The organism is Pseudomonas sp. FSL R10-0399 (assembly GCF_009600165.1).
GTDB classification, from domain to species: domain Bacteria; phylum Pseudomonadota; class Gammaproteobacteria; order Pseudomonadales; family Pseudomonadaceae; genus Aquipseudomonas; species Aquipseudomonas helleri.
On record NZ_WIWK01000004.1, the window covers coordinates 1 to 55,426 of the forward strand.

General features: G+C 58.8%; 56 protein-coding genes and 1 pseudogene (1 of these 57 cut by a window edge). 26 read left to right on the plus strand and 31 right to left on the minus strand.

The window, feature by feature from the left end; translation table 11 throughout:
- The 3 genes from epsC to GHO41_RS01755 all read left to right on the plus strand — a co-directional run.
- A partial coding sequence (epsC, locus tag GHO41_RS01745) for a serine O-acetyltransferase EpsC (RefSeq protein ID WP_153432808.1) occupies window positions 1-653 on the plus strand: 653 nt, incomplete at its 5' end.
- Window positions 654-1,151: 498 nt separating this feature from the next.
- On the plus strand, window positions 1,152-1,415 hold the full coding sequence (locus GHO41_RS01750; protein WP_371928809.1) for a Bro-N domain-containing protein: 264 nt from the start codon (window positions 1,152-1,154) through the stop codon (window positions 1,413-1,415).
- A 471-nt stretch (window positions 1,416-1,886) separates the two neighbouring features.
- The gene (locus tag GHO41_RS01755; RefSeq protein ID WP_153432812.1) at window positions 1,887-2,312 is read left to right on the plus strand and encodes a Bro-N domain-containing protein; all 426 of its coding nucleotides are present in this window, start codon (window positions 1,887-1,889) and stop codon (window positions 2,310-2,312) included.
- A 94-nt stretch (window positions 2,313-2,406) separates the two neighbouring features.
- Here GHO41_RS01755 and trpA read toward each other — a convergent pair whose 3' ends face one another.
- Window positions 2,407-3,219, minus strand: coding sequence for a tryptophan synthase subunit alpha (gene trpA / locus GHO41_RS01760; RefSeq protein ID WP_153432814.1), 813 nt, complete (start codon window positions 3,217-3,219; stop codon window positions 2,407-2,409).
- Entirely contained in the window at window positions 3,219-4,439 is a 1,221-nt protein-coding gene (gene trpB / locus GHO41_RS01765; protein ID WP_048371147.1) for a tryptophan synthase subunit beta, read from the minus strand. Before trpB ends, trpA begins: the two co-directional genes overlap by 1 nt.
- A 113-nt stretch (window positions 4,440-4,552) precedes the next feature.
- On the opposite strand from trpB, the gene GHO41_RS01770 reads away from it, so the two are divergent.
- Window positions 4,553-5,443 (plus strand): LysR family transcriptional regulator, encoded by an 891-nt coding sequence (locus tag GHO41_RS01770; RefSeq protein WP_153432816.1) that lies wholly within the window; start codon window positions 4,553-4,555, stop codon window positions 5,441-5,443.
- On the opposite strand, the gene GHO41_RS01775 is transcribed toward GHO41_RS01770, so the two are convergent.
- The gene (locus GHO41_RS01775; protein WP_048371150.1) at window positions 5,440-5,763 is read right to left on the minus strand and encodes a YqjD family protein; all 324 of its coding nucleotides are present in this window, start codon (window positions 5,761-5,763) and stop codon (window positions 5,440-5,442) included. The genes GHO41_RS01770 and GHO41_RS01775 overlap by 4 nt on opposite strands.
- Window positions 5,764-5,918: 155 nt before the next feature.
- On the opposite strand from GHO41_RS01775, the gene GHO41_RS01780 reads away from it, so the two are divergent.
- Both GHO41_RS01780 and GHO41_RS01785 read left to right on the plus strand, forming a co-directional pair.
- A complete protein-coding gene (locus GHO41_RS01780; protein ID WP_048389161.1) occupies window positions 5,919-6,134 on the plus strand; it encodes a dodecin in 216 nt (71 codons plus the stop codon).
- Between the two features lie 118 nt (window positions 6,135-6,252).
- Window positions 6,253-6,477, plus strand: coding sequence for a DUF1161 domain-containing protein (locus GHO41_RS01785; protein ID WP_048371153.1), 225 nt, complete (start codon window positions 6,253-6,255; stop codon window positions 6,475-6,477).
- 78 nt (window positions 6,478-6,555) lie between these two features.
- Here the strand turns inward: GHO41_RS01785 and GHO41_RS01790 are convergent, their stop codons facing one another.
- Window positions 6,556-7,560 carry an LLM class flavin-dependent oxidoreductase gene (locus GHO41_RS01790; RefSeq protein WP_048389157.1) on the minus strand — a complete coding sequence of 335 codons (1,005 nt, stop codon included), beginning with the start codon at window positions 7,558-7,560 and terminating at the stop codon, window positions 6,556-6,558.
- A 215-nt stretch (window positions 7,561-7,775) separates the two neighbouring features.
- On the opposite strand from GHO41_RS01790, the gene GHO41_RS01795 reads away from it, so the two are divergent.
- Window positions 7,776-8,207 (plus strand): OsmC family protein, encoded by a 432-nt coding sequence (locus GHO41_RS01795; RefSeq protein WP_048371157.1) that lies wholly within the window; start codon window positions 7,776-7,778, stop codon window positions 8,205-8,207.
- Between the two features lie 143 nt (window positions 8,208-8,350).
- On the plus strand, window positions 8,351-8,584 hold the full coding sequence (locus tag GHO41_RS01800) for a DUF1161 domain-containing protein (protein WP_048371159.1): 234 nt from the start codon (window positions 8,351-8,353) through the stop codon (window positions 8,582-8,584).
- A gap of 4 nt (window positions 8,585-8,588) precedes the next feature.
- Here the strand turns inward: GHO41_RS01800 and GHO41_RS01805 are convergent, their stop codons facing one another.
- Window positions 8,589-9,005 (minus strand): hypothetical protein, encoded by a 417-nt coding sequence (locus GHO41_RS01805; RefSeq protein ID WP_153432818.1) that lies wholly within the window; start codon window positions 9,003-9,005, stop codon window positions 8,589-8,591.
- Window positions 9,006-9,130: 125 nt separating this feature from the next.
- Here GHO41_RS01805 and GHO41_RS01810 point away from each other — a divergent pair, with 125 nt between their 5' ends.
- Entirely contained in the window at window positions 9,131-10,198 is a 1,068-nt protein-coding gene (locus GHO41_RS01810) for an aminopeptidase (protein WP_153432820.1), read from the plus strand.
- Here the strand turns inward: GHO41_RS01810 and GHO41_RS01815 are convergent.
- Window positions 10,195-10,833, minus strand: coding sequence for a dual specificity protein phosphatase family protein (locus GHO41_RS01815; protein WP_153432822.1), 639 nt, complete (start codon window positions 10,831-10,833; stop codon window positions 10,195-10,197). The genes GHO41_RS01810 and GHO41_RS01815 overlap by 4 nt on opposite strands.
- Window positions 10,834-11,129: 296 nt before the next feature.
- On the opposite strand from GHO41_RS01815, the gene GHO41_RS01820 reads away from it, so the two are divergent.
- From GHO41_RS01820 to GHO41_RS01830, 3 genes are read left to right on the plus strand one after another with little or no spacing between them, the layout of a single operon-like run.
- Window positions 11,130-11,876 carry a gluconate 2-dehydrogenase subunit 3 family protein gene (locus GHO41_RS01820; protein ID WP_123750736.1) on the plus strand — a complete coding sequence of 249 codons (747 nt, stop codon included), beginning with the start codon at window positions 11,130-11,132 and terminating at the stop codon, window positions 11,874-11,876.
- A 2-nt stretch (window positions 11,877-11,878) separates the two neighbouring features.
- Complete coding sequence (locus GHO41_RS01825) at window positions 11,879-13,663, plus strand: GMC family oxidoreductase (RefSeq protein ID WP_048371167.1); 1,785 nt, start codon at window positions 11,879-11,881, stop codon at window positions 13,661-13,663.
- Window positions 13,664-13,675: 12 nt separating this feature from the next.
- Complete coding sequence (locus GHO41_RS01830; RefSeq protein WP_153432823.1) at window positions 13,676-14,929, plus strand: cytochrome c; 1,254 nt, start codon at window positions 13,676-13,678, stop codon at window positions 14,927-14,929.
- 50 nt (window positions 14,930-14,979) lie between these two features.
- Here the strand turns inward: GHO41_RS01830 and GHO41_RS01835 are convergent, their stop codons facing one another.
- On the minus strand, window positions 14,980-15,480 hold the full coding sequence (locus tag GHO41_RS01835; protein ID WP_153432825.1) for a transporter substrate-binding domain-containing protein: 501 nt from the start codon (window positions 15,478-15,480) through the stop codon (window positions 14,980-14,982).
- Between the two features lie 138 nt (window positions 15,481-15,618).
- Here GHO41_RS01835 and GHO41_RS01840 point away from each other — a divergent pair, with 138 nt between their 5' ends.
- A complete protein-coding gene (locus GHO41_RS01840; protein ID WP_048371171.1) occupies window positions 15,619-16,044 on the plus strand; it encodes a DUF4399 domain-containing protein in 426 nt (141 codons plus the stop codon).
- 137 nt (window positions 16,045-16,181) lie between these two features.
- On the opposite strand, the gene serA is transcribed toward GHO41_RS01840, so the two are convergent.
- The gene (gene serA / locus GHO41_RS01845) at window positions 16,182-17,411 is read right to left on the minus strand and encodes a phosphoglycerate dehydrogenase (protein WP_048371173.1); all 1,230 of its coding nucleotides are present in this window, start codon (window positions 17,409-17,411) and stop codon (window positions 16,182-16,184) included.
- A 206-nt stretch (window positions 17,412-17,617) separates the two neighbouring features.
- Between serA and GHO41_RS01850 the strand changes: the two genes are divergently transcribed.
- The 7 genes from GHO41_RS01850 to GHO41_RS01880 all read left to right on the plus strand — a co-directional run bounded on the left by GHO41_RS01850 (window position 17,618) and on the right by GHO41_RS01880 (window position 24,605).
- Entirely contained in the window at window positions 17,618-19,012 is a 1,395-nt protein-coding gene (locus tag GHO41_RS01850) for an FAD-binding oxidoreductase (protein ID WP_153432827.1), read from the plus strand.
- A gap of 120 nt (window positions 19,013-19,132) precedes the next feature.
- Complete coding sequence (locus GHO41_RS01855) at window positions 19,133-19,798, plus strand: fumarylacetoacetate hydrolase family protein (RefSeq protein WP_153432829.1); 666 nt, start codon at window positions 19,133-19,135, stop codon at window positions 19,796-19,798.
- A gap of 178 nt (window positions 19,799-19,976) precedes the next feature.
- Window positions 19,977-21,020, plus strand: a complete 1,044-nt coding sequence (locus GHO41_RS01860; protein WP_153334394.1) for a DUF5924 family protein — start codon at window positions 19,977-19,979, stop codon at window positions 21,018-21,020.
- Between the two features lie 79 nt (window positions 21,021-21,099).
- A complete protein-coding gene (locus GHO41_RS01865) occupies window positions 21,100-22,230 on the plus strand; it encodes an ABC transporter permease (protein WP_153432864.1) in 1,131 nt (376 codons plus the stop codon).
- Window positions 22,227-23,030 carry an ABC transporter ATP-binding protein gene (locus tag GHO41_RS01870; protein ID WP_048371183.1) on the plus strand — a complete coding sequence of 268 codons (804 nt, stop codon included), beginning with the start codon at window positions 22,227-22,229 and terminating at the stop codon, window positions 23,028-23,030. Before GHO41_RS01865 ends, GHO41_RS01870 begins: the two co-directional genes overlap by 4 nt.
- A gap of 1 nt (window position 23,031) precedes the next feature.
- Entirely contained in the window at window positions 23,032-23,970 is a 939-nt protein-coding gene (locus GHO41_RS01875) for an MlaD family protein (RefSeq protein WP_048371185.1), read from the plus strand.
- The gene (locus tag GHO41_RS01880) at window positions 23,967-24,605 is read left to right on the plus strand and encodes an ABC-type transport auxiliary lipoprotein family protein (protein ID WP_048371187.1); all 639 of its coding nucleotides are present in this window, start codon (window positions 23,967-23,969) and stop codon (window positions 24,603-24,605) included. Before GHO41_RS01875 ends, GHO41_RS01880 begins: the two co-directional genes overlap by 4 nt.
- A gap of 106 nt (window positions 24,606-24,711) precedes the next feature.
- Here GHO41_RS01880 and GHO41_RS01885 read toward each other — a convergent pair whose 3' ends face one another.
- The 6 genes from GHO41_RS01885 to exbB form a co-directional block, all read right to left on the minus strand.
- Window positions 24,712-26,112, minus strand: coding sequence for an HDOD domain-containing protein (locus tag GHO41_RS01885; RefSeq protein WP_153432831.1), 1,401 nt, complete (start codon window positions 26,110-26,112; stop codon window positions 24,712-24,714).
- An 80-nt stretch (window positions 26,113-26,192) separates the two neighbouring features.
- Window positions 26,193-28,268 carry an ATP-dependent DNA helicase RecG gene (gene recG / locus GHO41_RS01890; RefSeq protein WP_153432832.1) on the minus strand — a complete coding sequence of 692 codons (2,076 nt, stop codon included), beginning with the start codon at window positions 28,266-28,268 and terminating at the stop codon, window positions 26,193-26,195.
- Between the two features lie 9 nt (window positions 28,269-28,277).
- Window positions 28,278-29,198 carry a hydrogen peroxide-inducible genes activator gene (locus GHO41_RS01895; protein ID WP_048371191.1) on the minus strand — a complete coding sequence of 307 codons (921 nt, stop codon included), beginning with the start codon at window positions 29,196-29,198 and terminating at the stop codon, window positions 28,278-28,280.
- Between the two features lie 266 nt (window positions 29,199-29,464).
- On the minus strand, window positions 29,465-30,211 hold the full coding sequence (locus GHO41_RS01900; RefSeq protein ID WP_048371193.1) for an energy transducer TonB: 747 nt from the start codon (window positions 30,209-30,211) through the stop codon (window positions 29,465-29,467).
- Entirely contained in the window at window positions 30,208-30,633 is a 426-nt protein-coding gene (gene exbD, locus GHO41_RS01905; RefSeq protein WP_019828186.1) for a TonB system transport protein ExbD, read from the minus strand. Before exbD ends, GHO41_RS01900 begins: the two co-directional genes overlap by 4 nt.
- Before the next feature lie 6 nt (window positions 30,634-30,639).
- On the minus strand, window positions 30,640-31,620 hold the full coding sequence (gene exbB, locus GHO41_RS01910; RefSeq protein WP_153432834.1) for a tonB-system energizer ExbB: 981 nt from the start codon (window positions 31,618-31,620) through the stop codon (window positions 30,640-30,642).
- 188 nt (window positions 31,621-31,808) lie between these two features.
- Between exbB and GHO41_RS01915 the strand changes: the two genes are divergently transcribed.
- A complete protein-coding gene (locus GHO41_RS01915; protein ID WP_153432835.1) occupies window positions 31,809-32,669 on the plus strand; it encodes an SDR family oxidoreductase in 861 nt (286 codons plus the stop codon).
- Window positions 32,670-32,808: 139 nt separating this feature from the next.
- Here the strand turns inward: GHO41_RS01915 and GHO41_RS01920 are convergent, their stop codons facing one another.
- The 6 genes from GHO41_RS01920 to GHO41_RS01945 form a co-directional block, all read right to left on the minus strand.
- A complete protein-coding gene (locus tag GHO41_RS01920) occupies window positions 32,809-33,552 on the minus strand; it encodes a hypothetical protein (protein ID WP_048372382.1) in 744 nt (247 codons plus the stop codon).
- A 71-nt stretch (window positions 33,553-33,623) separates the two neighbouring features.
- Window positions 33,624-34,004, minus strand: a complete 381-nt coding sequence (locus GHO41_RS01925) for a RidA family protein (RefSeq protein WP_153432836.1) — start codon at window positions 34,002-34,004, stop codon at window positions 33,624-33,626.
- Between the two features lie 24 nt (window positions 34,005-34,028).
- Window positions 34,029-36,134, minus strand: coding sequence for a bifunctional GTP diphosphokinase/guanosine-3',5'-bis pyrophosphate 3'-pyrophosphohydrolase (spoT, locus tag GHO41_RS01930; RefSeq protein ID WP_048372386.1), 2,106 nt, complete (start codon window positions 36,132-36,134; stop codon window positions 34,029-34,031).
- 60 nt (window positions 36,135-36,194) lie between these two features.
- A complete protein-coding gene (gene rpoZ / locus GHO41_RS01935) occupies window positions 36,195-36,458 on the minus strand; it encodes a DNA-directed RNA polymerase subunit omega (RefSeq protein ID WP_016782707.1) in 264 nt (87 codons plus the stop codon).
- Between the two features lie 168 nt (window positions 36,459-36,626).
- Window positions 36,627-37,247, minus strand: a complete 621-nt coding sequence (gene gmk, locus GHO41_RS01940) for a guanylate kinase (RefSeq protein ID WP_048372389.1) — start codon at window positions 37,245-37,247, stop codon at window positions 36,627-36,629.
- 13 nt (window positions 37,248-37,260) lie between these two features.
- A complete protein-coding gene (locus GHO41_RS01945; RefSeq protein ID WP_153432837.1) occupies window positions 37,261-38,124 on the minus strand; it encodes a YicC/YloC family endoribonuclease in 864 nt (287 codons plus the stop codon).
- A gap of 193 nt (window positions 38,125-38,317) precedes the next feature.
- On the opposite strand from GHO41_RS01945, the gene rph reads away from it, so the two are divergent.
- Together rph and GHO41_RS01955 are read left to right on the plus strand one after the other, a co-directional pair.
- Entirely contained in the window at window positions 38,318-39,040 is a 723-nt protein-coding gene (gene rph / locus GHO41_RS01950; RefSeq protein WP_153432838.1) for a ribonuclease PH, read from the plus strand.
- Between the two features lie 34 nt (window positions 39,041-39,074).
- Window positions 39,075-39,443, plus strand: coding sequence for a DUF4870 domain-containing protein (locus GHO41_RS01955; protein WP_048372394.1), 369 nt, complete (start codon window positions 39,075-39,077; stop codon window positions 39,441-39,443).
- 68 nt (window positions 39,444-39,511) lie between these two features.
- Here the strand turns inward: GHO41_RS01955 and GHO41_RS01960 are convergent, their stop codons facing one another.
- Complete coding sequence (locus GHO41_RS01960) at window positions 39,512-40,312, minus strand: SDR family oxidoreductase (protein WP_153432839.1); 801 nt, start codon at window positions 40,310-40,312, stop codon at window positions 39,512-39,514.
- 109 nt (window positions 40,313-40,421) lie between these two features.
- Here GHO41_RS01960 and GHO41_RS01965 point away from each other — a divergent pair, with 109 nt between their 5' ends.
- The gene (locus GHO41_RS01965) at window positions 40,422-41,360 is read left to right on the plus strand and encodes a GlxA family transcriptional regulator (protein ID WP_153432840.1); all 939 of its coding nucleotides are present in this window, start codon (window positions 40,422-40,424) and stop codon (window positions 41,358-41,360) included.
- Window positions 41,361-41,420: 60 nt separating this feature from the next.
- Here the strand turns inward: GHO41_RS01965 and GHO41_RS01970 are convergent, their stop codons facing one another.
- Window positions 41,421-42,200: an exodeoxyribonuclease III gene (locus GHO41_RS01970; RefSeq protein ID WP_048372400.1), complete on the minus strand. Its 780-nt coding sequence runs from the start codon at window positions 42,198-42,200 to the stop codon at window positions 41,421-41,423.
- Between the two features lie 82 nt (window positions 42,201-42,282).
- On the opposite strand from GHO41_RS01970, the gene pyrE reads away from it, so the two are divergent.
- Window positions 42,283-42,924 carry an orotate phosphoribosyltransferase gene (gene pyrE / locus GHO41_RS01975; RefSeq protein WP_153432841.1) on the plus strand — a complete coding sequence of 214 codons (642 nt, stop codon included), beginning with the start codon at window positions 42,283-42,285 and terminating at the stop codon, window positions 42,922-42,924.
- Window positions 42,925-42,991: 67 nt separating this feature from the next.
- Here the strand turns inward: pyrE and GHO41_RS01980 are convergent, their stop codons facing one another.
- From GHO41_RS01980 to coaBC, 8 genes and pseudogenes are all read right to left on the minus strand, one after another.
- Window positions 42,992-43,948, minus strand: a complete 957-nt coding sequence (locus GHO41_RS01980; protein ID WP_153432842.1) for a DUF6708 domain-containing protein — start codon at window positions 43,946-43,948, stop codon at window positions 42,992-42,994.
- Window positions 43,945-47,277, minus strand: a complete 3,333-nt coding sequence (locus tag GHO41_RS01990; protein ID WP_178126457.1) for a toxin VasX — start codon at window positions 47,275-47,277, stop codon at window positions 43,945-43,947. The genes GHO41_RS01980 and GHO41_RS01990 overlap by 4 nt, the downstream gene beginning before the upstream one ends.
- The gene (locus GHO41_RS01995) at window positions 47,274-48,110 is read right to left on the minus strand and encodes a DUF4123 domain-containing protein (protein ID WP_153432843.1); all 837 of its coding nucleotides are present in this window, start codon (window positions 48,108-48,110) and stop codon (window positions 47,274-47,276) included. The genes GHO41_RS01990 and GHO41_RS01995 overlap by 4 nt, the downstream gene beginning before the upstream one ends.
- A complete protein-coding gene (locus GHO41_RS02000) occupies window positions 48,107-50,137 on the minus strand; it encodes a type VI secretion system tip protein VgrG (RefSeq protein WP_153432844.1) in 2,031 nt (676 codons plus the stop codon). The genes GHO41_RS01995 and GHO41_RS02000 overlap by 4 nt, the downstream gene beginning before the upstream one ends.
- Window positions 50,138-50,349: 212 nt before the next feature.
- A complete protein-coding gene (gene argB, locus GHO41_RS02005) occupies window positions 50,350-51,258 on the minus strand; it encodes an acetylglutamate kinase (RefSeq protein ID WP_048387078.1) in 909 nt (302 codons plus the stop codon).
- 26 nt (window positions 51,259-51,284) lie between these two features.
- Window positions 51,285-52,661, minus strand: a pseudogene (locus GHO41_RS02010) (phosphomannomutase/phosphoglucomutase); the annotation flags it as partial.
- Between the two features lie 69 nt (window positions 52,662-52,730).
- The gene (gene dut / locus GHO41_RS02015) at window positions 52,731-53,186 is read right to left on the minus strand and encodes a dUTP diphosphatase (protein ID WP_048387082.1); all 456 of its coding nucleotides are present in this window, start codon (window positions 53,184-53,186) and stop codon (window positions 52,731-52,733) included.
- Between the two features lie 5 nt (window positions 53,187-53,191).
- Complete coding sequence (gene coaBC / locus GHO41_RS02020) at window positions 53,192-54,400, minus strand: bifunctional phosphopantothenoylcysteine decarboxylase/phosphopantothenate--cysteine ligase CoaBC (protein WP_048372415.1); 1,209 nt, start codon at window positions 54,398-54,400, stop codon at window positions 53,192-53,194.
- A gap of 122 nt (window positions 54,401-54,522) precedes the next feature.
- Here coaBC and radC point away from each other — a divergent pair, with 122 nt between their 5' ends.
- The gene (radC, locus tag GHO41_RS02025) at window positions 54,523-55,197 is read left to right on the plus strand and encodes a DNA repair protein RadC (RefSeq protein WP_153432846.1); all 675 of its coding nucleotides are present in this window, start codon (window positions 54,523-54,525) and stop codon (window positions 55,195-55,197) included.
- Window positions 55,198-55,200: 3 nt separating this feature from the next.
- On the opposite strand, the gene GHO41_RS02030 is transcribed toward radC, so the two are convergent.
- Window positions 55,201-55,426, minus strand: the 3' portion of a protein-coding gene (locus tag GHO41_RS02030) for an ABC transporter substrate-binding protein (protein ID WP_153432847.1). The gene runs 1,361 nt beyond the window's last position; only the last 226 of its 1,587 coding nucleotides appear in the window; the start codon falls outside the window, past its right edge — the gene reads right to left on this strand; its stop codon occupies window positions 55,201-55,203.

The window sequence follows — 55,426 nt, forward strand, 5'->3', positions numbered from 1 at the left end:
GGCTAGAACTGCGCTACGCGGCGCGTCAGGCCGGATTGCCGGATGCGGGCGTGGACGAGACGGCGACCGTATTGATCCAGGACTTTGCCCTGGCCTTACCGCGCCTGCGCAGCATCCTCGACACCGACGTGCTGGCCGCCTACCACGGCGATCCGGCGGCGCGCAGTGTCGACGAGGTGTTGCTGTGCTATCCGGGGATTCTGGCGGTGATTCACCACCGCCTGGCGCACCACATGTACCGCGCCGGCCTGCCTTTGCTGGCCCGCATCAGCGCCGAAATCGCGCATTCGTCCACGGGCATTGATATTCACCCGGGCGCGCAGATTGGCCGCAGCTTCTTTATCGACCACGGCACGGGCGTGGTGATCGGAGAAACCGCGATCATCGGCGAACGTGTGCGTATCTACCAAGCGGTGACCTTGGGCGCCAAACGTTTCCCGGCGGACGAATCGGGCCAACTGCAAAAAGGCCACCCGCGCCATCCGATTGTTGAAGACGACGTGGTGATCTATGCCGGCGCGACCATTCTGGGGCGCATCACCATTGGCAAAGGCTCGACGATTGGCGGCAACGTCTGGCTCACCCGCAGCGTACCGGCGGGCTGCAACCTGACCCAGGCCAACTTGCAGCATGACGACGGCTCGCAGAAGTAATACCGCGTGATGCCTTGCCCTCACCCTGGCCCTCTCCCGAAGGGAGAAGGAACCGATTGGGGGATGTTGTAGAGGTTCTGCGGCCTGCAAGCCATGCACTGCCCCTGAGAACACCTCGGTAAAGCGCCCTCTCCCGGAGGGAGAGGGTTGGGGTGAGGGCGACTTCTCGGACATTTCCTGCAACCCGTAGCGGCGTTGACCCGCTTGTGGGGCCGGGTTGGCAGGCCTAGTCTTGGGCTGTCACTGCAAAATCAGTGACAGGGTGTGGAAGCCCTTATATCGTTAGGCGCACAAAGCGCCACCCAGTCAGGCGTTTTTTATTGCCTGTGCTTTATGGTGGCTGTGCGCGGGGCACTCTCGAGTGCGCCGGGTGCCTAACGTCCCGGTCTTCCACACCTGCGTACAGCCGCCACCCGGCGTGCCTTGGCGCATTACGAGATTGATCCCGAGCCACTTAACAGCCGAATTTTTGTGCGTCATCGCCTGCAATTGCGAGTGGTGTGGTTGGAGGATCAAATGTGGTGTTGCGCACGCGATCTCGGCCGTTTGATGGGCCGCACGTTAGGGCGTAAAGGGTTGGCCAAACTGGATGCTGATCAGCATCAGGAATTACCGATCCGCAGCCACGGCGCCGTGCAAGACACCTTGATGCTCAGCGAATCGGGGGCGTATGCCATGCTGCTGTACCACTACCACCCCGAGAACCGCCATTTGCGCCAATGGCTGACCCATGAAGTGGTGCCCGCCATACGCTGCGGGTGAAACGACACACATCCTCTGTAGGAGCGAGCTTGCCTCGCGATCTTTTGATGTTTAAAAGATCGCGAGACGAGCTCGCTCCTACACGTTTTTAGCATTAACAATGACGACTGCTCGCAGAAGTAACCCTTCACACAAAGCCCTCGTCAGCGGCTACAGTTTCTCGGACATTTCCTGCAACCCGTAGCGGCGTTGACCCGCTTGTGGGGCCGGGTTGGCAGGCCTAGTCTTGGGGCTGTCACTGCAAAATCAGTGACAGGGCGTAGGAACCCTTTTTTACCCTCGGCGCGCAAGTGTCCACCTTTCTGATTGCGGCACTTTTTTTGTGTCCGTACCATCAGTCATGGCGGTCGTGCGCGGGCACGTTTCGACGTGGCCGGTTACCCTGGGACCCGGTTCCTACCCCGCGCATGACTGCCACCCAGCCCGTAGGAAGGCTATTGGCAGTTCCTCAACGCCCAGGAACCGCACCTCATGAAAACCCTCACACCCGACCCACCCCGCTCAAACACCGACTACACCCACACCCTGCTCAACGATCACGCCGCCACCCGACGTGCCTTGGCGCATTACGAGCTTGACCCCGAGCCACTTAACAGCCGAATTTTTGTGCGTCATCGCCTGCAATTGCGAGTGGTGTGGTTGGGGGATCAAATGTGGTGTTGCGCACGCGATCTCGGCCGTTTGATGGGCCGCACGTTAGGGCGTAAAGGGTTGGCCAAGCTGGATGCTGATCAGCATCAGGAATTACCGATCCGTAGCCACGGCGCCGTGCAAGACACCTTGATGCTCAGCGAATCGGGGGCGTATGCGATGTTGCTGTACCACTACCACCCCGAGAACCGCCATTTGCGCCAATGGCTGACCCATGAAGTGGTGCCCGCCATGCGCTGCGGGTGAAACGACACACATCCTCTGTAGGAGCGAGCTTGCCTCGCGATCTTTTGATGTTTAAAAGATCGCGAGACGAGCTCGCTCCTACACGTTTTTAGCGTTAAACCGCGCGAGCAGTCCGCACGCCTTCGGCCAAGGCAGCGCACAGGCTCAGCACGCCATCGACCGCTTGTTCCGGGGTGGCCGCGTTTTCGATTTTGTCGATCAAGGCCGAGCCCACCACCACGCCATCCGCCAAGCGGGCAATCGCCGCCGCTTGCTCCGGGGTGCGAATCCCGAAACCTACGCTGATCGGCAAGTCGGTGTGACGGCGCAGACGCGCAATCGCTTCGCTCACTTGGTCTGTGGTCGCGGAGCCGGCGCCGGTCACGCCTGCCACCGACACGTAGTACACAAAGCCCGAGCTGCCATTGAGCACTTTAGGCAGGCGCGCATCGTCGGTGGTCGGGGTGGTCAGGCGGATGAAATCCAGGCCCGCCGCTTGCGCAGGGTCGCACAGCTCTGAGTTGTGCTCGGGTGGCATGTCGACCACGATCATGCCGTCAACGCCAGCCGCCTTGGCGTCAGCGATGAATTTAGCCACACCGTAATGGTGGATCGGGTTGAAGTAACCCATCAGCACCAGCGGCGTGTCGCTGTTGCCTTCGCGGAACTCGCGCACCATTTGCAGGGTTTTCGCCAGGTTTTGCTTGGCGCCCAGCGCACGGATGTTGGCCAGCTGGATCGCCGGGCCATCGGCCATTGGATCGGTGAAGGGCATGCCCAACTCGATCACGTCAGCGCCCGCAGCAGGCAGGCCTTTGAGGATGGCCAGCGAGGTGGCGTAATCCGGGTCACCGGCGGTGACAAAGGTCACCAGCGCAGCGCGGTTTTGTTCTTTGAGTTCGGCAAAACGCGTTTGCAGGCGGCTCATCAGTGTTTCTCCTGCTGGGACTGTTCGACGTGGTGCATCACGGTTTGCATGTCTTTATCGCCTCGGCCAGACAGGTTGACCACCATCAGGTGATCGGCCGGCAAGGTCGGTGCACGCTTGAAGACTTCGGCCAGCGCGTGGGCGCTTTCAAGGGCCGGGATGATGCCTTCAAGGCGGCAGCATTTATGGAACGCATCCAGTGCTTCGTCGTCGGTGACCGAGGTGTACTGGACGCGGCCGATGTCGTGCAACCATGCGTGTTCCGGGCCAATGCCCGGGTAATCCAGGCCCGCCGAGATCGAGTGGGCGTCGATGATCTGGCCGTCGTCGTCTTGCAGCAGGAAGGTGCGGTTGCCGTGCAACACACCCGGCTCGCCGCCGTTGAGGCTGGCCGCGTGTTTGCCGGTTTCAATACCGTAACCGGCCGCTTCAACACCAATGATTTCAACGCCGGTGTCGTCCAGGAACGGGTGGAACAAGCCCATCGCGTTGGAACCACCGCCGATGCACGCCACCAGGCTGTCCGGCAGGCGGCCTTCCTGGGCTTGCATCTGCTCGCGGGTTTCCTTGCCGATCACGGCCTGGAAGTCGCGCACCATCGCCGGATACGGGTGCGGGCCAGCCACGGTGCCGATCAGGTAGAAGGTGCTGTCGACGTTGGTCACCCAGTCACGCAGCGCTTCGTTCATGGCGTCTTTCAGGGTGCCGGTACCGGCCACAACCGGGATCACTTCGGCGCCCAGCAGTTTCATGCGGAACACGTTGGCCTGTTGGCGCTCGATGTCAGTGGTGCCCATGTAGATCACGCATTGCAGGCCAAAACGGGCGGCCACGGTGGCCGTCGCAACGCCGTGCATGCCTGCGCCGGTTTCGGCGATGATGCGTTTTTTGCCCATGCGCCGCGCCAGCAGAATCTGCCCGATGCAGTTGTTGATCTTGTGCGCGCCGGTGTGGTTCAGCTCTTCGCGCTTGAGGTAGATCTTGGCGCCGCCGCAGAACTCGGTCAGGCGCTCGGCAAAGTACAGCGGGCTTGGACGGCCCACGTAGTCGCGCTGGAAGTAGGCCAGCTCTTTGATGAACTCAGGGTCTTTTTTGGCCAGCTCATACTCGCGGTCGAGGTCGAGGATCAGCGGCATCAGGGTTTCAGCGACGTAGCGGCCGCCGAATGAGCCGAACAGGCCATTGTCGTCCGGGCCGTTACGCAATGTGGATTGGGTCATGTGACGCTCCAGATAAAGAGGTGCGAAGGTCGATGGGCCTGACTTTACGCGCGACAACGCCAGATGAAAACCGATAAGATCGCCACAACCTGTCAGGAAAACTCACAGATACCATGAGCCGCGATCTCCCGCCCCTGAACGCCCTGCGCGCGTTCGAAGCCACCGCCCGCCTGAACAGCGTCAGCCAGGCGGCTGAACAGCTTAACGTCACCCACGGTGCCGTTAGTCGGCAAATCAAAGTGCTTGAAGAGCACTTGGGGGTCAGCCTGTTTGTGAAGGAGGGGCGCGGCCTGAAGCTCACGGATGCCGGGATCCGTCTGCGCGATGCCAGCAGCGAAGCCTTTGATCGCTTGCGCAATGTATGCACTGAACTCACGCAAAGCCATATCGACGCGCCGTTTGTACTGGGCTGTTCGGGCAGTTTGCTGGCGCGCTGGTTTATCCCGCGTCTGGGCCGTTTAAAAGCCGACTTGCCGGATTTGCGCTTGCATCTGTCGGCCGGTGAAGGCGATCTGGACCCACGCCGCTCCGGGCTGGACGCGTGGCTGGTGTTTGCCGAGCCGCCATGGCCCGCCGACATGCAGGTGTACGAATTGGCCAGTGAGCGCATCGGCCCGGTGCTGAGCCCGCATTACGCGCATTACCCGCAGCTGTGTCAGGCACCGGCCAGCGCCCTGCTGGATGAACCGCTCCTGCACACCACGTCGCGACCGCAGGCGTGGCCCAGCTGGGCACAGCAACAGGCGATCGATGCGAAGGCGTTAAATTACGGGCAAGGGTTTGAGCACTTGTACTACTTGCTCGAGGCCGCAGTGGCGGGCCTGGGTGTGGCGATTGCCCCCGAGCCGTTAGTGGCTGAGGACGTACGGGCCGGTCGCCTGGCTGCGCCGTGGGGCTTTACTCAAACCCCGGCGCAGCTGGCGTTGTGGGTGCCAAAGCGCGCCGCAGACGGGCGCGCTCGGCAACTGGCGCAATGGCTCAAGGCTGAGCTAGCGCAAGATTAGTTACGTTTGCAGAGCAGAAAAGCCGCCAGCAGGCCCAATGCACCCAGCGCAACGCCGGCAGTGGCATACGGATGCTCTTGTGCGTATTCACGGGTGGCGATGGCGGTTTCGCGGGTTTTGTCTTTGACCTCTTCATACGCGTCGCTGAGCAGGTGACGCGAATGTTTCAGCGCGTTCTCGGCATTGCTTTTGAGGGCACCAAGGGTCTTCTTGGACTCGTCAGACGCGTCGTGCTTGAAGCTCTCCAGAGACTTGAGCAGGCTCTCGATCTCGGCTTCCATGCTTTGCAATGACGCTTTACGTGAAGTATTGCTAGCCATTAGGGCTCTCCTGCATTTGTGAGTGAGGGTGCGTGTTTAGTCCGACTGCGCCGTTTTCAGAAAGTGCAAAAAACCTGAACTTTTCCTTGCGAACGGCCCACGAAGTATTCAGCAGATTCGCTGCTAGGCTTTGATTGACGACAAAGGAGAACGTTATGTCTGACCATCACACCTACAAGAAAATCGAACTGGTAGGCTCGTCCCCAAGCAGCATAGAAGACGCCATCAGTCATGCACTGGCCGAAGCCAACAAAACCATCAAACACCTGGAATGGTTTGAGGTGCTGGAGACGCGCGGGCATATCAAGGACGGCAAGGTGGCGCACTATCAGGTGACGCTGAAGGTCGGTTTCCGGATCGCCAGCAGCTGATCTGCGTCAGACTTTTAGCCAACAAACTGGCCGTTTGCCACAAAGTCCGCTAAACCCTCTGGGTGCGACATGAGCAGTCGTGTCGCACCCATTTTGTTTTGATCTGGGGAACTGACCGATGAAAAAGATTTTAGTGGCTGTAGCTTTACTGAGTCTGGCGGGCACTGCTTTCGCAGCGGGCAAGCCTTGTGAAGAACTGAAGAGCGAAATTGCTGCGAAGATTGATGCTAATGGCGTCCCGCACTATTCGCTGGAAGTGGTCGACAAGGGTACTGCCTCTGACGGAAAAGTCGTAGGCTCGTGTGAAGGCGGCACCAAAGATATCGTTTACAAGCGCGGCTGATTCTGTGGGAGCGGGCTTGCTCGCGATCTTTTCAATGATCAAAAGATCGCGAGACAAGCTCGCTCCTACAGAAGCGGTTTAGGCCCCTTTCATGACTTGCGACAGCAGTTCGTAGGAATGAATACGGTCTGCATGCTCGTACAGGTCACAGGTAAAGATCAGTTCATCCGCCTGGGTCTGTTCGACCAGCACTTGCAGTTTGGCGCGGATTTTCTCGGGGCTGCCGACCATCGCCAGGCCCAAAAAGCTCATCACTGCTTCTTTCTCGTGGGGTAGCCACAGCCCGTCCATGGTTTTCACCGGCGCGCGCTGTACCAGGCTCTGCCCACGCATCAAGGCCAAAATACGTTGCAGCACGGAGGTGGACAGGTATTCAGCCTGCTCATCGGTATCGGCCGCGACCAACGGCACACCCAACATTACGTACGGCTTGTCGAGCACCGCCGAAGGCTTGAAGTGGTTGCGGTAGACGCGAATCGCTTCGTGCATCAAACGCGGTGCGAAATGTGAGGCGAAGGCGTAGGGCAAGCCACGCTCACCGGCCAGTTGCGCGCTGAACAAGCTTGACCCCAGCAACCACACGGGCACGTTGGTGCCGGTACCGGGCATGGCGATCACCCGCTGATCCGGGGTGCGTGGACCCAGGTAGCGCATCAGCTCGGCGACGTCTTCCGGGAAGTCATCCGCGCTGCCGGAACGCTCACGGCGCAGGGCGCGGGCAGTCATTTGGTCGGAGCCCGGCGCACGGCCCAGGCCCAGGTCGATGCGGCCAGGGTAGAGACTTTCGAGCGTGCCGAACTGCTCGGCAATCACCAGTGGCGCGTGGTTGGGCAGCATCACCCCGCCCGAACCGACGCGAATGGTCGAGGTGCCACCGGCCAGATAACCGATCAGCACCGAGGTCGCCGAGCTGGCGATGCCGTCCATGTTGTGGTGTTCGGCTACCCAAAAACGGTTGTAGCCAAACTTTTCTACGTGTTGGGCCAAATCCAGCGAGTTGTGCAACGACTGGGCGGCGCTACCGTTTTCGCGCACAGGCACCAGGTCGAGGGTCGAGAATTTGACATCAGACAATCGTTTCATCAGCTGGCTACTCCAAGTGAGGGGCAGGTTCAGGCACTCGCATAAACCCGCCAGTGATGACAGCAATATGGGCATATACCCGAGTTTCAATGGCATCGATGATTTGAGCTACAAAAAAATGCGATTTGTCCGACAAGATGAACTTTGTGGAGGCGACTACCCTCACAACTCCAGTCAAGGCGTGAAACCTTCACGCCGTTCTTCAGGAGGCACGTATGAGTATTAAAAAGACTGCATCGGCACACTGGGCAGGCGACCTTAAAACCGGCATCGGCTCCATCTCTACCGAGACGGGCGTGTTGCGCGACGCACCGTATGGCTTCAAGGCCCGCTTTGAAGGTGGCAAGGGCACCAACCCTGAAGAACTGATCGGCGCCGCCCATGCCGGTTGCTTTTCGATGGCCCTGTCGATGATTTTGGGCGATGCCGGGCTTAAGGCCGACAGCATCGACACCAAGGCTGAAGTCACCCTGGATCAAGTCGAGGGCGGGTTTGCGATTACTGCGGTGCACCTGATCCTCAAGGCCAAAATACCGGGCGCGACCCAGCAGCAATTCGATGAGCTAACCAAAAAAGCCAAAGAAGGCTGCCCGGTGTCCAAGGTGTTGAACGCCAAAATCACCCTCGACGCCACGCTGCAGGCCTGATCGATAGACCCAACGTACGCCCCCCTGCATCGCAGTGGGGGCGGCGTTAACCCGGACAGTTCGCAGACACCGCCGAATGTGATCGAATAGCCGCCGATTGCGTCTGACCATTACTGTGCGTTCTGCAAGAAGGGAGTCTCATCATGAAACGTTTTGCTTTAGCGGTAATCAGTTGTGCTTTGGCCACCTCGGTATGGGCAGCGCCCAAACCTTGCGACGAGTTGAAGGCTGAAATCGAAGCCAAGATTCAAGCCAATAACGTGTCGTCTTACACGCTCGAGATCGTGACCAATGACGAAGTACACGATCAGAACATGGTGGTAGGTTCGTGCGAAAACGGCACGAAGAAGATCATCTATCAGAAAAACGATAACTGACGGACTAAGGCAGGCAGTTCACCAGCCGCTCCTCGGCCAGCACCTTGCCTTCGGCGCTGTACAACCGCGCGTAAGCGTTAAAGCCCAGTGAGCGTGCCTGCAACCGGTAGCGTTGGCCGGGCTGGAAATCAGCGTATTTGACAGAGAGGTAACACAACCGCTCTTGCGGCTCGCTGAACATGCCCATCCCGCCGATAAACACTTCGTAGTCAAAGCGCACCATCAGCTCATGGCTGCCGGGGGTTACCTGAAAGTAACGCCCGTCGTTCAGGCGCTTGTTATCCAGGCGCTCGGCCATGATCAACTTGCCGGTTTGGGTTTCCAGATCAACCCAGGCCATGTTCGGATCGTGTGGTGGCAGAGGCGTGCTGGCACAGGCGCTGAGCAGGCTGGCCGTGAGCAAGAGCAAAAACGTGCGCATGGGAGTGTCCATCAGGATGTAATGCATCAGCATAGCGCCAGACCACTCTCACAGGGTGCTGTGCTTTTTCACTCCTGTCGCATAGGGTGTGTTCGATGAGCATTTGTCGCCCACTGGACCGCACCATGTCACTGACTTTTCGCTGCCTGCTTGCCCTCGCCTTATTGCCTCTGCTTAACGGTTGCTCCAGTACGGGTTACTACTCGCAATTGCTCACCGGCCAATGGCACGTGTTGCAGGCCCGCGAGCCGGTGGCCAAGGTAGTGGCCGACCCTCAGCGTGACCCTGTGCTGCGCCAGCATCTGGCCCGGTCCCAGGCGGCCCGGACCTTTGCCAGCGAACATTTAAAGCTGCCTGACAACCAGAGTTATCGCCTGTACGCCGATATCCAGCGACCGTACGTGGTGTGGAATGTCTTTGCGACAGCGGAGTTTTCGCTCGCCCCGGTCACCTATTGCTTTCCGGTGGCCGGGTGCGTGGCCTACCGGGGTTATTACTCACAAGGTGCCGCTCGCGGGGATGCCGCGCTCAAGCGCGAGCAAGGCATGGATGTGTGGGTGAGCGGGGTTGAGGCGTACTCAACCCTGGGCTGGTTTGATGAGCCGATCCTTAACAGCATGCTGCACTGGGGCGATGAGCGACTGGCCACGCTGATTTTTCACGAGCTGGCGCATCAGCGTTTTTATGTGAAGGACGACACTGAGTTCAACGAGTCATTTGCCAGCTTTGTCGAGCAGGAAGGCACGCGCCAATGGCGCGCCTACCAAGGGCTGCCAGCGGCACACACCAAGGGTTTGCAGCAGCGCGAAGCGTTTATTGCCTTGGTTCTGAGTACGCGCCAGCGCTTGCAGCAGCTGTACAGCCAAACGTTGCCAGCGGCTGAGATGCATCAGCGCAAAGCCGCGGAGTTTGAGCGCATGCGCCGTGAATACCGTGCGCTTCGCGACCAGCAATGGGCGGGCAACAACCGCTACGACGCGTGGGTCAATGCCCCGATGAACAACGCCAAGCTGCTGCCGTTCGGGTTGTATGACCAATGGGTGCCGGCCTTTGCTGCGTTGTTCAAGCAAACCGGCGGTGACTGGGCGGTGTTTTACAAGGCCGTTGAACAGCTGGGCAAGCTGCCACCGATGCAGCGCAAAGCGGCGCTGCGCCAGTGGGCCGGGGCTTTACCTGAGGCCAATACCCCTTAAGCCTTGGGGCTCCACCAGTTCTTGACCACGCAAGAGGCGAACGGGCTGGTGCTGCACGCGCCGCTGGCCAGGGCTTGGCGCAGTTTCGGGATGTTGGCTTGCATCATGTATTTCTCGCCATCCTTGAAGTGCGAGTTTTCGCCAAAGCCACCTTGAGTCATTTCTTTCAGGGCGTCTTCTTTGCTCCAGTCCTGCACCACCACGCGGTACATCGCTGCCATCAAACCTGTGCGATCGACACCATGTTTGCAGTGCATCAATACCGGGCCATGGGCCTGAGCCGTCTGGATGGCGCGCAAGGCGGCCAGCACATCGGCGTCATCGACATGATTGGTGCGGTACGGCAATTGGACTTGTTCAACCCCCGGGGTTTTTAACCAGCTGCTGTCGGCTTCGGGCAAAAAGTTGATCACGGTGCCGATGTGCAGTTTTTCCAGCAACGGCTGGGCCTGGTCATCCGGCAAGGCGCTGCGGTACAGCGTGGGGGACATTTGGTACAGGTTGTATTGCGCATCAACCGGCTGCGCCCACTGGGGCGGGCGCGCCACGGCAAAATCATCGGCCATCGCCTGGGGCAGCGTAAACGCCGCCAATAATGTCAGGCACAGGGCAGGAGCAAACCGGGCTTTGGGCATGTCAGCGCAACCACTTCGACTAAAGGATAAGGAGGTGGCGCTAGAGTGAGTCAGGCCTGATAAAAACTGTGTGAGCCACTTGTCAAAAATTCGTGATTAGCCAGCGCTGTTGCAGCGCTGAGGTGCGGCAAAATTACGCATGAATCGATTCAGCCTCGCCCCTTACCTGCTAGTATTTGTAACTATTAATTGCTGATACCTATTTTTTAAGCTCATCTGCGACGCTTGTCGCTGCCAAAATGAAAGTTGCCACTGAGCAACTGCTACCCGTGAATGTCTGAAGAGGTGCCCCTCCCATGTCTGAACAAGACAACCCGCGGCGTGAGTTTTTGCGCAAAACCCTAACGCTGATTCCGGTGGTCACTGTGGCAAGCACCGGCCTCGGCGGTTCCGTGCTCATGGCGACGCCCGCTGCGGGCGCCACAGCCACACCTGAACCTGTGGGGCGCACGTCTTCCCCTGCCACACCTTATGAGCCGACGTATTTCACGGCCCAGGAGTGGGCATTTCTGAACGCTGCGGTAGCACGCCTGATCCCCGCCGATGAGCAAGGCCCTGGCGCTCTGGAAGCTGGCGTCCCGGAGTACATAGACCGGCAAATGCACACACCGTACGCCAGCGGCGCCCTGTGGTTCATGCAGGGCCCGTTCAATACCGATGCGCCGGCCGAGATGGGCTGGCAGAGCAAGCTTGTGCCCAAACAGATCTACCGCTTGGGCATCGCTGCCACGGAGGCACTGTGCAAAACGACCTATAACTCAACATTTGCTGGGCTAGACAGCGCTACCCGAGACGAAGTGCTCAAACAGCTGGAGGCCGGAACGCCCCACTTCGAGAACGTCCCGGCCAAGATGTTTTTCAGTTTCCTGCTGCAAAACACTAAGGAAGGCTTCTTTTGCGACCCCATTCACGGCGGCAACAAGGGCATGGTCGGCTGGACCATGATCGGCTTCCCCGGCGCTCGCGCTGATTTCATGGACTGGGTCGAACGCAACGAGCAGTACCCCTTCCCGGCAGTTTCCATTCGCGGCGAGAGGGCCTGAGCATGTCGACCGTTATGAAAAAAGTAGATGCCGTCATCGTTGGTTTCGGCTGGACCGGCGCGATCATGGCCAAAGAGTTAACCGAAGCCGGTCTAAACGTTGTAGCCCTTGAGCGCGGCCCGATGCAGGACACGTATCCGGACGGTAACTACCCTCAGGTCATCGACGAACTGACGTACAGCGTGCGCAAAAAGCTCTTTCAGGACGTATCGAAAGAAACCGTGACCATTCGCCATAGCGTCAATGACGTGGCCTTGCCGAATCGCCAGCTGGGGGCGTTTTTGCCTGGCAACGGTGTGGGCGGCGCCGGGTTGCACTGGTCGGGGGTACATTTTCGGGTTGACCCGATTGAACTGCGCATGCGCAGCCACTACGAAGAACGCTACGGCAAAAACTTTATCCCCAAGGACATGACCATCCAGGACTTCGGCGTCAGTTATGAAGAACTGGAACCGTTCTTCGATTACGCCGAAAAAGTGTTCGGCACCTCGGGCCAGGCCTGGACCGTGAACGGCCGCATTGTGGGCGAAGGCCGGGGTGGCAACCCGTATGCGGCGGATCGTTCCGACCACTTTCCGCTGGTTTCACAAAAGAATACGGTGTCGGCCCAGCTCTTCCAGAAAGCGGCCACTGAGGTGGGCTACAAGCCGTATAACCTGCCGTCGGCCAATACATCAGGGCCTTATACCAACCCGTATGGCGCACAAATGGGGCCGTGCAACTTCTGCGGTTTCTGCAGTGGTTATGTCTGCTACATGTACTCCAAAGCCTCGCCAAACGTGAACATTTTGCCCGCGCTCAAGCCGCTGCCCAACTTTGAGTTGCGCCCTGACGCCCATGTGATTCGGGTCAACCTGGACAGCACCAAGAGCAAAGCCACGGGCGTCACTTACATCGACGCGCTGGGCCGTGAGATCGAACAACCGGCAGACCTAGTGATTTTGGGCGCGTTCCAGTTCCACAACGTTCGCTTGATGCTGCTGTCGGGCATCGGTAAACCCTACGACCCGAAAACCGGCGAAGGGGTGGTCGGCAAAAACTTTGCGTACCAGAACATGGGCACCATCAAGGCCTATTTCGATAAAGAGGTGCACACCAACAACTTTATCGGCGCAGGCGGTAATGGCGTGGCCATTGATGATTTCAACGCCGATAACTTTGACCACGGGCCACATGGCTTTGTGGGTGGCTCGCCGATGTGGGTCAACCAGGCCGGCAGCCGCCCCATTGCCGGCACGTCCAACCCGCCTGGTACACCGGCCTGGGGCAGTGCCTGGAAAAAAGCCACCGCCGATTACTACACCCACCAGGTATCAATGGACGCGCACGGCGCGCATCAATCCTACCGTGGTAACTATCTCGATCTAGACCCGGTTTATCGCGATGCCTACGGTCAGCCTCTTTTGCGGATGACCTTCGACTGGCAAGAAAACGACATCAAAATGAACCGTTTCATGATGGAGAAAATGGGCAAGATCGCCGAGGCGATGAACCCCAAAGCCATCGCCCTGCTCGGTAAAAAAGTGGGTGAGCACTTCAACACCGCGTCCTACCAGACCACTCACCTGAACGGCGGCGCGATCATGGGCACTGACCCGAAGACCAGTGCGCTGAACCGTTACCTGCAATCGTGGGACGTACACAACGTGTTTGTACCGGGCGCCTCGGCGTTCCCGCAGGGGCTGGGTTACAACCCGACCGGTCTTGTGGCCGCGCTGACCTACTGGTCGGCCCGGGCGATCCGCGAACAGTACCTGAAAAACCCCGGCCCGCTGGTTCAGGCATAAGGAGCGATGACCATGAAAACAGTTGTTATCGCGACCTTGGCCCTGCTGGGCAGTTTTTCGGCGCTGGCTGCTGAAGTCGATCAGGCAGCCTTGATCAAACACGGTGAATACCTGGCGCGAGCCGGTGACTGTGTGGCGTGTCATACGGCCAAAGGTGGCAAGCCTTTCGCTGGCGGCCTGCCGATGGAAACCCCGATCGGTACGATTTACTCGACCAACATTACCCCGGACCCGAGCGGTATCGGCGCCTACAGCTTTGACGATTTCGACAACGCCGTGCGCCATGGCATCGCCAAAAACGGCAGCACGTTGTACCCGGCGATGCCTTACCCGTCTTACGCGCGGGTCAACCAGGCCGACATGCAAGCGCTGTATGCCTACTTTATGCAGGGCGTTAAGCCGGTCGCTGCCGAGAACCGGGCGGTCGATATTCCCTGGCCGTTAAGCATGCGTTGGCCATTGGCTATGTGGCGCTGGAGCTTTGCCCCTGCAGTGGCCGACTTCACCCCTGCCCCTGGGCAAAATCCGGTGGTCAGTCGCGGGGCGTATCTGGTGGAAGGTCTAGGACATTGCGGTGCATGCCATACCCCACGGGCGTTGACCATGCAGGAAAAAGCCTTGAGCGCGACAGAGGGCAGCACGTTTCTGTCGGGCAGTGCGCCGCTGGAAGGCTGGATCGCGAAGAACCTGCGCGGCGACCACAAGGACGGCCTGGGCAGCTGGAGCGAAGAACAACTGGTGCAGTTTCTCAAGACCGGCCGCAGTGATCGCAGCGCGGTGTTCGGCGGTATGAGCGACGTGATCGTACACAGCATGCAGTACATGTCTGATGCCGACCTGACCGCTATCGCTCGCTACTTGAAGACATTGCCTGCGGTCGACTCGGCAGACAGACCCCATAAATATGACCCGACAGTGCCCGATGCCTTATGGAACGGTAATGACAGCAAGCGCGGTGCGGCGGTGTACATCGACAACTGTGCGGCCTGCCATCGCACCGATGGGTATGGCTACACCCGTGTGTTCCCGGCATTGGCGGGTAACCCGGTGTTGCAATCAGATGACCCGACTTCGCTGATTCACATTGTGCTTAAAGGCGGCACCTTGCCGGCCACGCACACCGCGCCCTCAACCTTTACCATGCCGGGTTTCGACTGGAGGCTGTCGGATCAGGAAGTAGCCGATGTGGTCAATTTCATTCGTACCAGTTGGGGCAATAAAGGCGACGAGGTGAAACCTGCAGAGGTGAAGGCGTTGCGCGACTAAAGACGCGGACACACACCATGACCCCAGGCACTCATGCGTAGCGCCTGGGGTTATTGATCTGAAGCCTGGGGCTCAGTCGCGTCATTGGCCAGCCACTTCTCTGACAATGCCGCCAAACGGCCATCCGCCTTGATGCGCTGCAAGGCTTTGTCCAGGCTGCCCTGGAACGCCGGATTGTCTTTCTGAAAAGGGATCGCCAGCTCAGGCGAGGCTAAATAAGGCTCACTGAAATCGAACCGATCCTGAAGTTCAGGAGTCATAGCCATGTGGTTGATGGCCACGTCGTACTTGCCGCTCTCAACACCCGAAAGCAGGTCATCACTGTCTGTGACCAAGAGCGAGGAATTGACCTCCAGCTCCCGGGCCAGCATTTCGCCCAGCTCGACGTCAAAGCCGGTTAAGTGGCCATCCTGCTGGAAGCTGTAAGGGGCCTGATTGCCCTCAAGTGCGATACGCAATTCACCACGATCGTTTACGTCGTCCATCAGTTCTGCGTGAGCAAAAGGACTCGCCAATGGCAATAAAAGCATCAGGCCTGGCAAAAAACGCATGGTCACTCCTTTGAATTTAATGAAAGCGATTCGCAATGAGCGCTCGCTTTGCTTTATGTTGGTCAACTGCGGCGTTGGACAGCGGATCTGCTCAAAGTTGTGCATGCCCGACGATTTTTTCAAAAACCGGAGATACAAATGAAAGCTCTACTGTCTCGTGTTGCGTTGGCTTCTGTGTTGATGGGCGCTTCGGTTCTGGCCCTGGCTGCCACTCCCGCGCCTGAGGGCGCAAAAGTGTCGATTATCTCCCCGGCGGATGGCGCCACTGTAGATAAAACCTTCACCGTAAAATTCGGCATTGAAGGCATCGACCTCAAACCTGCTGGCGATCCGGCTCCACACTCTGGCCATCACCACTTGCTGGTCGATGTAGACCAGCCGATTGCGCCAGGCCAGGTGATCCCGACTGACGACCATCACCTGCATTTCGGCAAAGCGCAGACTGAAACCCAACTGACCCTGGCCCCAGGCAAACACACCTTGCAACTGGAGCTGGGCGACACTGGCCACCAAGCCTTCGACCCGGTAATCGTGTCGAAGAAAATCACGGTTAATGTGAAATAAAAAAAGGGAGCCCCTTTCAGGAGCTCCCTTTTTATTCGAGCTGCAAGCTTCAAGCTAAAAGCCGCAAGTAAAAGCAAAGCAGATCTGCTCTTGCCTTTAACTTGCCGCTTGAGGCTTAACCGCTCGAAGCTAGTTTTTTAAAACAACACTCGGCAACGGATGGTGCCGTTGATGCTTTGCAGCTTCTCTTGCGCCAGGTCCGAGGACTCGGCGTCGACGTCGATCACCACATAACCCACTTTTTCGTTGGTTTGCAGGAACTGGCCGGAGATGTTGATACCGTTTTCGGCGAAGACCTTGTTGATCTCGCTCATCACACCCGGGATGTTCTCGTGGATGTGCAGCAAACGGTGCTTGCCAGGGTGAGCCGGCAGGGCCACTTCCGGGAAGTTTACAGACGATACGGACGTACCGTTGTCGCTGTACTTGACCAGTTTTTCTGCCACTTCCAGGCCGATGTTGGCTTGGGCTTCAGCAGTGGAACCACCGATGTGCGGGGTCAGGATCACGTTGTCCAGGCCACGCAGCGGGCTTTCGAACACGTCGTCGTTGGAACGCGGCTCAACCGGGAACACGTCGATAGCGGCGCCGATCAGGTGCTTGTCCTTGATCGCGTCAGCCAGGGCGTCCAGCTCAACCACGGTGCCACGTGCGGCGTTGATCAAAATGCCGCCCTTTTTGATGGCGCGGATTTCTTTCTCGCCGATCATCCACTGGGTAGCCGGGGTTTCAGGCACGTGCAGGGTCACGATGTCGGACATGCCCAACAGTTCGTGCAGGTTGCCGACCTGAGTGGCGTTGCCCAATGGCAGCTTGGTCACGGTGTCGTAGAAGAACACTTGCATGCCCAGGCCTTCAGCCAGTACCGAGAGCTGAGTACCAATCGAACCATAACCGACGATACCGAGCTTTTTGCCACGGATTTCGAAGGAGTTGGCCGCGCTCTTGATCCAGCCACCACGGTGGCAGGAAGCGTTTTTCTCAGGGATGCCGCGCAGCAACAGGATCGCTTCAGCCAGCACCAACTCGGCCACCGAACGGGTGTTGGAGTAAGGGGCGTTGAATACAGCGATACCGCGTTCGCGAGCAGCGTTGAGATCGACTTGGTTGGTGCCGATGCAGAAACAACCAACAGCCACCAGTTTCTTGGCGCAGTCGAACACTTCTTCGGTCAGCTGAGTACGGGAACGGATGCCGATGAAATGGGCATCAGCGATCTTTTCCTTCAGCAGGGCTTCAGGCAAGGAACTGGTGATGTACTCGATACTGGTGTAACCAGCAGACTTCAGTACTTCAACAGCGGATTGGTGGACGCCTTCTAAAAGAAGGAACTTGATCTTGCTCTTATCGAGAGAAGTCTTGCTCATCTGCGTAAACCTGTGTCCCAGAGAAAAAATGGCAGGGAATGGACAGCCTGAGCTGGCCTGGCCGGCGTGAAGACCGGCACCGTGAATCGTCCTACGGCTCGATTCGACGGGGGGGTCGTATGCTAGCATAAGCGCCCCGCTAAACACCCATTCCTGCGACGTGAAGCGTACTCAGGATGACCATGAATTGTTCGAGAGTTCTGTTGATGACCCATCCTGCCGTAATTGAAGAGCTGAAGACCCTGGTAGAGCCTGGCAAGGTTCTGACCGATGCTGATTCCCTTAATGCTTACGGCAAGGACTGGACCAAGCATTTCGCTCCAGCGCCCACCGCGATCGTCTTTCCGAAAACCATCGAACAAGTCCAGGCCATCGTGCGCTGGGCCAACACCCACAAGGTCGCACTGGTGCCATCGGGCGGGCGTACTGGCTTGTCGGCAGCGGCCGTTGCGGCGAATGGCGAAGTGGTGGTGTCTTTCGATTACATGAACCAGGTGCTCGATCTCAACCTGACTGACCGCACAGCGGTTTGCCAGCCGGGCGTGGTCACTAAGGCCCTGCAAAACCTGGCCGAAGAAAACGGCCTGTACTACCCGGTGGACTTCGCCTCGGCCGGTTCCAGCCAGATTGGCGGCAACATCGGCACCAATGCCGGCGGGATCAAGGTGATTCGCTACGGCATGACCCGCAACTGGGTGGCGGGCATGAAAGTCGTGACCGGCAAGGGCGACGTGCTGGAACTGAACAAGGACCTGATCAAAAACGCCACCGGCTATGACATGCGCCAGCTGTTTATCGGCGCCGAAGGCACGTTGGGCTTTGTGGTCGAAGCCACCATGCGCCTGGACCGGGCACCGAAAAACCTGACGGCCATGGTGCTCGGCACCGCCGACTTCGACGCCATCATGCCGGTGTTGCACGCTTTCCAGAGCAAGCTGGATCTGACGGCTTTTGAGTTCTTCTCTGACAAGGCATTGGCCAAAGTCATGGCCCGTGGCGACGTACCTTCGCCGTTTGACACCGACTGCCCGTTCTACGCGCTGCTGGAATTTGAAGCGACCACTGAAGAAGTGGCCAACACTGCGCTGGAAACCTTCGAGCACTGCGTCGAGCAAGGCTGGGTGCTGGACGGCGTGATGAGCCAGAGCGAAACCCAGTTGCACAACCTGTGGAAGCTGCGTGAGTACATCTCCGAGACCATTTCGCACTGGACGCCGTACAAAAACGACATCTCGGTCACCGTTTCGAAAGTACCGGCCTTCTTGAAAGAAATTGACGCCATCGTCGGCGAATACTACCCGGACTTCGAGATTGTCTGGTTCGGCCACATCGGCGACGGCAACCTGCACTTGAACATTCTCAAGCCCGAGAACCTGAGCAAGGACGAGTTCTTTGCCAAGTGCGCGACGGTCAACAAATGGGTCTTTGAAACGGTCGAGAAGTACAACGGCTCGATCTCGGCAGAACACGGCGTGGGCATGACCAAACGTGATTACTTGACCTACAGCCGCTCGCCGGTTGAGATCGAGTACATGAAAGCCCTCAAGGCCGTGTTCGACCCGAACGGCATCATGAACCCAGGCAAGATTTTTGCCTTGTGAACAAGGCAGCTGCCAGTGGCAAGCTTCAAGCCGCAAGCTTGAAGCGGGTCTGGTGCAGCTCTGCGATGTTCTCTTGAAGCTTTCAACTTGACGCTTGCAGCTACTCCAACGGAGATTCCCATGAGCTATCAGCACCAATACGTCGACGGTACCCGGATTCACTTTCCTATCGGCAAAGTCGTGTGCATCGGGCGTAACTATGCCGAGCATGCCAAAGAGCTGGATAACCCGATCCCGACTGAGCCGCTCTTGTTTATCAAGCCCGGCAGTTGTGTAGTGCCGACCGAAGGCGGGTTTGCCATCCCGCACGACCGTGGCTCGGTGCATTACGAAGCCGAAATTGCGGTGTTGATCGGCAAGCCTTTGTCCAACAACCCAAGCGCCGAAGAAGTGCTGGACGCGATCTCGGGCTTCGCGCCGGGCCTGGACCTGACCCTGCGCGACAAGCAATCGGAGCTCAAGGCTAAAGGCCTGCCGTGGGAAGTCGCCAAGTCGTTCGATGGCGCCTGCGTACTCGCACCGTTCGTACCGAGCTGCACGTTCCCGGACGTGACTGATATTGGCATTCGCCTGACCATCAACGGCGAAGTGCGCCAGGACGGCAACAGCGCCCTGATGCTCAACCCGATTGTGCCGATGATTCAGTACATGGCCGGGTGCTTCTCGCTGCAAGCGGGCGACGTGATCATGACCGGCACCCCGGTGGGTGTTGGCCCGCTGAACGTGGGCGATGAGCTGGTGCTGGAACTGCCGGGCGCCAGCCGTTTCGAAAGCACCGTGCGTTAATCCATAAAACCGCGCGCCGATCTTATCGCGGGCAAGCCCACTCCCACAGGTTTTGCACTGACCTTGTGGGAGCGGGCTTGCTCGCGATGAGACCACCACCGTGCAATCCCCCGGACGCCAACCGCGCTAAACCGTTATTCTGTTGTGGATTTTTCCTACGCAGAATGTGAATCACCGAATGCCAAACTGGAACCACTACGTACAGCGCGTCCTGGAGTTGATGAAGCGTTACCCAGGGCTGATTGCGCTGTTCGGTTTTTGCTCGGGTGTGGGCAGTTTTATTCTGGTGGACCGCCAGCAAGGCATGGCCCGCTGGATCGCGGTGATCCTGCTGGTGAGCTGGGTCTGGCTGATGCTCGAAAACACCCTGACCCAATGGTTTGCCCGCGTCTTTAAACGCGAAATCCCCCCGCCTTTGCTGCGTTACGCAACGCAGATGATCCATCAGGAAAGCCTGTTTTTCGTCCTGCCGTTCTTTTTCATCACCACCACCTGGAACAGCGGCCAACTGGTGTTTACCGGCCTGCTGGGCGCCGCCGCGCTGGTGACCATCACCGACCCGCTGTATTACAAATGGCTGGCCCCACGGCGCTGGCTGTACCTGGGCATGCACACGCTGGCGTTGTTCGCGGCGTTGCTGACCGCGCTGCCGATCATCCTTAATCTGACCACCGCCGAGAGCTACAAACTGGCGCTGGGCGCAGCCGTGCTGCTTTCCATCCCCAGCATGGCGGTCAGCCTGCCCCTTAAAACCTGGCGTGGTTGGCTGGTGTTGCCACTGATCGTCATCGCGCTGGGGGCGACGGGCTGGCTGCTACGCTCGTGGGTGCCGCCCGCAACGCTGTGGATGACCGAAGTCGCGGTCACGACGCAAGTCCAGAGCCGCACACCCGGCGAGAGTATCGAGCAGATCAGCGTCAGCCAGCTGCGCAGCCAGGGTTTGTATGCCTACACCTCGATCAATGCGCCCCGTGGCCTCAACGAGCGGATCTACCACGTGTGGCTGCTCAACGGCCAAGAGGTGGACCGCATCGCCCTGGATATTCACGGCGGACGCAAGGAAGGCTACCGGGCCTGGACCCACAAACTGAACTTCCCGCCCAACCCGGTCGGGCGCTGGCAGGTCAAAGTGTTGACCGAAGACGGGCAGATGATTGGGGTGCTGCGCTTCAAAGTCACCGACACAGATCAATCCACGCCCACCGATGTACAGGCAAACTGAAACACTTTTACGAGAGTGTGCTATTACATAAGGTCTGCGTTTAAGCGTACTGAGCATGGAGCCTACGACTATTACTGCCATGGCGGGCGATGCCCAACTAGACACGTCAAGTAATCCTGCGCGGCTGAAAATCAGTGGCCAATGGACGCTGGCCAATTATGCCCGGCTGAAAAAGCTGACTGAACAGCTCGCGGGCAAATACGACGCCAGTACCCACATTGACCTCGATGACGTGTCCCGCCTGGACACCGCAGGCGCGTCGTTGCTGGTTGAGTTGCTGGGCGCCGAGCGCGTCAGCCAACTGGCCGACAGCGCCACCAAACTCCCCGAGGCCGACCGCGCCCTGCTGCAAACCGTGTACTCGTCGATGCGCGACTTCTGCGTGCCGGTTAAAGCGGTCGAAATCAATATCGGCCTCTTGCTGCTGAGCCGCATCGGCAGCGCGGTCTACAAGCTCTGGCAAGACACCCTGCAGTTGCTGGGCTTTATCGGGGTCATTCTGCAAAGCATTGCCCGCAACCTGCTGCGTCCCAAGCAATGGCGCGTCACGCCGGTGGTGGCGCAGATCGAGCAGATCGGCCTCAACGCCACGCCGATTGTGGCGCTGCTGACCTTTATGGTGGGCGCCGTGGTGGCGTTTTTGGGGGCCACGGTGCTGGCCAATTTTGGCGCCGGGATCTACACCGTCGACCTGGTGGCGTTTTCGTTTCTGCGTGAGTTTGGCGTGCTGCTGACCGCCATCCTGCTGGCGGGCCGGACGGCCAGTTCGTTTACCGCGCAAATTGGCTCGATGAAGGCCAACGAAGAGATCGATGCGATCCGCACGCTGGGCCTGGACCCGATGGACCTGCTGGTGGTGCCACGGGTGCTGGCGCTGTTGATCGCCCTGCCGATGCTGACCTTTCTGGCCATGATGGCCGGTATTTTGGGCGGCGCGGTGGTGTGCGTGGTGTCGCTGGGCATCTCGCCGGACATGTTTATTTCGATGCTGCACTCCGACATCGGCGTTAAAAACTTTTTGGTGGGCATGGTCAAGGCGCCGTTCTTTGCGTTTTTGATTGCCGCTGTCGGTTGCCTTGAGGGCTTTAAAGTCAGCGGCAGCGCCGAGTCGGTGGGTGCGCACACCACCTCCAGCGTGGTGCAGTCGATCTTTATCGTGATCCTGCTGGACGCCGTGGCCGCGCTGTTCTTTATGGAGATGGGCTGGTGAGTACGCCAACGAAGACGCCCCGCGAGGCGGTGATCGAAGTGCGCGACCTGTGCAATCGGTTTGGCACCCAAACTGTGCACGAGCACCTCGATCTGGATGTGTACAAAGGCGAAATCCTCGGCGTGGTCGGCGGCTCCGGCACGGGCAAATCGGTGCTGTTGCGCAGCATTGTCGGCCTGCGCCGCCCCACAGAAGGCGAAGTGCGGGTGTTCGGCCAAGACCTGCTGAGCCTGCCCGAAGCCCAGCGCTCGTTGATTGAGCGGCGTTTTGGTGTGCTGTTTCAGCAAGGCGCGCTGTTTTCGTCGCTGACAGTCACCGAAAACATCGCCATGCCCTTGATCGAACACGCCGGGCTGAGCCGCCCCGACGCAGAGCATCTGGCGCTGGTCAAGCTGGCGTTGGCCGGGCTGCCGCTGTCGGCTGCCGACAAATACCCTTCGGCGCTGTCTGGCGGGATGATCAAGCGCGCCGCCCTGGCCCGCGCCCTGGCGCTAGACCCGGACATCCTGTTTCTTGACGAACCCACGGCCGGGCTCGACCCGATTGGCGCGGCGGCGTTCGACCAACTGATTCTAACCCTGCGCGATGCGCTGGGTTTGAGTGTGTTTTTGGTCACCCACGACCTCGACACGCTGTACACCATCACGGACCGGGTGGCGGTGTTGTCGCAAAAACGGGTGTTGGTCGCCGCGCCAATCGCCGAAGTCGAAAACTTCGACGATCCCTGGATTCATGAGTATTTCCATGGCCCTCGTGGCCGCGCCGCGTATGAAGCGGCAACCCAGCGTAAGGAGCATTGACATGGAAACCCGCGCCCATCATGTATTGATCGGCCTGTTCAGCGTGTTGGTCGTCGCAGGCGCCATGCTGTTTGGCCTGTGGCTGGCGAAGTCGAGCATGGACGATACGTTCACGGACTACGAAGTGGTGTTCAACGAGGCCGTCAGCGGCTTGTCCAAAGGCAGCTCGGTGCAATACAACGGGATCAAGGTCGGTGACGTGATTGAACTGCGCCTGGACGACAAAGACCCGCGTCGCGTATTGGCGCGCATTCGTCTGGCCGCCGGCACACCGGTTAAAGTCGACACCAAGGCCAAGCTGGCACTGACCGGCGTGACCGGCACCTCGATCATCCAGCTCAGCGGCGGTGATCCGGGCAGCCCGATGCTCAAAGGCAAAGACGGCAAATTGCCGGTGATTGTGGCCTCGCCCTCGCCGATTGCCCGACTGTTGACCGATGGCAACGACATGCTGGCCAACATCAACATTCTGCTGCACAACGCCAACCGGCTGTTCTCCCATGAGAACGTCGACAGCGTGGCCAAGACCCTGTCGAACTTTGAGCAAACTACCAGCGCCATTGCTGACCAGCGCAACGACATTGCGCAGACCCTCAAGCAATTGTCGCAAGTGGGCAAGCAAGCCTCGGCCACGCTGGAGCAAACCACCGCGCTGATGCGCAACGCCAACGGCTTGCTCAACAGTCAGGGCAAGCAAGTGTTCACCAGTGCCGAGCAGGCCATGCACTCGCTGGAGCAGAGCACGGCGACCATCAACACGCTGATCAACAACAACGAAGCCTCACTCAACAGCGGGCTGCAAGGGCTTAATCAGTTGGGCCCGGCGGTCAATGAGTTGCGCGAGACGCTGAACACGCTGCGGGGCATTTCGCGGCGTCTGGAAGCCAACCCGAGCGGTTACTTGCTGGGCCGCGAGCAGAACAAGGAATTCACCCCATGATCCGACCTTATCGCCTGGCAGGCTCCCTCTTCCTGGCCGCCAGCCTGAGCTTGCTCAGCGCTTGCTCGATTTTCCCCAAGCCCGAAGTGGTGGACGTGTATCGCCTGCCCGATGCGCAAACGCCGATTGCGGCCAGCCAGGGCGCCCCGGTGAAGTGGTCGCTGCGCCTTGAAAAGCCGATGGCCAGCAACACGCTGAACAGCCAGAACATCGCCGTGGTGCCCGAGGGCAACCTGATCAGCAACTACAAGGGCGCGCGCTGGAGCGACCCGGCCCCGGCATTGCTGCGCAATCGCCTGCTGGACGCCTTTTTACAAGACGGCCGGGTGCAGGCGCTGAGCACCGATGACAGCAACTTGCAGTCCGATTACGAATTAGGGGGCGAGTTGTTGGCGTTCCAGACGCACTACAACGGCAAAAGCCCGGAAGTGCTGGTGCAATACAACGCCCGACTGGTGCGCAGCAGCGACCAGCGCATCATCAGTTCCAAGCGTTTTGAAGCCCGCCAACCGCTGAGCAATCCACTGGTGCCGCAGGTTGTCGCAGGCTTTGGCCAAGCAGCCGATACGCTGATGCCGCAAGTGGTGCAGTGGGCGATTCAGCAAGGGCAGGCACACTCGCAGTCGCAACGGTAACTATCTGTGGGAGCGGGCTTGCTCGCGATGGGACAGACTCGGTGTTACAGACACACCGTGTCGCCTATATCGCGAGCAAGCCCGCTCCCACATGAAAGGTTATGCGTTAGGCCTGGCTGAATTTGTTGGCCAGCTCGCGCAGCAGCACTTCGGCTTCCAGCACTTTGTTGACCGCGTCTTCGGCTTTTTCGCGGGTCACGTTCAAGCGCTCGAACAGCGCATCAGGCAGCGGCGCATAGGCCCCGTGGCCAACCCCGCGATTGCGCAGCAAACCCAGCGCCATACACACCAGGTTCGGGTATTCGGCATCGGCGTCGATGTAGTCCGGGTCGTGCTGGAAACGCAACGCGGCGGTCAATTCATCCGGCATGCCCCAATGGCGCATCAGCCAGGCGCCCATTTGTTCGCGGCTGATGCCCAGCAAGTGCTGCTCAATCACGCTGTGACTAACGTGCGGGTTGACCTCAAGGTGGCGGCAAATCAGCGAAAAGTGCGGCGGAAACACGTGGGCCAGCAACAGGTAGCCAAAGTTGTGCAGCAGCCCGGCCAGATACGCCAGCCCGGTTTCCGGGCGTTTGTCACGCGGCATGCTGCGGGTCAGGCCTTCAATCACCGCCGCCGTGTAGATCGACTGTTGCCAGTACGGCGTGCAGGACTGCGGGTTGTCCCTGGGCAAGCTCAGGGTTTTACCCAGTGACAGGCTCAAGGCCAGGTTGATCACCAGGTCGACCCCGAGCACGCGCACGATGGCGTCCTCAACCGAGCGGATTTTGCTCGGCGCCGCGTAGTACGACGACGATGCCCAGCTCATGACTTGGGCCGCCAGCGCCGGGTCGGTTTCCACCACGCTGGTGATTTCATCGATGGTGACTTCAGGGTCAACCCGCAGGCGCATGATTTTGCGCACGCTCTCTGCCAGCGGCGGTATTTCAATGGTGGCTTCAAGCCGCTGCTGAATGCGCCGCGCCGTGAAGGCCTTGACTGCCTGGGTGATGGCTTCGCTGTCGTCGTCAGGGCGGTTCAGGTTGAGGATAATCTCGCTCAGAGGCTCACCAAAGCGCCCGGCGTTGGCCACGCCCAGCAAGCGCAGGAAGTCTTCGCGGGTGACTTCCAGCAACAGGCCCGGCTCCCCCGAGCTGATCAGCAGCAGCGGCTGTTGCAGCAGTTGCTCTTCGTACAGGCAAGACGAACGGGTAATGGCCGGCAGACCCGGCAGTTGCTTCAGGCCGTGGCGGTCGAGTATCTCGCGCAGCCGGCTTTGGGCAACGGCGGTCATGCGACGCCCGATCAAGTCGGCCAAGCGGTTGAGGTCAAGCAATTGGCTCTGGGCGAACATCACCATCAAGGCGCCAGCGGTGTCATCGAGCAGCACGGCCTGGACTTTGCTGTCCGGGTTGAGCCCCGGATGGTCGAGGACTTCTCGATAGGCAACCGCCCGCTCACTGAGCAACTGCTGAATGACCGGTGGCGTGCTCGGAACGGCGAGGGCAATAGCGACTTTACTCATGGTCTGCATCCGATGTGTGCAACTCAAATTTGATAACCCGGTATTGGATCGGCCGCGTCTGTATTTACTGAACGATCTTTTTACACCTGACCGTACTGCTGGCCATGGCGTAACCAGCGATCCAGTAATGGACTGACGTGACTCGGCCAGCGCTCCAGCAACGCCAGGGCAGCGTCGCGCACGGCGGGTAGCAAATCGGCATCGCGCATCAAGTCGGCCACTTTGAATTGCAGCAGCCCGGTTTGCCGGGTGCCGAGCATTTCGCCGGGGCCGCGCAGTTCAAGGTCTTTTTCAGCGATCACAAAACCATCGTTGGTTTCACGCATGATGCCCAGACGCTGACGTCCGACTTGTGACAGCGGCGGATGGTAGAGCAGCACGCAATGGCTGGCCGCGCTGCCCCGGCCCACGCGCCCGCGCAGTTGGTGCAACTGCGACAAGCCGAGACGCTCGGGGTTTTCGATGATCATCAGGCTGGCATTGGGCACGTCCACGCCGACTTCGATCACGGTGGTTGCGACCAGCAATTGCAGCTCGCCGGCTTTGAATTGGGCCATGACTTCGGCTTTTTCGGCGGCCTTCATGCGGCCGTGGATCAGGCCGACGCGCAGCTCGCCCAACGCGCTGGACAGGTCCTCGAAGGTGCTTTCGGCGGCCTGACAGGTCATTTCTTCGGATTCTTCAATCAGGGTGCACACCCAGTACGCCTGCCGCCCTTCGGCGCAGGCCGCGCGCACTCGCTCAATCACTTCAAACCGCCGCGTGTCGACCACCAGCACGGTGTTGACCGGGGTCCGGCCGGGCGGCAGCTCGTCGAGGATCGAGGTGTCGAGGTCGGCGTAGGCGCTCATGGCCAGGGTCCGCGGGATCGGGGTGGCGGTCATGATTAACTGGTGCGGGCACATGACCCCGCCCACGCCTTTATTGCGCAGGGCCAGACGTTGCTGCACGCCGAAGCGGTGCTGTTCGTCGATGATCACCAGCGCCAGGTTCTTGAACTGCACCTGGTCCTGGAACAACGCATGGGTGCCGACCACCATGGGGGCGCCATTGGCGATTTGCTCCAGCGATGCCGCCCGCGCCTTGCCCTTGAGCTTGCCGGCCAGCCAGGCGACTTCGAGACCCAGCGGCTCCAGCCAGCGTTTAAAGCTGATGAAATGCTGCTCGGCAAGGATTTCAGTGGGCGCCATCAAGGCCACCTGATAACCGGCCTCCAGCGCCTGCAAGGCGGCCAGGGCTGCGACAACGGTCTTGCCCGCGCCCACATCGCCCTGGATCAGGCGCAGCATGGGTTCGGGCTGGCTGAGGTCGTAGGCGATTTCGTTGCCCACCCGCACTTGCGCGCCCGTGGGCGGGAAGCCCAGGTTGGCGAGGTATTGCTTGGGCAGCTTTTTAGCCTTGGGCAACGCCGGGGCTTGCTGCGAGCGCAGGCTCTCGCGCAACCTTTGCTGCGAGAGCTGGTGAGTCAGCAGTTCTTCAAACGCCAGGCGGTGCTGGGCCCAGTGATGGCCCAGCGCGAGTTCTTCAACATCGGCATCGGCGGGCGGCTGATGCAAATAGCGAATGGCCTCGTCCAGCAGCGCCAGTTGGTAGTCCTTGGCCAGTTCGGGCGGCAACCAGTCGGGCAGGCTGCGCGGCCCCAGCATGGCCAGGCTTTGCTGGCTGAGCTGGCGCAAGCGCTGCTGGGTCAGGCCTTCGGTGGTCGGGTAGATCGGCGTCAGGGTAGTGTCGACCGGTGGCGGCTCAGCACCGGTAATGGCGCGGTATTCGGGGTGGTAAATCTCCAGCCCCGACGCGCCGGGACGCGCCTCGCCATAGCAGCGCACTTCGGTGCCGCGCTTGAGGCTTTCTTTTTGCGCATTGCTGAAATGGTAAAAACGCAGGCTCAAGCCGCCGGTGCCGTCGTTAATACGCACCAGCAGGCTACGGCGCTTACCCATCACCACGTCGAGGCCGATCACCCGGCCTTCGACCACGGCGTCTTGTCCCGGCCGCAGCGCGCCAATCGGCACTACACGGGTGCGGTCCTGATAGCGCAATGGCAGGTGGAAAAGCACATCCTGAACGGTTTCGAGCCCGACCTTGGCCAATTTCTCGGCCATGGCCTCACCGACGCCCTTGAACACGGTGACCGGCACGTTAGACAACTCAGTCATTTCAGCTTCTTACGTCGCGGCAGGTGGCTTGGCCACGGAACACAGGCGGATCGAGTCCGCGAGGATTTCAATGGCTTTTGGCCGTGGGAAGCTCGCGCGCCAGGCAATCGCTACCGTACGAAACGGCACCGGCGGGGTCAGCGGACGCACCGACAAAATGCCGGGGGCGTAATGGTGGCTGTCGACCGCCGACAACGGCAGGATCGAAATCCCCAGACCCGAGGCCACCATGTGGCGGATGGTTTCCAGCGAGCTGGATTCCACGGTGGTGTGCTTGGCGCCATCAGCGCCTTTGGTCAGCGTGGGGCAAGCCTCAAGCACCTGATCACGGAAGCAGTGGCCTTCACCCAACAGCAACAAGCTTTTGTCATTGAGCAGGTTGGCGTCGATGGTTTCTTTTTTGCTCCACGGGTGCTCGCTCGGCATCAGCACGTAGAACGGCTCGTCGTAGAGCGGCAACGTCAGCACGTCGGCTTCGTGGAAAGGCAGCGCGATGATGATCGCGTCCAGCTCGCCGTTGCGCAGTTTGTCGCGCAGCACGTGTGTGAAGTTTTCTTCGATGTACAACGGCATTTGCGGGGCGACCCGATGCAGTTGCGGAATCAGGTGTGGGAAAAGGTAAGGGCCAACGGTGTAAATCGCCCCGACTTTTAGCGGCGCGGTCAGTTGGTTCTTACCGGCCTGAGCCAGTTCGCGAATCCCTTGGGCTTGCTCAAGCACCTTCTGCGCCTGGGCAACGATGCCTTCACCCACTGGCGTGAGACGCACAGCGCTTTTGCTGCGCTCGAAAATCAGCACACCGAGTTCGTCTTCCAGTTTTTTCACGCCCACTGACAGCGTCGGCTGGCTGACGTGGCAACGCTCGGCGGCATGGCCGAAGTGTTGTTCTTGGGCGAGCGTAACGATGTAGCGCAATTCAGTAAGAGTCATAGCGGGCGTCCCTGTATTGACGAGCCAAGCATAACGGCTGCAATCGATAGACGCACGTTATCACTCATTGCCCGGGGAACCACAGTGACTGCGGCAGGTTTCATCCGCTACTTTGTAGTCGCTGACGAAGCATGAGGCTGCGATGGGTTGCGAAGCGACCCCGAACGGCGGTCCTGCGGCCCGCATCGCAGCCTTCGTACCTCGTCAGCGGCTACAGGGGCGGGGCCAACATGCAAAAAGGGCACCCTGAGGTGCCCTTTTTGGTGTTAACGCCGACGTTTATCGATGGAATAAACGAACGGTGCCACGATTTCGATGCTGCCGTTGGTCAGCATTTCTGGCGGCGGCTTGGGCAATGGTTGTGCCCGGCGAATCATTTCCAGGGTGGCCCGGTCCAGATCCGCGTTGCCGGAGCGGCCTACCAACTCGTAGGACAGCACCTTGCCTTCAGCGTCGACCACGAAGCGCAGACGGTTCAGACCTTCCTTGCCTCGCGACTGCGCCGCTGGTGGGTACTTCTTGTACTTGCCCAAGTGGGCCAGCAACGTACCTTCCCAGCTGGCTTTGGCAGCCAGTTGTTGTGGCGACGGGCCAGGAGCCGGTGCAGCAGACTTCTCAGTCGGCGCTTTGGTCGGCGTGGCGTCGCTTGGTTTCTCTTCTGACGGCTTTTCTTTGACCGGATCAGGTTTTTCCACAGGCTTGGGCGGTTGAGGCTTTTGCTTGGGTTTGACCGGTTTTGGAACAGCGATCTTCGGCTTGGGCGCTTCAGCCAGCTTGGGTATCGGCAACTCTTCCACTGGGGCCGGTGGTTGCGGTGGTGTCACCACTTTCGGCGGTGCAGGCGGTGGTGGTGCTGGCATCGGCGCCAGATCAACCATCATGGCTTGCGGTGGAAGTTCGATAGCCCGTGGGTTGGACCATTGCAGGGCAAGAATCACTGCCACTGCATGGACACCCAACACCACGGCCAAGCTGATTGCGTAACGCGTCATCTTTTGGCGCGCTATGGTCATTTCTTGGCTGCCGTCTCTAATCCGACCAGACCTACCTTCAAGTAACCGGCTGCGCGCAGTGCATCCATCACGCTCATCAAGTCACCGTAGTCCACGCCTTTGTCGGCCTGGAAGAAGATCGTCGTGTCTTTGTTGTTGTGAGTCCTGGCATCCAGGGTCGGACCCAACGCCTCAACCGTGACTGGCTCTTCGCCCAGGTACAGGCGCTGATCAGCCTTGACGCTGAGGAACACCGGTTTCTCTGGCCGCGGCGCCGGTTTGGCGGTCGAAGCGGGCAGGTCAACCTTGATATCCACAGTTGCCAGCGGTGCGGCCACCATAAAGATGATCAGCAGCACCAGCATCACGTCAATAAAGGGGGTGACGTTGATTTCATGGTTCTCGGCGAGATCGTCATCGCCTTCTTTTAAATGCAGGCCCATGGCCGATTACCCCACTTTCACCATGTGCGGTTGCGAGCTGCGCTCGGGCGGCAGGTGATCGAGGTCACGACTAACCAGCAGCAACACTTCTGCCGACGCATCCGCCACCTGAGCTTTGTAGCCGGTGATGGAGCGGGCGAAGACGTTGTAAATCACTACCGCAGGGATCGCTGCAACCAGGCCCAGTGCAGTGGCCAGCAAAGCCTCGGCAATACCCGGTGCAACCACGGCCAGGTTGGTGGTTTGGGTTTTAGCGATACCGATAAAGGAGTTCATGATGCCCCACACGGTACCGAACAGACCGACGAACGGGGCAGTGGAACCGATGGTTGCCAGCACGCCGGTGCCGCTGCTCATGTTACGACCGCAAGCAGCCACCAGGCGCTCAAGACGGAAGCTCACACGCTCCTTGATGCCTTCTTTCTCACGGCTATTGGCCGACAGGCGCATTTCTTCCATCGCGTCTTGTACCAGCAGGTGCGCGAGGGTGCCTTCTTTGGCAGCAGTTTCGCTGGCTTCCTGAAGGGTACGGGCTTTTTTCAGGTTGGCGATTTCACCGCGCAGACGACGCTTGGCGCCCAGGACTTCAAAGCCTTTGGCAATCCAGATGGTCCAGGTGATGATCGACGCAATGGCCAGGCCGATCATCACGATTTTTACGATGATGTCAGCGTTTTTGTACATGCCCCATGGGGACAGGTCGTGGGCCATGCCCAGGCTATTGTCTTCTTCGGCGATCACTTGCGGTGCGTCATCGGCCGGTGCGCCAGCGCCTTCTGCCAGAGCAGGGTCGGTCGCGACAGGGGCAGCAACAGGCGCCGGGGCCGCAGCTTCGGTCGCAGAATGTGCAGCGGGGGCAGCAGGCTCATCGGCAAAGGCCGCAGCAGGTGCCAGCAAGAAGCTGAACATCAGCGCCGCAAGCCCACGCCACAGACGTGAAGGGCTCGAAAGCTGGGTTGGCGAAGCGGTGGGTTGATTGCGTGTCATGCTAGCCGGACCTGAAGAAAGAAAAGAAGAATTGCCCTACAGCGCGTCTTGAGACCCAGGGCAAACGATGCGTTATTATTGCAAGTAATTCTTGTTAACAAAAGCGAATGCACTTGTTTTTTTCAAATGTCACGACCTTGGTCGTGTCCGTTCAGCCATTTTTGTAACATTTAGTAAGGAGTTTTGAGATGTCCAATGCCACAGCGTTGATCGTCGGTTGCGGTGATGTCGGAAGTCGCTTGGCCACTCAGTTGCTCGATAAAGGCTGGCAAGTCTATGGGCTGCGCCGCTCCATCGATCGCTTGCCGGCAGGCGTCATTGGTGTCGCAGGCGACCTGTTCAATGAGGCATGCCCGGCTGACTGGCCGACCGGCCAGATTGATTACTTGGTGTACAGCACTGCGGCCACCGAACACGACGAGGCGGGTTATCAGGCGGCTTATGTTGAGGGTTTGAAGCACACCTTGAGCTGGCTCAAACACCATAAACAGCAGCCCAAGCGCCTGTTGTTTGTGTCCAGCAGCGGCGTTTATGTGCAGCAAGACGGGGAATGGGTCGATGAAACCTCCCCTGCCGAGTCCACCAATTACTCCGGCCGCATCATGCTCGAGGCCGAGAAACTGGCGCTGAGCAGCGGTGTGCCCGCCAGTGTCGTGCGCCTGACCGGCATTTACGGGCCGGGCCGGGAATGGCTGCTGGGGCAAGTGCGCAAGGGTTATCGGGTTGCGGTCAATCCGCCGCTGTACGGCAACCGCATTCACGCCGATGACGCTGCCGGGCTGCTGGCCTTTTTGCTAGAAGCGGCTGATCAGGGCAAAACGCTGGACGACTGCTACATCGGTGTCGACAACGCGCCCGCGCCGCTGGCCGAGGTGGTGGACTGGTTGCGAGAGCGCCTGGGTGTGACCGAATGGGCCGAAGAGGCGAGCGTGCGCCGTGCGGGCAGCAAGCGTTGCAGTAACGCACGGGCTAAAGCATTGGGCTGGGAGCCGCGCTACCCAAGCTACCGCGAAGGCTATGCCGCGATTCTTGACGCTATTAAACCGTAGGAGCTGTCGAGGCACGAAGGCTGCGATCTTTTGAAGATCAAAAGATCGCGAGACAAGCTCGCTCCTACAGGATGAACTGCCCCCAAAAAGTTGGACACCCATTCAATTTTGGGGGGCAGATCAGGAGCGGGGTTGGCTTTTAGGGCTGTTTCTCCAGCACCCATTCCTGTTTGCCTGGGTAGAGCTGGGGCATTTCGTCAGGCTTGGCGGAGTCCAGCGCCTGGAAGATTTCAAGCCGGTTGCCGTTTCGCACAAAGATATGCGCGGCGCCGATTTCGTCCTGTTGCAGCCACAGGCTGTCGTATTCGCCACTCATGGACGCGCAGTCGCCCGCCATGCACAGGGCGTAGGCGTTGTTGTTGGGCAGGCCTTTGACTTGGCCGTCCGGCATAAAGGTCACGGTATTGCCCTGCCCCAAGCCGCTGATCACACGCCACTGACCGCCCAGATAGGCCGCCTTGAGCGCGTACTCGAAATTTGTGCCCAAAGGGGCATCACTGCTCAGCTTTAGGGGCGTACGCACAAAGGACTGCTGAGGGTCGGCGTCTGAAGCGGCCTGGACCAGCTCTGCGCCCTGCACATCAAGCTCGATGGCCGAACTGCCATACACCGCCACTTGCCAGGCGCCCTTGTGGCCAGGCGTCAATTTGCCTTCGACCCACTCAAAGCCGTTGGTGTAGTTGGCTTTGGCGTTTTTGGCGTCGATGTCCCATTCAAGATTCGGCCCGTTAGCCAGCAAGGCTTCACGCAGGTTGCCGCCCTTGGCAGCTTCATCGATTGCGCCCTGGTTAATCCAGACGCCACTGATATCGCGGGGTGCAGGTTCGCTGGCACAGCCGCCCAGTAATACGGCGAGCAGTGACAAGGCTAGCGCTTTGCGCATAGTGGAATCCTTTTAAAGCGGGGGGAGAAGCGAGGGGGTTGGCGCAGCATGAATGTGCTGCGCCGAGGGTATTACTCGAGTACCAGAATGGCGTCCATCTCGACTTGCGAACCCTTTGGCAGCGCGGCAACGCCGATGGCTGCGCGTGCCGGGTACGGCTGTTCGAAGTACTTGCCCATGATCTCGTTGACCTTGGCGAAGTGGCTCAGGTCGGTCAGGAAGATGTTCAGTTTGACGATGTCTTTGAACGAGCCACCCGCTGCTTCAGCTACAGACTTCAGGTTTTCGAACACCTGAATGGTCTGGGCTTCAAAGCCTTCAACCAGTTCCATGGTTTTTGGGTCCAGCGGGATTTGACCGGACATGTAGACGGTATTGCCAGCTTTGATCGCCTGAGAGTAAGTACCGATCGCTGCAGGTGCCTTATCGCTGGTGATTACAGTCTTGGACATGGGTGACTCCTTGTAATTAGGTGGCTACGCACGCATACGAGTGATGCGGATGACCCCGGTAAGGGCGCGCAGTTTTTTGATCACGCGCGCCAGGTGCACACGGTCGTGCACGCTGACTACCAGTTGGACCACGCTGATTCGACCATCGCGTTCGTCCATGCTGATTTTTTCGATGTTGCCGTCGGCGGCGTTGACGCTGCTGGCCAGCAAGGCGATCAGGCCGCGCTGGTGTTCCAGCTCGACGCGCAATTCGACGTTGAATTCGCCGGTAACGTCCTTGGCCCATGATAGCTGGACGCATTTTTCAGGGTTATGACGGATTTCACTGATATTGCGGCAGTTGTCCAGGTGCACGACCATGCCTTTGCCCGCCGACAGGTGGCCGACAATCGGGTCTCCTGGAATCGGCGTACAGCATTTGGCGTAGCTGAGCACCAGGCCTTCTGTACCACGAATGGCCAGCGGGCCTTCGGGGCTCGGCAGTTGCTCGCCCTCGCCCAGCAGGCGTCGGGCCACGACATACGCCATGCGGTTGCCCAGGCCAATGTCTTCAAGCAGGTCTTCGATGTGTTCCAGGCGATATTCCTGGAGCATGGCCTGAACGCGTTCGGCGGGGATCTTGTCCAGCGCGCTGTTAAAGCCGTTAAGCACTTTGTTCAGCAAACGCTCGCCGAGGCTGATGGACTCGGAACGGCGTTGCAGTTTCAGCGCGTGGCGAATGTGCGTGCGCGCCTTGCCGGTGACCACAAAGTTGAGCCAGGCCGGGTTCGGGCGTGCGCCCGGTGCACTGACGATCTCGACCGTGGAGCCGCTTTGCAGTGGCTCGGACAGCGGCGCAAGACGACGGTTGATCCGGCAGGCAATGCAGCTGTTGCCGACGTCGGTGTGTACCGCGTAGGCAAAGTCGACCGCCGTGGAGCCTTTGGGCAGCTCCATGATCCGGCCTTTGGGCGTAAAGACGTAGACCTCGTCCGGGAACAGGTCGATTTTTACGCTTTCGATAAATTCGAGGGAGTTACCGGCGCGCTGCTGCATCTCGAGCACGCCCTTGACCCATTGCCGCGCCCGGGCGTGAGTCCCGGTGTGCTGCTCGTCGCCACTGGATTTGTACAACCAGTGCGCGGCGATGCCGTTGTTGGCCATTTCTTCCATTTCACGGGTACGGATCTGAATTTCGATCGGTACGCCATGCATGCCAAACAGCGTGGTATGCAGCGATTGATAGCCGTTGGCTTTAGGGATTGCGATGTAGTCCTTGAAGCGGCCCGGCAGTGGTTTGTACAAATTATGTACAGCGCCCAACACGCGGTAGCAGGTGTCCACTTTGTCGACGATGATGCGGAACGCGTACACGTCCATGATCTCGTTGAACGCCCGACGCTTGCCGCGCATCTTTTTATAGATGCCGTAAATGTGCTTTTGCCGCCCGCTCACTTCGCCCTGAATGCCGTCGACGGCCAGACAGTGGCTAAGGGACTCTTCAATCTTGTTGACGATCTCTTTACGATTGCCCCGGGCGCGCTTGACCGCCTGATAAATGCGCGCCGAGCGCATCGGGTACATCGCCTTGAAACCGAGGTCTTCGAATTCGATACGAATGTTGTGCATGCCCAGCCGGTTGGCGATGGGCGCGTAGATTTCCAGGGTTTCCTTGGCAATCCGCCGGCGTTTTTCGCCGGACAACACTTCGAGGGTGCGCATGTTGTGCAAGCGGTCCGCCAGCTTGACCAGAATCACGCGAATGTCGCGGGCCATGGCCATGGCCATTTTCTGGAAGTTTTCAGCTTGGGCTTCGGCTTTGGTTTCGAAGTTCATCTGGGTCAGCTTGCTGACGCCATCGACCAGTTCGGCCACGGTTTCACCGAACTGCGCAACCAGCGCTTCTTTGGCAATACCGGTGTCTTCGATCACGTCATGCAGCATGGCCGCCATCAGGCTCTGATGGTCCATATGCATGTCGGCAAGGATGTTTGCCACTGCCAGCGGGTGCGTGACATAAGGCTCGCCGCTACGTCGGCGTTGGCCGTCGTGGGCTTGTTCTGCGTAGAAATACGCTCGTCGGACCAGATTGACCTGGTCCGCACTGAGGTAGGTCGACAAGCTGTCGGCGAGGGCGTCTATGCTCGGCATGAGGGAGCCTCCTGCCAAAACTGTGAACCCTTCGCCGTACTACGTCGACCGGGCATAGGCTTAGTTCGCCTCGTTGGACTCGTCCTCGAACGCTGCAAACAGCGGTTCGTCTTCGACGATTTCAGCGTTGGCGATAAACTCGTAGCTCATCAGGCCTTCTGCGATTTCGCGCAGGGCAACAACGGTAGGCTTGTCGTTTTCCCACTGAACCAGAGGCTCTTTACCACCGGTGGCCAGCTGACGGGCACGCTTGGTAGACAGCATGACCAGCTCAAAGCGGTTATCCACGTGTTCTAGGCAGTCTTCAACGGTTACGCGGGCCATGGTCTTCCTCGTAGCAAATACAATGTGCGCGCTGCCCGGATGGGCGAGCGGACTCGACAGTTTAAAAAATCACCAGCCATTAGGGAAGCGCTGATTTTTCACTCACCCTGCCCAACGTCTCTGTAAGTGCCAATGTAAAGCCCTTGCAGGGGTTTTGGGAAGCGCTGATTAACCGAGCAATTCAGCCAGCAATTTACCGTAGCGCTGCTGTTGACGCTTTTGCTGGAGACGACTGGCATGGAAAATGGCCTTCAAGTCATCCAGTGCCACGGCAAAGTCGTCGTTGATGATCAGGTAGTCGTAGTCGACGTAGTGGCTCATTTCACTCACGGCTTCGCGCATACGGCCGTCAATAATCTCGGCACTGTCCTGCCCGCGATTGTCCAGGCGATCACGCAGGGCTTGTTGGCTCGGCGGCAGGATAAAGATCGAACGTGCCTGAGGCATCAGTTTGCGAACCTGCTCGGCACCTTGCCAGTCGATTTCCAGAATCAGGTCGTGACCTTCATCCAGCGTCTGCTGCAAGTAGCTTTGCGAGGTGCCATACAGGTTGCCAAACACTTCAGCACGCTCAAGAAAATCACCGTGCTCGATCATTTTCACGAACTCTTCGCGCTCAACGAAGTGATAGTGCACGCCGTTCTCTTCGCCGGGGCGCATGGCCCGAGTGGTGTGTGACACCGAGACGCGGATCTGCGGCTCAATGTCGATCAGGGCCTTGACCAGGCTGCTTTTCCCGGCCCCTGAAGGCGCAGAAATAATGTAGAGAGTGCCAGTGCTGTGGGTCATGTCGGGGGAAGCCTTACTCAATATTCTGTACTTGTTCGCGCATTTGCTCGATCAACACTTTGAGGTTGACCGCAGCCTGGGTGCTGCGCGGATCGAATGCCTTGGAACCGAGGGTGTTGGCCTCCCGGTTGAGTTCTTGCATCAGGAAGTCGAGCCGACGGCCGGCAGCACCGCCCGACTTGAGCACGCGCCGCACTTCCAGAATGTGGGTGCTCAGACGGTCCAGCTCTTCTGCGACGTCACTCTTTTGCGCGAGCAAAACCATTTCTTGCTCAAGGCGCTGAGGGTCCAGCTCGGCTTTCATGTCGGCAAAGCGATCCAGCACCTTCTGCCGCTGGGTGGCGAGCATTTGCGGGACCAGCTCACGCAGGGTCTCTACGTCGCTTTCAATGGCGCTCAAACGGTCACTGATCAAACGCGCCAGCTCGGCGCCTTCGCGCTCACGGCCGTTTTTGAGCTCTTGCAGACCTTGCCTGAACAGCACCAGTGCCTGGTTGTTAAGGGCCTGCGGGTCGGTAGCATCGGCCACCAGCACGCCGGGCCAGGCCAGCACTTCCAGCGGGTTAAGGGCCGCTGGCTGCTTGATCAGGCTGGCAATGGTCTCGGCAGCGGCGACCAGTTGCGCGGCGCGCTCGCGGTTAACCTGCAGCGGTTTGCCGGTGCTTTCTTCGGTGAAGCGTAAGGTGCACTCCAGCTTGCCCCGGGAAATACCTTGGCGCAGCGCTTCACGCACCGCCCCTTCAAGTTCACGGAAAGACTCTGGCAAGCGCAGATGCGGCTCCAGGTAGCGGCTGTTGACCGAACGCAGCTCCCAGCTCAGGGTTCCCTGAGTGCCGGCGCTTTCGACGCGGGCAAAGGCGGTCATGCTGTGCACCATGGAGGTACCTCGCGATCTGATGAGTGAAGCCGGGCGGCTATTAAGGGGGCGGATTGTAGCGCAGTGCAGCGGATGGCCCCAAATGGCGTCTGTCGTAAAGGCGCTACAACACTGGATTGCGTTTTAAATGTGCCCGGATCGGTCACGGCCTTTATAATGCTCGGCAGTTTTCCGTCCCGTACAGGTATCCCACATGAAACGTCCAAGTGGTCGCGCTGCCGATCAGCTCCGCCCGATCCGCATCACCCGCAACTACACCAAACACGCAGAGGGTTCTGTACTGGTCGAGTTCGGTGACACCAAAGTCATCTGCACCGTAAGCGTCGAGAACGGCGTACCGCGCTTCCTTAAAGGTCAGGGCCAAGGCTGGTTGACCGCTGAATACGGCATGTTGCCGCGCGCCACCGGCGAGCGTAACCAGCGTGAAGCCAGCCGTGGCAAACAAGGCGGTCGCACCCTCGAAATCCAGCGCCTGATCGGCCGTTCGCTGCGCGCCGCGCTGGACATGTCCAAACTGGGCGACATCACCCTGTACGTCGATTGCGACGTGATCCAGGCCGACGGCGGCACCCGCACCGCGTCGATCACCGGCTCCATGGTGGCTCTGGTTGACGCCCTCAAAGTGATCAAAAAGCGTGGCGGCCTCAAAGGCGGCGACCCGATCAAGCAAATGATCGCCGCTGTATCGGTGGGCATGTACCAGGGCGAGCCGGTGCTGGATCTGGACTACCCTGAAGATTCGGCAGCCGAAACCGACTTGAACGTCGTGATGACCAGCACCGGTGGTTTTATTGAGGTTCAGGGCACAGCCGAAGGCGCGCCGTTCCAGCCTGCCGAACTGAACGCCATGCTGGCATTGGCTCAACAAGGCATGACCGAGATCTTCGCACTGCAACAAGCGGCGCTGGCTGACTGATCGCCAAGCCCTTGATGACCGACAGGAGAACGCCATGACAGAGCTCGACCTTTCAAACCCCAAGCCGAGCCGCGAAGCCCGCCAATGGGCAATGTTTTGTCACTTTGCGGCGTTTCTGGGGATGTGGTTTCCGTTTGGCAACCTGATTGGGCCGCTGATCATTTGGCAGCTCAAGCGCGAAAGCGATCCCTTTATTGACGAGCAGGGCAAAGAATCGCTGAACTTTCAGATCACCGTGGCGATTGCTTCGGCCATTTGCTACGTGCTGATGTTTGTACTGATTGGCTTCGTCTTGCTCGGCCTGCTGTTTATCGGCGCCGTGGTGCTGGTGGTGATTGCCGGCGTCAAAGCCAATGACGGGGTGGCCTACCGCTATCCTTTCACCTGGCGGCCGATCAAGTAAGCCACAGACCTGCTTCGCGATCTTTTTAGATCAAAAGATCGCGAGGCAAGCTCGCTCCTACCTGTTTATCAGGCGGTTGTAACGCCGTAGCGGGCGGCGGGTTCGCTGCGCGAGAGGTTGGGTAACAGCGCTTGGCGCGCCGCCTCAAAAGCCGCCCAATCTGCGCTGTCCGGCAAAGACGGTACCGTCACAGCCTCACCTTGGGCCAAGCCCGCCAACGCCGCATCGACCAGCTTCTCGGTGGTCATGACCATCGTCTTCGGCAAGGCATCTACCGGCATACCAGCCGCTGCAAAAAACTCGGTCGCCGTCGCACCCGGCAGCACGACGTGCACGTTTACCCCTTTATCACTGAGTTCGTTGCGCAGCGATTCGCTGAAGGCCAGCACGTACGCTTTGGTTCCCCCGTACACACCATTCAACAAGGTCGGCGCCACGGCGACGACTGAAGCAATATTGATGATCGTGCCACGGCCCTGTTCGACGAAGTTACCGGCAGCGGCTTTTGCCAGACGCGTCAGCGCCAGCACGTTGAGCACAATCATCGCGTCCATTGCTTCAACGGAAGACTCCAGCAATGTGCCCCCGGCCCCCACGCCCGCGTTGTTGACCAACAAACTGATGCGCTTGTCGTCTTGCAAAAAGGCGGCGACACGCGCCAAATCGTCAGGCTGGCTGAGGTCAGCGACCACCACCTGAACATCGCGCCGGGTTTGAGCGGTCAACCGGGCCGCCAGACCTTCCAGCCGCTGCTGGTTGCGGGCCACCAGAATCAGGTCGTAGCCCTGCTGCGCCAAACGATCGGCATACACCGCACCAATCCCCGAGGAAGCGCCCGTAACCAGGGCATAGCCTTTGTGTTCACTCATCACGCTTGCTCCAAAATGGCCGGGTAAGGAGTCGGCCTTGTTGAGGTTCAGGTTATGAGCGTATGGTGATGTCAGCAATGTCATATATCCCACCTTTCAGGACATGCTTATGGTCACCATCGGTATTCTTCTGTCGCCCGGTTTTCAGATGCTTTGCCTGTCCACCAGCACCATCTTTGAGTTTGCCAACCTGCTCAGCGGGCAATCGTTCTATCGCGTGGATTTGATCTCAGAGCAGGGCGGCCTGGTGCCCAGCTCCATGGGTTTTAGCGTCGAGACGCAGGCGTTCAAGCAACGCAGCTATGACACGGTGCTGGTGCTGGGCGATAACCAATTGATAGAACCCACACCGGCGCTGATCCCTTTTTTACAGGACACCCTGAGCACGTCGCGCCGCCTGGCTTCAGCCTGCACCGGCTCATTTCTGCTGGCAGCCGCAGGTTTGCTGGATGGCCGCAAAGCCACCACGCACTGGTTTCACGCCCGCACCTTTCGCGAGGCGTTTCCCAAGGTAAAGCTGGAAGAGGACCGCATTTTCACGGTCGACGGCAAGCTGTGGACCAGCGCGGGCATGACCGCCTGCATTGATCTGGCCCTGGCCTTGGTGGAGCAGGATTTGGGCGCAGAAGTAGCGCGCGACGTAGCCAGAAAGCTGGTGGTTTACCATCGCCGCGCTGGCGGGCAGTCGCAGTTTTCTGCCTTATTGGAACTCGAGCCAAAGTCCGACCGCGTGCAAACCGCGCTGACTTACGCCAAGGAGCACCTGCGCGAAGAACTGTCGGTCGAGCAATTGGCCGAGGTCGCCCACTTGAGCCCTCGCCAGTTCAGTCGCCTGTTTCGCAGTGAAACAGGCCAGTCACCGGCCAAGGCCATCGAAAACCTGCGCCTTGAGGCGGCCCGTCTGATGCTTGAGTCCGGCGCCCACAGTATCGACAGCGTGGCGCGTGAGAGCGGCTTTGGCGACCCGGAGCGCATGCGTCGAGCCTTTATCCGCGCCTTTGGCCAGCCACCTCAAATGCTCCGTCGGGCGCTGCACTTGCAGGCTTAGCCGCCAAAAAAAATGCCCGTATCGTGGGATACGGGCATTTTTATGACAGCGAAAGAACACTTAGATAGTGAGTGTCCAGTCGTAGTCCACGATCAACGGCGCGTGTTGCGAGAAGCGTGGCTGACGCGGCAAGCGAGCGCTGCGAACAAAGCGGCGCAAACCCGGAGTCAACAACTGGTAGTCGAAACGCCAGCCCAGATTCAGCATCTCGGCCTGCTCGTTGTCCGGCCACCAGCTGTACTGATCGCCTTCACGACTGACTTCACGCAGGGCATCGACATAGCCCATGTTGCCGACAATCTCATCCATCCAGGCCCGTTCAGGCGCCAGGAAACCAGGAGACTGCTGGCTGTCACGCCAGTTTTTAATGTCGAGCTTCTGCTGCGCCACGTACAACGAGCCGCAGTAAATGTACTCACGACGCTTGCGACGCTGCTTATCCAGATAGCGTGCAAAATCGTCCATTAGCTTGAACTTCTGGTTCAAGTCTTCATCGCCATTCTGCCCCGAAGGGAGCAGCAAGGTCGCGATGCTGACCTTATCGAAATCGGCTTGCAGGTAGCGCCCGTAGCGATCGGCCGTCTCGAAGCCAAGCCCAGTGATGACTGCTTTCGGCTGCAACCGCGAGTACAAAGCCACACCGCCTTGGGCAGGGACTTCAGCTTCGCACGCGTACAGAAAGTAGCCATCCAGCTGGTAGGCTGGATCGTCCAGTTCAAAGGCGGAGGCGCGGGTGTCCTGCAGGCAGATAACGTCGGCATTCTGAGCCTGCAGCCAACTGAGCAAACCACGCTCGACTGCCGCCTGAATACCATTGACGTTCACACTGATGATCCGCATAAATGGCCCCAAAAATCACGTGCGTGTATGATACACGCCGTCTTACTAATTAGCTAAATCCGTGGTATCTGGGGCCATTTTCATGCAAGCGTATCAGCGCGACTTTATCCGTTTTGCCATTGCTCGCGGCGTTTTGCGCTTCGGTGAGTTCACCCTGAAGTCCGGGCGTACCAGCCCCTACTTCTTCAATGCGGGCTTGTTCAACACCGGCTCCGCGCTGGCTCAACTGGGGCGCTTCTATGCCGCCGCCATCGTTGACAGCGGCATTGATTTCGACGTGCTGTTTGGCCCGGCTTACAAAGGCATCCCTTTGGCCGCGACCACCGCCGTCGCTCTGGCCGAGCACCATGATCGCGACATGCCATGGTGCTTTAACCGCAAAGAAGCCAAGGCTCACGGCGAAGGTGGCAGCCTGGTCGGCTCGCCGCTTGAAGGCGACATTCTGATCATCGACGACGTGATCACGGCCGGCACCGCCATCCGTGAAGTCATGCAAATCATTGACGCCCAGGGCGCCAAAGCGGCGGGCGTACTGATCGCCCTCAACCGCCAGGAGCGCGGCAATGGCGAACTGTCGGCCATCCAGGAAGTCGAGCGCGACTTCGGCATCCCGGTCGTCAGCATCGTGTCGTTGACCCAGGTGCTGCAATTTCTGGCCGAAGACGAAGCCTTGAAGCAACACCTGCCAGCCGTTGAAGCCTACCGGGCGCAGTACGGGATCTAAACAGCCCGCTGTTCCCCACGGGGGGAGGCACGACACCTGTCGCGCCTCCCCCGTTTTGTTTTGCGGATCAACCCGCCTGTGCGGCCAATTCAGCTTCGCGCCGGGCGATGGCGAGTTCCAGTTCCGGGGAGCGCTTGGCCCATTGCTCGGGCGGGAGGGGTTTGGACCATTCGATGATGTCGGGGTGGTCAAAGGCCGGTGGCGGCGAGAGTTTCCAGGTTTGCAGCATGAAGACGATGGGGCCGCCGAAAATGAAGATGCCGATAAATAACCACGCGGCCTTAAAAAACTCACCCTCGCGCAAATGGAGCCAAATACCTTTCGCGTATTCACAACAAGTGCCCCAGATAATTCCTCGCCCTTTCAAACTGCCACGACTGCCTTCAAAGTCATTCGTTTGCGGTAATGCATGAGGGCCAATCTCCATAAAACTGCGCATGCACTCCCACATTGACATTGCCGCTTCATTCCCCCCGCAATTAAAACCCCAATAAAAGTGCTTGTTATCTTCTTCAGCATGAGGGTCTGGATTATCAAAGCCTATAAACAGCATCCCTGAGGTATTCCGACCTGCTTGACTCACTGAAGAACTCTGCGCCGCAGCGGCGGTTACCGTTTCCCAAGGCACAATCCAATACTCGCCATCTTTACGCGGCACGCAGACTTCACGGCGTTGGCGATTAAAGCGAATGGGTAAAGGGGTTGGGCGGTAGAGCATATTAGCCAGCATTAGCGCAGGAATGCCTGTACTGACTCCGCCTATGACAAACATAATTTCACTAAAGTCAGGTGCTATGCTCAAAAACCCAAAAGCCATCCCAAAATAAAGCAATGCCATCGGCCATAAAATCATCAAAGCTGAACCAATGCTGTAATTACCAATATCTATAAATATGTCGTTTTTTCTCCAAACAAGGTTCAGTGTATCGATTGGCTTCTCCCCTGTTGGTATTGGCAAGGGAGCCAAATAATCTCGCTGTGAAAACAAGCCAGTGTTACTTGTCCCGGCGGTTGGTGCACTCATCGTTTGATGCCTGGCTGCAAAAAAATTGAACACTGTTGGCCGCCCAACGGATAACGCTTAGCGATATCCAACTCTGGCGTTGGGTCATTACGCAAAGCTATTACTCCAGTCGCGGCACTCAACGTGAATGCTACCCCTCGATCTCCACCCACAAAATTGTGGAGTCCTAGCATTGAAGTTAAAGGTGTGTTGTATCGCAAGCGCAAAAATACTGTTGTGGGTTTGGAGCCATACAAGTCAGGGACTGTGTTGAATGGGCCACTCAAGCGTAAACCCTGCCCTTGAGTATGCGGAATCCACTCACAACGACTTGCGAGCACCCAATAATTGCCAACATCTTGCATTGGCTCTTCAGGAGAGTATTTCCCCTGACCACTTTTTATCCGCTCACGCATTGCCAGGGTATCTAGTGGATTGCCAACCATACTTAACTCCAGATAAACATTACTGGGCTCAGCTCCTGGCAGATCAATGGTGAGGTTTTTGACCGGACTATTCACTACACCGGACTGCAAAGAACTCATCACGCTACTTTGCTCTTCGGATTCAAAGCTGATTCTAGGGACATAAAGAATCCCGTACAAACGATTAAGTTCGTCTTGCTGAGCATCCAAATTTATTGGATTTAGATCGCGGGCGCGAGACTTTGCCCAGCAGCAATTATTTAAAAAACTTTGCATCGGCGTTTGCTGAAAATACCAGGCAATCAGATACAACACGCCTAGTACAGCAATTAACAAATTAAGCGGCCCCATCCATAACAAGTACCCTCCCACTGCTGCGCTTACTGTGAGCCCTCCAGAAACCGATCTGAAGGTATAAATCAAACCGAACAAAGCCTGAGTTGTAAAGGCGATAACTTGACCACCTACTATATTTCGACGCATCGTTAACCACGGATCAATAGTACCGTGAGCATTTTCTATCTGTTTCTGTAAAGACAGAAACTCCATAGCAGCAGCACCTGCAGATAGACCACCAATCACACCCCCAAAAAGAGTTAAAACAGGGACACTAACCCAAGTATTATTGGGAAGCTTGAGTGCAATCGCCTTGTCCTTCACTCCTCCCCTGACCTGACTATCAATTACCGCCACCAATGCCGCCCCGGCATAGAGCGTTGCTGAATAAGTGTCGTATATCCGCTGCTGATCCATCCCCTCCAGTACTCCGGCATGCCCCAGATAATTACTGGCATTCCAGCTATTGAGCAGCAACGCCGTCAGAGCGATCAGGCCTCCGCTGTTTTTAACGGCGGGCGAGTCGACAATTTTTGCAATGTGGCCACGGCCGATGGCTTTACCGGTGGTATTAACCCATTGGGCAAGATCTTCTGCCGCCTTGCCAAACTGCACCAACATTTGGTGCTTACCTTGGGTTATTAACCGCAAACCAATTTGATGCCCCGCTCGGGTGGCACTCATTATCGCCAGCCAAGGCCCTTGTAATGGTTCGCCCGCTTTGCTGCCGAGCAGCAGCAACGACGCGCCTAAACGCTTTAAAAGGGTGTTCCACAAGCTATTGACGTTACCCGACCTAACACCAAGGTCAGACAGAATATTGATACCTTGTGGCCCCAACGCCTTGCTCAACGCCGCCATCGCATTGGCCTGATTTTCAACTTCTAGCGCAGCCATCAACTCCGTTGCGCGGCTGTTGGTATTGACCGCGCCTTCGAGTGTGGGGCTCCACCCATAAAACAACTGCCTTAACGCCCCGTCATCCGCACTGCGTACATAGTCCGCATATTGCTCAGCGCCAACTGTGCGCAAGCACTGCGCGCTCAGGCAGGCCAATGCCAGTTCATCCAGCCATTGGCGGTGGTCGCTAGCTTGATAATCCACAAACCACGTACCGCTATGGTGACGCGGCAGGTAAGTGCCACGATCGGCATAAAGGGCTTTGTGTCGCTCTTTCAGGTGATCAAAGTGTTTCGGGGCCGTTTCGTCGAGCCATTGGTTCATGGCGGGCAGATCGATGTATTGTTCGACTTTGTCGCTGGCGTGAGTGTTGTGCGTGTTACTGAGTTTATTAACCTGGTACTCAAGCACCATTTCCATAATTTCGTCATGAAACTTCAGCGGTATAAACCCGCGGATCGGCGCAACCGCAGCCTGTTCGCGAAGATGTATCTCGTGTAGTCGAATATCGGCTTGCTGCTTGGTGAATGGAGACCCATCAGGCACATTGGCGGCATAACGCTCTCTGGCCAGTTGTTCTAACCGAGTACGAGTGTCCAGCAACATCTGCGCCTGCTCACGCGTCAGTTCAATGTCCTGTTCCCGATAGCGGTAAATCAGCATCCCGATCACCTCGTCGGGATCCTCCGTAATCAAACTCCGCACAAACCCGCCAATACTCAGGCGCAAGTTGTTATCGGCCTGCCATTGTTCATGCCGCGACTCGATCAGTTCTTGCTCATGATTGATGTCACGTAAAACACCCAGGTCATCGTCAAGGCAGGCCAATACCGTGAACAACCCGCGTGACTGCGCATGAGCCTGTTCCATCAGGTCTTGCGTGCGGGTGGCAGCCCATTGTTCAGCGCTCCATTCACCCGGTGGCGTGACGTCGTCCGACACAGCCGGGTAGCTCGCCGACACTTTTTCCCGCTCATGCAGCCAATGCATGGCATCGGTGTAGGCCTTGATGTTGTCGGGTGTCGGGTCTGCCATGACCTTCTTGCCCAGTTCGTCCGCACTCTCGCGCAAGGCCGGTTGATGACGTCGGTAATCAATCGCCATCGCCAAGTCATAGGTGCTCGGAATCAACTCGGCCATGACGCTTTTCGATTCACTCAACGGTGCACAATGCGGCGCTTGCAGCGTATTGGCCACTTGTCGCAGGTCGAGTAGACGCATGCGTTTGGCGCGCTGTTGAGGGTCGTGTAGTTCGGCGCAGGCGGCCGGGTTGAGGGGGATTTCGCTGTAGAGCAGCCAGGCGTCTTGTTGCTTGGCCAGCGCCAAGCCACTCAAGGTGCCGGACTGGACGACGGTGTCATCCTCATCCAGACCCTGGCTGAGCAGCAGGTTGTTTTCAGCCACTGCATATCGCTGCAATGGGCCGCGGCCTTGCCACACATAGACAAACCCTGCGCGCAACAGGCGCGCAGCCATCGGGTGGCTTTGGGTCTGTGTGCCGGGCTGGCACGCCGGATGGCTGGCGGGTTCTTCGCTGAGGGCGTAACGCACCGGAACGACAAATAAATGCGGCTGGCTAGCCGGGCACTGTTGAACGGTGCTGTTGATGTCAACGTGTTCGCAGGCACTGGCGGCGCGCCGGGCCTCAGACAGGTTGACCATTGAGGCCAGACGTTTATCAAGGTTCATAGCGCACGCTCTGCAGGCTTCATTTGCGTCATCAATGCGTCCAGTAACTGCTCCAGACGCTGTTCGGGGGCGACTGCTCGCTGGCTCAACACCTGGCGATAGACCGCATGCTCCGGGCCTTCGGGAAACTCATCACCGAAGGCGGCATACAGGCTTGCCCAGGCCATGACTTCGTCATCGGCGCTGTAGCCCTGGCGCGCTGCATTGCGCTGACAACCCAGCGCCCATGCCTGTTGCCCCGGCTCGTCCAACCCCTGCAAACACGGCGCAAAGTAGCGCTGGCCATGCTCAACAAGGCGCTGTGTAAAGTGCTCGCGCCGGGCTTGGCACAGATGCTCCAGCGTCTGTGCACTTAACGTCAGCCACGGCGTCGTCGCGTAGCGGGCGCAGGGTTGATGCGGGTTGTTCTGCTGGATAACCACACCCTCCGGCAGCCTGATGACGCGAACCGGGCCCATCAGTTGATCCCGCTCAGCCTCTGCCAGATCTGCCAGCCACAGGCGGGTAATGCACGGGTCGTAGAAACGGAAAAAAGCCGTGACATTGCCCGCAAGCCGGACATGGATCAGGCTACGCAGGTGCTCTAAAACAAGGGTTTCGTCTGCGTCAGACTCCAGCCAGATACCCGCTCGACCCTGCCAATGCTCAATAAAGGTGTTGGCCAGCGCACTGCCCGGTTCGACGCTAACCAGCACCGGGCCAAAAGAAGCCATCTCGGCATAGCGGGTAGTCAGGTACAGCGAATGCGCAACCGTGATGTTCGCCAACTCAAACAGGCGCGCATAGATGTTCGGGATCAGATGGCTGTCGAGCAGCAGGTAAGCGCGGGTCATGCCTGCCCCTCCTGCAAGGCTTCGCAGGCCAGGCACACGGGCGCCCGTTTCGCACTGGCACTGGCGAAGGCGCGTTTTTGCGACTCAAGCGCCAGTGCCGTCATGGCCTCGACCCCCTCCGTACTGGCCGGCACTGCCGGCATGCCCGGTATTGGCACCCCGCCGGGCAAGATCGGTGAACTGCTGTAAATCCCCACCGGCGTGAGTTGCAGGTGTTGACCACCCGCCATCAGGGTCAGCAGCGGGCCGCCATCGACCACCAGCGTTGCCCCGGCCTTGAAATGCGCGTGCACCCCGGCTTCAACAGCCATAACCATCCCCACCCGTGTGTGGCTGGTCATGGCGACGGCCTGGAAGTCATTCCCTTGCACTTGCACTTTGCGATCGCCGCTGACGGTTTGCTGGTCTTCGCCCTTGAGCACTACCACGCTGGCGCCGCTGATAGTTTCTTCGCGCTGGCCATCGATCTGCAAGCGGCTGTCGTTCTCAATGTGTTGCTGCATGTCGCGCTGGGCATGCAGGTAGATTTTTTCGTGGCCCTGGCGGTCTTCAAGGCGCAATTCGTTGTAGCCGCCACCGCCCGGCGTGCTGCGACTGCGCAAGGTGCTTTGGGTTTTATCGACAGGCAGTTTGAGCGGCGTCGGGGTCATGCTCGACACCAGGCAGCCTGAAATCACCGGCTGATCGACATCACCCTCCAGGTAGCTGACCAGTACTTCCATGCCGATCCGCGGAATCGTCACCGCGCCATAACTGTCGCCCGCCCAACTGGAGGCCACGCGCAGCCAGCAACTGCTGGTGTCGTCGCTCGCCCCGCTGCGGTCCCAATGGAAGCTGACCTTGACCCTGCCGAACGCGTCGCAGTGGATCTCCTGCCCCGCCGGGCCGGTAACGCGGGCTGTCTGGCTGCCATGGATGCGCGGCTTGGCAAACACCACGGGCGAGCGGTACGTCACGCCCTCGGGGATCGCCACAAAGTGGTTGCGATAGCCTTGGCTAAAGCCCGGCGAATGCAAGAGCGTTGAGCGCCCACCTTGCTCTTCAAGCACCTGCGGCTGCTTGCCTTCATGGTGAACGTGGGTCAGTAGCCACGGCACATTCCAGTCGCTAACAGGGTGCTCGCTGAGGGTTAAAAAGTGACCACTGCTCAAGGTCGGCTGATCACTGTGACCGCTGGCCTGGCGATAATCGCTCTGATGCTGCTCCAGCGCTCGCTGGCTTTGTCGCTCGCCTTGAGCATCGCTAGTAAAGCGACCGGGGTAGGTGTAATGCTCAAGCGGGCGGTGTTTGAGGTCGCTATGGCTGTTGGCCTCCAGCGTGCGGCTGGCAGCTTTAAAGTCGTAATCACGCCGCGCTGTGCTGTTGGTTCGGGTTTGCAAACGCAGATCCATCCCCTGAATCGCCGCCGAGTCGGCCGCCATCCCGCCGCTGGGTATGTAAGGCGTTGCCGGTTGCAGCGAGGTAAAAGCCGCCTGTCCATCACCGAACTGTAAGTAGTGGGCATCAGACGAATGCTTGAAGTGGTAATGCATGCCCTCTTCAAAACACAGCCGCTGAATGAAATGCAGGTCGGATTCGGCGTACTGCACACAGTACTCGCGAGGTTCGTAGGTCGATTGCAGCGTGAAACCGTACGCATTGCCGAGAATGCCGTGCTCTTCGAGCAGGGTTTCGATGATCTGCTGCACGGTCTGGTTCTGGAAAATGCGCTGATTGGTGCGGTGTTTCAGGTAGGCCAAACGCGGCACCAGCGTCAGGCGATAGTGCGTGAGGCGCTTGCCAGGGCTGCATCGGACGATCTGATAAATCTGCCCGTGGATACCGCGCCCAAGGTCATCAAAGGCCAAAAAAGCCGGGGTGTGCAGCAGCGCTTCAAGGTCCAGATCTGCGCGATCACACACCAACTCAACGTCAAAGGCAAAGGGCGTGTTGAGCGCTTCGTCACCGCTGAAGGCCAGCACCTCAACAGGATGAGGGCAACGGTTGATGTTCAGCCTGAACGAGTTGTCGCGAGCAAATGCGGGCATCCATGACTCCTCTGACGTGAGGTCAGCGCAAAGGAGTGAACGCTAAAGGATGGGCACAGCGCAGGATGTAGGAGGAGTCTCTACTTACGAGGGAATACGGCCTTCGTTGTCGGAGATCCGTAAATCTGTGTGGGAGCAGGCTTGCTCGCGATCTTTTAAACGGTCAAAAGATCGCGAGGCAAGGCTCGCGCCTACAGCGGGAGGGTTGAGGCTTAAGCAGCAGGCTTGCTGTTGCTGATCAACGTGCCCACACCGGTGTCGGTGAAGATTTCCAGCAGTACGGCGTTCGGTACACGACCATCGACAATGTGCGCGGTGGTCACGCCACCTTGCACGGCTTCCAGCGCGCATCGAATCTTCGGCAGCATGCCGCCGTAGATGGTGCCGTCTTCAATCAGCCCGTCGACCTGCGCGGTGGTCAGGCCGGTCAGCACATGACCTTCCTTGTCCATCAAGCCGGCAATGTTGGTGAGCAGCATCAGCTTTTCAGCTTTCAGCGCCTCAGCCACTTTGCCCGCCACAAAGTCAGCGTTGATGTTGTACGACTCGCCGTCCGGGCCTACACCAATCGGTGCGATAACCGGGATGAAGTCGCCCTTGGTCAGCATGTTGAGCAAATCGGTGTTGATCCCGGTGACTTCACCCACATGACCGAAGTCGATGATTTCAGGCGTGGTCATTTCCGGGGTCTGGCGCTTCACCACCATCTTTTTGGCCTGGATCAGACCGGCATCTTTGCCGGTCAGCCCGATAGCGCTGCCGCCATGACGGTTGATCAGGTTGACGATTTCCTTGTTCACATGACCGCCCAGGACCATTTCAACAACGTCCATGGTTTGCGAGTCGGTCACGCGCATGCCGTCGATAAAATGACTCTCGATGGACAAACGCTTGAGCAGATCACCGATTTGCGGGCCGCCACCGTGGACCACGACCGGGTGGATACCCACCGCTTTCATCAGCACGATGTCGCGCGCAAAACCGGTTTTCAGGTCATCGTTTTCCATCGCGTTGCCGCCGTACTTGATGACCAGCGTCTTGCCGACATAGCGGCGAATGTAAGGCAGCGCTTCGGACAAAACCTTGGCGACGTTAGAGGCGGCATCACGTTCGAGGGTCATTCAGGGCTCCGGTAAAACTCAGTCGATCAAAACGGTAGTTGAAGATCAGGTGCCACACGCTTGAGTTGAGCGTGGAAGACATCCTTGATGCGTTGCAGTTCGGCCTCGGTATCAGCCTCAAATCGCAGCACCAGCACCGGCGTGGTGTTGGACGCGCGAACCAGGCCCCAGCCTTGTGGATAGTCGACGCGCACGCCGTCAATCGACGTCAGCTCGGCGGCCTCACCCCATTGGGCGTCATGCAGGGCTTCAATGATGCTGAATTTGCTCTCATCCGTCACATCGATATTAATTTCTGGCGTAGAAATATCGTTCGGGAAGGTCTCAAACAGCTCTTCAGCGGTCTGCTGTTGTTTGCTGAGAATCTCCAGCAGGCGTGCAGCGCTGTAAATGCCGTCATCAAAGCCGAACCAGCGCTCTTTGAAAAAGATATGCCCGCTCATTTCACCGGCCAGCAAGGCACCGGTCGCTTTCATCTTCTTCTTGATTAACGAATGACCGGTCTTCCACATCAATGGGCGACCACCGTATTCCTTGATCAGCGGGGTCAGACGACGGGTGCACTTCACATCGAAGATGATCTCGGCGTTCGGGTTGCGCTCCAGCACGTCCTGGGCAAACAGCATCAGCAAGCGGTCTGGGAACACCATGGTGCCGGTGTTGGTCACCACGCCCACGCGGTCGCCGTCGCCGTCGAAAGCCAGGCCCAGGTCGGCATTGGTTTCTTTTACCTTGGCGATCAGGTCTACCAGGTTTTCAGGTTTGCCCGGGTCCGGGTGGTGGTTCGGGAAGTTGCCGTCCACCTCGCAGAACAACGGGATCACCTCACAGCCCAGCGCCTCCAGCAGTTGCGGCGCGATCACGCCGGCAGCGCCATTGCCGCAATCGACCACGACCTTGAGCTTCTTGGCCAGCTTGATGTCTTTGACAATTTCATCGGCGTAGCGCGACAAAATATCAACGCGCTCGATGCTGCCTTCGCCCCACGTCAGGTCGTTGTTTTTCAGGCGCGTATGCAGCGCCTGGATCTGCTCGTTGGCCAGGGTGTCACCGGCGATCACGATCTTGAAACCGTTGTAGTTCGACGGGTTATGGCTACCGGTGAGCATCACGCCCGACTTGCCCGCCAACACGTTGGCCGCGTAGTACAGCGCAGGTGTGGGCACCAGGCCCACATCGCTGACCTGGCAACCGCTGTCAGCAACGCCCTGGATCAAACGCTCGACCAGCGCCGGGCCAGACAAACGACCGTCACGGCCGATCGACACATGGGGCTCGCCTTTGGCCAGGCTCTCGGAACCAATGGCGCGGCCAATCCAGTAGGCGGTTTCAGCGGTCAGTGTTTCTGGCACCACACCGCGAATGTCATAGGCGCGAAAAATGGTGTCAGGGAAGTTGGGGGCGACCGAAGCAGGGCTGCTCATTACAGGGAAGACTCCATTCTTGAAGAGTTTGGGGAACGCGATTAAGGATTAGAGAGTGCCGGAATGCCCGAAACCGCCAGCGCCACGCTGGCTTTCATCGAATTCCTCGACCAACTCAAAGTGCGCCTGCACCACCGGCACCAGCACCAGTTGAGCAATGCGCTCGCCGATGGTGATGTTGAAGGCCGTTTGACCACGGTTCCAGCACGACACCATCAACTCGCCCTGGTAATCGGAGTCGATCAGACCCACCAGATTACCTAGCACGATGCCATGTTTGTGGCCAAGGCCCGAGCGCGGCAGGATCAACGCAGCCAGGCCCGGATCGCCGATGTACACCGACAGGCCGGTCGGGATCAACAGGGTTTGGCCCGGTTCCAGCACGGTGTCTTCTTTGAGCATGGCGCGCAGATCAAGACCTGCGGAGCCAGGGGTGGCGTATTGCGGCAGCGGGAATTCGGTACCAATGCGTGGATCAAGGATTTTGGCTTGCAAAGCGTGCATTCGAGTTAAACCTGGTTCAGACGTTCGGCGATAAAAGTGATCAGCTGGCGGGCAATCTTGCCCTTGCTGGTCTGGGCAAATACGGTGGCGTGCAGATCGCGGTCAATCACGCTGCAGGCGTTCTCTTCGCTGTTGAAGCCGATGCTGGGGTTAGCCACATCGTTGGCCACAATCAGGTCGAGATTTTTGTCTTTCAGCTTGCGCGCGGCGTAATCGAGCAAGTGCTCGGTCTCTGCGGCAAAGCCGACACTAAAAGGGCGGTCCGGGCGCGTTGCAATGGTGGCCAGAATGTCTGGGTTGCGCACCATTTGCAGCAGCAGGCCGTCGCCTTTCGTAGGGTCTTTCTTGAGTTTTTGCGGGGCAACGACTTCCGGGCGGTAATCTGCAACCGCAGCTGACGCGATAAACACGTCACACGGGATCGCAGCCTCACACGCGGCGAGCATGTCGCGGGCGCTGACAACGTCAATGCGGCTGACGCGATCAGGCGTGGGCAAATGCACGGGGCCAGTGATCAGCGTGACACGGGCGCCCGCCTCAACCGCCGCTTCGGCCAGGGCAAAGCCCATTTTCCCGGAGCTGTGGTTGGTGATGTAGCGCACCGGGTCGATGTTCTCTTGGGTCGGGCCTGCCGTGATCAGCACGTGCTTGCCGGTCAACGCCAGATGCTGGAAGCACTCGGCCGCGCAGTGCACCAGGTCATCGGCTTCGAGCATGCGGCCAAAACCCACGTCGCCGCAGGCCTGGCTGCCGGAGGCCGGGCCAAACACCTTGAGGCCACGGCTCTGGAGCAGTTGGGTGTTGGCTTGGGTGGCCGGGTCACGCCACATGGCCTGATTCATGGCTGGGGCGATGGCCACTGTGGCGTCCGTGGCCAGCACCAGCGTGGTCAGCAAATCATTGGCCAGGCCTTGGGCCAGACGGGCGATCAAGTCTGCAGTGGCCGGGGCGATCAGCACCAAGTCAGCCCATTTGGCCAGCTCGATATGGCCCATGGCCGCTTCTGCCGCCGGGTCGAGCAAATCCAGATGAACGGGGTGTCCAGACAAGGCCTGCATGGTCAGCGGGGTGATGAACTCACTGCCGCCGCGCGTCATGACCACGCGCACTTCTGCGCCTTGGTCCAGCAGGCGGCGAACCAGCTCTGCACTCTTGTAAGCAGCAATGCCGCCGCCGACGCCCAAAACAATGCGTTTTCGATACAGCCGCTGCATAGGCCTGCCTTCTAGTTCGATGATGACTGCGCGGAAAATGGCCAAATGCCACGCAAAAATGATGGGCTAAGATAACACAGCGCTTGCTACGGAACAGCGGCGCACCCACACACGGAGGTGTCATGAGTATCAGAAATTGGCCCGCGGCCGAGCGTCCGCGCGAGAAACTTTTGGAACACGGATCGGCCAGCCTTTCGGATGCCGAACTGCTGGCAATCTTCCTGCGCACTGGGGTTTCGGGCAAAAGTGCTGTCGATTTGGCGCGGCATCTACTCACCGAATTCGGCAGCTTGCGCGCTTTGCTGGAGGCGGATTTGGGGGTGTTCAGTCGCCAGCTCGGGCTCGGCCCTGCCAAGTTCACCCAACTGCAAGCGGTACTGGATATGGGCCGCCGCCACTTGGCCGAGCGTCTGCGCCGGGACTCCGCGCTAGAGAGCCCGCAGGCGGTTCGCGATTACTTGAAATCCTTGCTGCGCCACGAACCCCACGAAGTGTTCGGCTGCCTGTTTATGGACTCCAAACACCGCATGCTCGCCTTTGAAGTGCTGTTCAGAGGGTCGATCGACAGCGCCAGCGTTTACCCGCGCCAAGTGGTCAAACGGGCGCTGGCGCACAACGCGGCGGCCGTTATTTTTTGTCATAACCACCCGTCCGGCAATTCAGAGCCCAGCCAGGCCGACCGCACCCTGACACAGCGCCTCACGGAGGCGCTGGATCTGATCGAAGTGCGGGTGCTGGATCACTTCATCGTCGGTGAAGGTGAGCCGCTGTCGATGGTCGAACACGGCTGGATGTGACGCTTAAGGCTTAACGCTAACCGTCGAAAAGTCCTGACGTCCAAACGGGCTTACCTGATAACCCTGTACGTCTTTACGGGTTAACGCGTAGGCCGTTGGATGTGCCAGCGGCAGCCACAAAGCCTGCTGCTGAATCTCTGCCTGAGCCTTTTGATACAGCGCGCTGCGCTTGTCTTGATCGCTGATGGTTTTGCCCTGGCTGATCAGTGTGTCGAGGGTTTTGTCGCAA

Coding starts and splice junctions, on each gene's coding strand:
- GHO41_RS01755 (WP_153432812.1), top strand. CDS start 1,887: ATGAAAACCCTCACACCCGACCCACCCCGCTCAAACACCGACTACACC.
- trpA (WP_153432814.1), bottom strand. CDS start 3,219: ATGAGCCGCCTGCAAACGCGTTTTGCCGAACTCAAAGAACAAAACCGC.
- trpB (WP_048371147.1), bottom strand. CDS start 4,439: ATGACCCAATCCACATTGCGTAACGGCCCGGACGACAATGGCCTGTTC.
- GHO41_RS01770 (WP_153432816.1), top strand. CDS start 4,553: ATGAGCCGCGATCTCCCGCCCCTGAACGCCCTGCGCGCGTTCGAAGCC.
- GHO41_RS01775 (WP_048371150.1), bottom strand. CDS start 5,763: ATGGCTAGCAATACTTCACGTAAAGCGTCATTGCAAAGCATGGAAGCC.
- GHO41_RS01780 (WP_048389161.1), top strand. CDS start 5,919: ATGTCTGACCATCACACCTACAAGAAAATCGAACTGGTAGGCTCGTCC.
- GHO41_RS01785 (WP_048371153.1), top strand. CDS start 6,253: ATGAAAAAGATTTTAGTGGCTGTAGCTTTACTGAGTCTGGCGGGCACT.
- GHO41_RS01790 (WP_048389157.1), bottom strand. CDS start 7,560: ATGAAACGATTGTCTGATGTCAAATTCTCGACCCTCGACCTGGTGCCT.
- GHO41_RS01795 (WP_048371157.1), top strand. CDS start 7,776: ATGAGTATTAAAAAGACTGCATCGGCACACTGGGCAGGCGACCTTAAA.
- GHO41_RS01800 (WP_048371159.1), top strand. CDS start 8,351: ATGAAACGTTTTGCTTTAGCGGTAATCAGTTGTGCTTTGGCCACCTCG.
- GHO41_RS01805 (WP_153432818.1), bottom strand. CDS start 9,005: ATGCGCACGTTTTTGCTCTTGCTCACGGCCAGCCTGCTCAGCGCCTGT.
- GHO41_RS01810 (WP_153432820.1), top strand. CDS start 9,131: ATGTCACTGACTTTTCGCTGCCTGCTTGCCCTCGCCTTATTGCCTCTG.
- GHO41_RS01815 (WP_153432822.1), bottom strand. CDS start 10,833: ATGCCCAAAGCCCGGTTTGCTCCTGCCCTGTGCCTGACATTATTGGCG.
- GHO41_RS01820 (WP_123750736.1), top strand. CDS start 11,130: ATGTCTGAACAAGACAACCCGCGGCGTGAGTTTTTGCGCAAAACCCTA.
- GHO41_RS01825 (WP_048371167.1), top strand. CDS start 11,879: ATGTCGACCGTTATGAAAAAAGTAGATGCCGTCATCGTTGGTTTCGGC.
- GHO41_RS01830 (WP_153432823.1), top strand. CDS start 13,676: ATGAAAACAGTTGTTATCGCGACCTTGGCCCTGCTGGGCAGTTTTTCG.
- GHO41_RS01835 (WP_153432825.1), bottom strand. CDS start 15,480: ATGCGTTTTTTGCCAGGCCTGATGCTTTTATTGCCATTGGCGAGTCCT.
- GHO41_RS01840 (WP_048371171.1), top strand. CDS start 15,619: ATGAAAGCTCTACTGTCTCGTGTTGCGTTGGCTTCTGTGTTGATGGGC.
- serA (WP_048371173.1), bottom strand. CDS start 17,411: ATGAGCAAGACTTCTCTCGATAAGAGCAAGATCAAGTTCCTTCTTTTA.
- GHO41_RS01850 (WP_153432827.1), top strand. CDS start 17,618: ATGACCCATCCTGCCGTAATTGAAGAGCTGAAGACCCTGGTAGAGCCT.
- GHO41_RS01855 (WP_153432829.1), top strand. CDS start 19,133: ATGAGCTATCAGCACCAATACGTCGACGGTACCCGGATTCACTTTCCT.
- GHO41_RS01860 (WP_153334394.1), top strand. CDS start 19,977: ATGCCAAACTGGAACCACTACGTACAGCGCGTCCTGGAGTTGATGAAG.
- GHO41_RS01865 (WP_153432864.1), top strand. CDS start 21,100: ATGGCGGGCGATGCCCAACTAGACACGTCAAGTAATCCTGCGCGGCTG.
- GHO41_RS01875 (WP_048371185.1), top strand. CDS start 23,032: ATGGAAACCCGCGCCCATCATGTATTGATCGGCCTGTTCAGCGTGTTG.
- GHO41_RS01880 (WP_048371187.1), top strand. CDS start 23,967: ATGATCCGACCTTATCGCCTGGCAGGCTCCCTCTTCCTGGCCGCCAGC.
- GHO41_RS01885 (WP_153432831.1), bottom strand. CDS start 26,112: ATGAGTAAAGTCGCTATTGCCCTCGCCGTTCCGAGCACGCCACCGGTC.
- recG (WP_153432832.1), bottom strand. CDS start 28,268: ATGACTGAGTTGTCTAACGTGCCGGTCACCGTGTTCAAGGGCGTCGGT.
- GHO41_RS01895 (WP_048371191.1), bottom strand. CDS start 29,198: ATGACTCTTACTGAATTGCGCTACATCGTTACGCTCGCCCAAGAACAA.
- GHO41_RS01900 (WP_048371193.1), bottom strand. CDS start 30,211: ATGACCATAGCGCGCCAAAAGATGACGCGTTACGCAATCAGCTTGGCC.
- exbD (WP_019828186.1), bottom strand. CDS start 30,633: ATGGGCCTGCATTTAAAAGAAGGCGATGACGATCTCGCCGAGAACCAT.
- exbB (WP_153432834.1), bottom strand. CDS start 31,620: ATGACACGCAATCAACCCACCGCTTCGCCAACCCAGCTTTCGAGCCCT.
- GHO41_RS01915 (WP_153432835.1), top strand. CDS start 31,809: ATGTCCAATGCCACAGCGTTGATCGTCGGTTGCGGTGATGTCGGAAGT.
- GHO41_RS01920 (WP_048372382.1), bottom strand. CDS start 33,552: ATGCGCAAAGCGCTAGCCTTGTCACTGCTCGCCGTATTACTGGGCGGC.
- GHO41_RS01925 (WP_153432836.1), bottom strand. CDS start 34,004: ATGTCCAAGACTGTAATCACCAGCGATAAGGCACCTGCAGCGATCGGT.
- spoT (WP_048372386.1), bottom strand. CDS start 36,134: ATGCCGAGCATAGACGCCCTCGCCGACAGCTTGTCGACCTACCTCAGT.
- rpoZ (WP_016782707.1), bottom strand. CDS start 36,458: ATGGCCCGCGTAACCGTTGAAGACTGCCTAGAACACGTGGATAACCGC.
- gmk (WP_048372389.1), bottom strand. CDS start 37,247: ATGACCCACAGCACTGGCACTCTCTACATTATTTCTGCGCCTTCAGGG.
- GHO41_RS01945 (WP_153432837.1), bottom strand. CDS start 38,124: ATGGTGCACAGCATGACCGCCTTTGCCCGCGTCGAAAGCGCCGGCACT.
- rph (WP_153432838.1), top strand. CDS start 38,318: ATGAAACGTCCAAGTGGTCGCGCTGCCGATCAGCTCCGCCCGATCCGC.
- GHO41_RS01955 (WP_048372394.1), top strand. CDS start 39,075: ATGACAGAGCTCGACCTTTCAAACCCCAAGCCGAGCCGCGAAGCCCGC.
- GHO41_RS01960 (WP_153432839.1), bottom strand. CDS start 40,312: ATGAGTGAACACAAAGGCTATGCCCTGGTTACGGGCGCTTCCTCGGGG.
- GHO41_RS01965 (WP_153432840.1), top strand. CDS start 40,422: ATGGTCACCATCGGTATTCTTCTGTCGCCCGGTTTTCAGATGCTTTGC.
- GHO41_RS01970 (WP_048372400.1), bottom strand. CDS start 42,200: ATGCGGATCATCAGTGTGAACGTCAATGGTATTCAGGCGGCAGTCGAG.
- pyrE (WP_153432841.1), top strand. CDS start 42,283: ATGCAAGCGTATCAGCGCGACTTTATCCGTTTTGCCATTGCTCGCGGC.
- GHO41_RS01980 (WP_153432842.1), bottom strand. CDS start 43,948: ATGAGTGCACCAACCGCCGGGACAAGTAACACTGGCTTGTTTTCACAG.
- GHO41_RS01990 (WP_178126457.1), bottom strand. CDS start 47,277: ATGAACCTTGATAAACGTCTGGCCTCAATGGTCAACCTGTCTGAGGCC.
- GHO41_RS01995 (WP_153432843.1), bottom strand. CDS start 48,110: ATGACCCGCGCTTACCTGCTGCTCGACAGCCATCTGATCCCGAACATC.
- GHO41_RS02000 (WP_153432844.1), bottom strand. CDS start 50,137: ATGCCCGCATTTGCTCGCGACAACTCGTTCAGGCTGAACATCAACCGT.
- argB (WP_048387078.1), bottom strand. CDS start 51,258: ATGACCCTCGAACGTGATGCCGCCTCTAACGTCGCCAAGGTTTTGTCC.
- dut (WP_048387082.1), bottom strand. CDS start 53,186: ATGCACGCTTTGCAAGCCAAAATCCTTGATCCACGCATTGGTACCGAA.
- coaBC (WP_048372415.1), bottom strand. CDS start 54,400: ATGCAGCGGCTGTATCGAAAACGCATTGTTTTGGGCGTCGGCGGCGGC.
- radC (WP_153432846.1), top strand. CDS start 54,523: ATGAGTATCAGAAATTGGCCCGCGGCCGAGCGTCCGCGCGAGAAACTT.